This window comes from Jatrophihabitans sp., assembly GCF_036388195.1.
Lineage (GTDB): Bacteria > Actinomycetota > Actinomycetes > Mycobacteriales > Jatrophihabitantaceae > Jatrophihabitans_A.
Map to the genome: position 1 here is coordinate 1 of NZ_DASVSG010000077.1, position 52,877 is coordinate 52,877.

Consider the following 52,877-nt stretch of genomic DNA (forward strand, 5'->3'; position numbering starts at 1 on the left):
TGCTCGACGATCTGGAACGTCCAGCAGCCGGGAATCACGTCCCGCCCGATCAGGACGTCGGCGACCGTCTGGGCGGTCTCGTCCTCGCCCGCGTCGCGCAGCGCCTGCACCGCCTCCTGCAGGATCCGGTCGGCCGTGCCCGAGCGGCGGTGAAAGGTGTAGAGCAGCCCGCGGGCCTCCTCCACCACCTCCAGCGCCTCGGACAGCTTGCCCAGCGCCGCCACCAGCTCGTCGCTCGCGCCGGCCGGCCGCTGCTTGGCCACCGGACGCTCCGGATGCGCCGCCCGGCCGAACCGCTGGAGCAGCTCGTCGTCGCCCGGCATCAGCCGAGGCTCCGGCCGCCGGGGACGTTCTTGCGCAACGCCCTGCGCAGCTGCATGATCCGCAGGCTGCCGGGGATGGCGACCAGCAGCACACCTAGCACGGCGGACAGCAGGATCGTCAACGCCAGCGAGAACTGGCCCTGCCAGCCGAAGAAGTGCAGGGTGATCCGCCGCGAGTTCTGCGCGATGAAGACGATCAGCAGGATCACGAAGATCGCGGTGGCGATCAGGCCGATCCACAGCCCACTGACCTTGGTGGCCCGGACGTGGCCCTTCTCGTTGAAGCCGGGCGCTGGCGCGCCGGATCCCGCGGTCCGGCCGCCGGCGGCAGGCGCGGCTGGGGCGGCTGGGGCGGCCACCGGCTCGGTGGCCGGGGCCACCGCGGCGCCTGGACCGGTCGCGGACCCCAGATCGGCGGGTGGCACTCGCGGGCCGGTGCCGGGCGCGCCTCCGAGATCCGAGCTGGAGCGAGGCAGCGAGGGATCGTAGGGCTCAGTCACGTCAGACTCCTTCGACGCCGCGCCGATACCACGCTGCTGGGCATCTCACGGCCTGGTGGGCACGTTACCCCTCTTCACCGCAACGCTCGCGGACGTGCCACGGGTGCCGCCGGGTCAGCTCGGAAGGGCGGGCACCCGGTCAGCGGCGAACAGCGCGCTGACGCAGCGGTGCGCGTCATGCAACGGCCTGGAGTAGGACGCCGGCGAGGGAACCAGGTGGTTGTAGAAGGTGGCGCCCTCGCACAGCGGCCCGAGCACCCAGAGCCGCCGGTCAGCCCGGCCCTCGACGTCGATCGGATGCTGGTCGGCGTCGATGTCGATGCCCACCACCTGCCGGCTGCCCGGACGGTGCCGGCGGATCCAGCCTTTGCGCCACAGCGAATCCAGCAACGGGCTGGCTGAGCTGTCCACCGCCGGCGGCTCCACCCAGGCGGCGGCCAGCCAGTCCACCGCGCGGCTGTGCTGGTCGGCCAGCCGGGTGGAGGCCAGCCGCCACCGGCCCTCCTGCGGCTGCCAGCGCACCGACGGAGCCGGCCCGAACGGCGCCGAGGCCACCCCGGCATCGAACAACGCCAGCAGCTCCTGGTGCCGTTCGTACTGCGGGCCGACCACTGCCCGGTTCAGCGCCGGAACGATCCGGGCCGCGAAATACTCCAACGACGCCGGGGTCAGGCCGCCGAAGTCGACGACGTAGCGGAACTGGTCCCGCAGGTCACGCAGCACGTCCAGGGCGCCTTTGACGGGGCTGCCGAGAAAGCCGGACTTCCCTTCGGTGAGGTCCTCCTCGATCACTGTCGACAGCCAGCGCTGGTAGGAATCACTGCTCTGCAGGGACATCGTGCCCGAGCCGTCCAGCGCCGCCTCAGGATCGAAGCGGCCCAGCCGGGCGTCCAAGGCGTCCAGCACCGAGACGATCCCGGGCATCCCCGCGGCCAGCGCGAGCTCGTCGGCCAGCGCCGCCTCGGCCGCCGGTCCGGCGCACCGGGCCTGGGTGCGCCGGTACCCGATCCGCACCTCGGTCAGGATCAGCGGCCAGACATCGCGTTCGAAATCCAGCGGGCCCTCCCGCCGCAGCCGCGCCAGGTCGACGGCCTCTCGGGTGAAGACCAGCGGCCGGTACCGATCGCCGAACTCGACGACCTTCGGCCGGGCCCGGCACGGCAGGCCCGAGCGGGAGTAGAAGAGCAACTCCGGCTCCTGCCCACTGGGCAGGTAGCGCATCCGGTCGCCGTCGGAGACGAACCGGCCGCCCCGTCCGACGGTGAGGCAGGACATCACATCCATCGCTGAGAGCCCGAATCCGCCGATCGCGACGGCCTGTCCGGTGGAAACCCCGGCCAACCGCTCCGGCAACGGATAGGGATCGGCGATCATCCGGTCACCGCCGGGCAGGTCGCTGCCGGCCCGGACGTTCGGGGTGTACCCGGTGGTCAGGAAGGCGTGCTGTACGGAGAGTCGGGATCCGTCGGACAGGGCGACCAGCAACCCGCCGTCGTCGTCGGAGCTGAGGTCCACCGCCTGCGCGCGGTGCAGGGTGACCGACACGTGAGCGGGCACCCGGTCCAGCAACCGGTCCAGGAACCAGGCCAGATAGCCACCGAGCACCCGGCGCGGCAGGAAGTCGGTCGGTCGGATGGGCCGGCCGGTCAGGCCCACCGTGAACCCGTCCTCGGCAATCCGCAGCCCGCGCTCGGTGGCCCACTGGTAGAGCGAGGGCCCGGGACCGTGCACCTGGTCGCCGACCGTGCAGGCATCGGGGAACATCGTCACCTGAGCGCAGGTGGTATTGAGCAACAGGTAATCCGGCTGGTGCCGGGCATGCACGCCGGCCCCGTCGCCGACCGGATCGACGACCTCCACCCGGACCGGGCCGGCCGCGGGCGCCAGGGTGATCAGCCGCTCCAGGACGCCGAGTCCGCGAGAGCCCAGGCCGATGACGGCAACCGACAGCTCAGCTGCCATGCCTCCTACCTCCTGACTATCCATTCCGAGCTGTCCCCGTCGGCTCAACTGCTCAGCCGGATCCGTACCCGGCGGTTCTGCCGTCCCTTGTTCTCGACCTTGTAGACCTGCACATGACCGATCTGGCGGGTGGAGGCGACATGCGTCCCGCCGTCGGCCTGAGCGTCCAGGCCGACGATGTCCACGATCCGCAGCTCCTCGGCCTCAGGTGGGAACACCGCCTGGGTGCGGACGATGTCCGGAATGGCCAGCGCCTCGTCCCGCGGCAGGAACCGCACCTCGATGGCCCGGTCCGCGGCGATCTCGGCGTTCACCGCGTCCTCCAGGCTTTGCTTGAAGTCAGCGGGGATGTCGGGCAGGTTGAAGTCCATCCGGGCCTCGCCCGGCTCCATGTTCCCTCCGGTCACCAGCGCGCCGAAATCGCGGAACACCGTTCCGCACAGCACATGCAGCCCGGAATGGGTTCGCATCAGGGTGCTGCGCCGGACGTCGTCGAGCGCGCCGTGCACTGCCGTCCCGGCCGGCGGCACCGGGTCCTGCGGAGCCGGCAGCAGGTAGAGGTCATCGCCCTTGCGGGTGCCGACGATCCGGGTCTGCACGCCGCCCCACAGCAGCACACCGTGGTCCGGCGGCTGGCCGCCGCCACCGGGATAGAAGGCCGACCGGTCCAGCACGATGCCGGCCTCGGGATCGGCCGGATCGGACCACAGGACGGTGCAGTCCCATTCCCGCAGGGTGACGTCCTCCCAGTCCAGCCGGTGGGTGTGGTGCGAATGTCCTGTCATAAGACGGAGATACCTCTTTCGACCAGCGAGGCCGGGACGATCCTGGCCTCGATCAACGCCAAGGCGTGGTCGGCCCTCTCGGCCGCGATCTCCTCATCCTCGCCCTCGCTGATCAGGTAGCCAAACCGGTCCTGGAAGGAATTGCGCACGCTCAACTGCTGCCCGAGCTCGGCCGTCAGGACGACCTCGACCACGCCGGGCTGCCGGCCCGCGTCAGCCAGCCCGCTCACCTCGGCCAGCCGGCCGGCTTGACGCGGCAGCAGGAATCGAATCGCGGCGCCACCGGACCGGGCCGGTCCCGGCGGCAGCGTCAGGCCGGCGGCCCGGGCGACGGTCTGGCGGATCAGATCCACCCCGGTGGCGACCTCGACGATCCGCGGAATCATCCCGCCGGCCAATCGGGGGTTTACCTCGATGACCCGGATTCCCTCGCTGGACCAACGGAGTTCGGTGTGCGCCGGGCCCCAGCCCAGGCCGAGCGCCCGCAACGCCGCCAGCGCCGCCTCGCCGAGCTCACGCCTGCGGTCGGAGGCCAGCCGCGCCGGAAAGTCGTGACCGATCTCGACGAAGTACGGCTCGGCGCCCAGGTGCTTGCCGGTCACGCCGATCACCCGGTCGTCCAGGGTTTCCACCGAGAACTCCGCGCCGTCGAGGTAGCGCTCGATCAGCACCGCCGACTGCGGTGGCAGGCCCAGAGCCGCGGGGTCGGACTCGAGCACCGTCCGGGCGGCAGCCCCGACCTGACCGGCATCGTCACAGCGGCGCACTCCGACGGATCCCGAGCCGGCCGTGGGCTTGACCACCACCGGAAACCGCATCCGGGCCGCGGCGGCCACTGCCTCGTCGCAGCTGCCCGCGACGGCGAAGTCCGGGCAGCCGACGCCGGCGGCCTGCAGGATGCGCCGCTGGCTGGCCTTGTCCCGGCATGCGCGCACCGCTGCCGGGTCCGCGTGTGGCAGGCCCAGCGCCCGGGCGGCCTCGCTCGCGGTGGCGATGTAGTACTCCGAGCTGCTGGTCACCGCCGACACCGGCCCCGGCAGCTCCGCGCAGGCCGCGACCACCGCGTCGAGACTGCCGGTGTCGAGCACCCGGCTCTCGATCCCGTCCGCGGCGATGTAGGGGTAGCGATGCGGATCGCGGGCCAGCACCACCGGCCGCAGCCCCAGGTCCCGTGCCGCCCCGCAGAACAGCCTGCCCGAGCCGGTGGTATTGCTCTCGACGAGCACGAACCAGGCTCCGGTCATCCGGTCTCCCCCGGCTGATCCGGCGGCGAGTCCGGACCCGGCGACAGCAGGGACTCGACCGCCGCGGCCAGCTGGCCGGTCGAGCCGTTGACCAGCTCGCGCCAGTCCTGGACCCATTGCCGATGGCCCTTCCAGGACGCGCACGCCTGGCCGAAGGGCCGGTCGAAGTCCCCGGGCCCGCCGCCGAACCGCTGGTCCTGCACCAGGTCGGCAAGATTCAATTCGGCCAGGCCGATGCCGTCGAGCCATCCCGGCGGCCCGAACTCGGCGAGCTTGGTCGAGCCCGCCTCGATCGCCCGGCGCACCGCGTCCCCGACCAGATGGTGCGCGGTCCGGAACGGCATTCCCTGCTGCACCAGCCGGTTGGCGATCGAGGTCGCTGCCGTGAAGCCGCTCTCGGCCCGTTGGGTCATCCGGTCGGGAACCGGCCTGGCGCCGCTGACCAGCACCTGAGCCAGCAGCACCGCCTGCTCACCGGACCGCAGCCCCTGCCAGATGCTGCCCATCGCCTCGGTGCCGACCTCGATGGAGTTGCTGAACGGAACGCCGGCCATCGTGCTGGCCGCCGCCGTCCAGGCGCCGATCGTCTGACCGGGCTTGGCCTTGAGATGCTCCAGCAGGAAGGCATTGCGCTTCTGCGGCATGGCCGAGCTGCCGCCCACCAACCGGTCCGGAAACTCGATGAAGCCGAACTCGGCGGTGCTCCACAGCTGCAGGTCGGTGGCCAGCCGGCTCACTGTGATCGTCAGGCTGCTGACCGCGGCCAGCATCCGCAGCGCGACGTCGCGACTGGCGACGGCGTCCAGGGCATGCGGGTTGCCGGTGCTGAAACCCAGTAACCGGGCGGTCAGCTCCGGATCGATCGCCAGATCGGTGCCGGCTACCGCCCCGGCGCCGAGCGGGCAGGTGCGCAGGTCGGTCGACGCGGCCGCCAGGGTGTCGAGGTCGCGTTCGAGCGCCAGCGCCAACCCGAGCAGGTAATAGCCGTAGCTGATGGGCATCGCCGCCTGGAAATGCGTGTAGACCGGCATCACGACCGAGCGGTACGCCCTGGCGCGCGACAGCAGGACCGCCGTCAGCCGGGCGGCCTGCTCGCCGAAGTCCAGCAGCCAGTCCCGCAGCCGCAGCGTGGTGATGCACGCCTTCAGGTCGTTGCGCGAGCGCCCGGTATGCAGCACACCGCCGATGTCCGGGCCGAGCCTTTCGATCAGGTATCCCTCGTACATCAGGTAGAGCCCGCGAGGCGCCGGCCGGTCGAGCAGCGGGTCGAATCCCTGACCGGACAGCTCGGCGATGCAGTCGAGCAGGGCGCGGCCGGCGGCCGGTGAGATCAAGTCGTTGGCGGTCAGCATCGCCAGGTGCGCCTGATCGACGCGCGCCATCAGGGCCAGCTCGCCCGCGATCTCGGCCGGGGACGGCTCGCCGTACACGAGCTTCCGGGTGCGCGGGGAGAGCTCGTCGACCAGCCGGCCGGTGCCGCTCATCGTCGTGCCCGGACCCCGGTCGCCGACCGGCTCACCGGGCCGCCTGGGCGACGTCCAGGCGGCCGGCCATCACCTCGGCGTAGCTGCGCCGGCCCCAGTCGAAGGCCGTCCAGGAGCCTTCGGGCCGGCTGGGGTCCTGCACCTGCACCGGCTCGGCCGGCAGCGACGAGTCCAGATGGCCGGCGTTGCGCAGCCAGCCGTCGTCGTACACCGTGTCCTGATAGCGATAACCCTCATCGGGCAGCATCACCACGGTGAGCGCGCTCGGATTCGCCGCGGCCCACCACCGGGCGGCGAGGTAGGCCGCCCCGCCGGACGGTCCCATGAACAGCGCGTGTTGCTGGTGCAGTTGCCGGGTCGCGGCGTAGGCGGCCGACGCCGAGCACCAGTGCACCTGGTCGAAGATCCGATGATCCAGGTTCGCCGGCATCAGGCTCATGCCCAGCCCGCGCAGCTCGCGGTGGCCGTCGGCATGACCGAACAGCACGCTGTGGTGGGTGTCGACACCGATCGCCCGGCACTCGGGCAGCACGGTGCGCAGGTTGCCGACCGTTCCGCACATCGAGCCTCCCGAGCCCACCGGCCCGACCACGCAATCGACCTGCCCGAGACACTCGAGGAGCAACTCGGCCACCATGGCATAGGACCGCGGGTTGTCGGGATTGGAGTACTGCTCCGGGCAGAAGGTCGATTCATGCTCGGCCTTGACCTCAGCCAGCCTTGCCAGCCGGGCGGCCTGATAGCCACCTGGCACGGCGCCCGCGGCGGCCGGCACCCGGTCCACCACCGCGCCGAGGTCCACCAGCCGCCGGTACAGCCGCTCGTCGATCACCGGGTCGCTCACCAGCACCACCCGGCGATTCATGTGCACCCCCTGCATCGCCAGGGCCAGCCCGAAGGTCCCCGACGTGGTTTCGACGATCACCGTGTCCGGACCCAGCACCCCCTGCTCCTCGGCACGCCGCAGGATGAACCGGGCCGGGATCATCTTCATGAGGGTGAAGCAGGCTGCGTAGAGGTTGGGAGCCAGCCTGATCAACCGAGGGATCTGGTAGGTCTCGGTAGCCTCGGAGAACGCGGTCTGGAGGCTCATCCGGTCAGTACCTCCATGTTGTCCAGGGTCGTCAGGGCTGCCCCCTCCAGGACCGCCGGGCCGGTCAGCGCGGCCGATACCCCGATCAGTCCGAGGATCGCGATGCCGGTGGACGAGGCGCTCGCCCGGAGTTCGGCGGCGCACCGGCGCACCCGCTTCTCGGCCTCCGGCAGCTGCGCGTCGAAGATCAACCCGGCGACGGTGCCGCTGTGGGCCACCTGGATGCCACAGCCACCATGGCGCAGGCAGGCCTCCAGCAGGAGATCCAGATGGGGCTTGGGCAGGTAGCGCTCGTTGATGCGCGCGCTCGCGGTAGCCACCCGTCCCAGCAGCGCGGTGTCCGACAGCGCCACCGCGCGGCGCAGCGCCGCTCGCAGCACCCCGAAGCTGGCCACCTCGGCATCGTCGTAGTCGGCCGGTTGCAGCCGGAGGGTGTCGACCCGGGCAGCGGGCTCGGTGTCGCAGCTGATCACGAACATCGGCGGCAGGCGGTAGCCGAAGGTCTCGAGCACCACACCGTCACGATGGCCGAACAGCACCACCCGATCATCGATCATGATCGAATCCGAGGCGCACTCGGCCATCACGGCGAGCTGGGCCACTTCGCCCCTGGTCAGCTCGATGCCGTGGAAATCGGCCACCGCGCGGATCGTGGCGGTGACATCGCTGGTCGAGGAGCCCATTCCGATCCCGCGAGGCACGTCGCTGACGATCTCGACCAGGCCACCCTTGGCCGGGGCCGGATGCGTGGTGAACCGCCGCAGCGCCAGCATCGCAGCCCGCCTGACCTTGGTCAGCTCGGGCGGGCCGAGGATTCCGCCGTGGCTGTAGCTCGGATGGAACACCGCTCGGGTTCCCCGGCTGGGTTGCGGCAGCGTCACCAGCGCACGGCGGAGCTGGCCTCCGGAGTCGTAGAACATGCCCTGGAGCAACTCGCCGTGATGGGCAGGCGCGTACCCGACGCCGACCTCCATGCTCGCCGAGCGGTACGGGCGGTCATCGACCGGGGACAGTTCCTGAACGGATACCAATATCCACCACCTCTCGCAGCAGCTGTCACGCCCTGGTTCAGCTGGCCGGGTCTGCTGGCTTGGTGACTCGGAAGATCAGGCTCTCGTGCTCGTGGACGTAGTCGCGATAACCGGCGTGCGGCGGCTCCCACCAGCTGGCGACCTCGACCGAGTCGGCTCTCATGCCGACCGAGTCGAGCAGCTTCGTCAGGTCGTCCTGGTCATAGAAGCGGCAGTAGAAGTCGAAGTGGTCGATGTACTCCTTCGGCGCGATCTCGCGAATGTTCGGATCCGACACCTGACAGTCGTTCATCGTCCACATGTTGGCGATCAGGCTGCCGCCCGGCGACAGGATCCGGTCGAACTCGCGAAGCGCGTCCTCGGGATTGGTGAGATGGCCCAGCAGGTCCCAGCAGAAGATGCCGTCGAGGGAGCCGTCCAGGAAACCGGTGTCGAAGGCGTCGACCGTCACGAACACCACCTTGTCGCCGACCCCGGCCTTGGTGGTCACCGTACGGGCGATCGCCATGGCGTTGGCCGAGGTGTCACCGGCCAGCAGGATCGGAGCTCCGGCCGCGAGCGGGGGCAGGTTGCGCCCGTCCCCGCAGGGCAGGTCGAGAATGACCTTCGCCGAGTTCTGCTGGAAGACAGCCGCGGCCGTCTCCGCATAGGGAACCGGTGGATCGCCCCAGAGGTTGGGTTGGCCATTCAACCGGGAGGGCTCGTAGGCGCCATTCCAGAGTGGGATCGCCGCAGCGTCCCGGGACAGCGACTCGGTACTCACAAAAACCTCCATGTGCGTGGCGTAACTGGATCGGGCGCGACCTGCGGATATCGCAGGCTGCACGCGGAATTGAGCGGTAGGGCGATACCCACTGGCCTGCGACGGTCAGCCGGTCGAACGCGGTCCGGGCAGCGCAGCTCATGCGGTCGGCCGAAGCCCTGAGCGACAGGCCGGCCCAGCGCTGCAGTCATAAAGTAGGTCTCCGGCTTCACCAAGTCGGCGCCTCCTCCGCAGCCCAGTGCAGATCTAGAAATAGTCACGGGGGGAGGTTCCGGGGGAAGGCTACAAGGGCGAGCCGTGGGTCCGCAATGGCCAATACCATACGGAGCCGGAGCGCTTTTGCATAGCACAAATCGGACGCGTGGGGGCCTGAAGTAGCGGATCTTCTCCGTAGTCCGCCTTTCTCGAAACGCGGACAAATTGATGTCGCGATCTCGTGACAGACCCGAGTTCGACCGTTTACGCTCACCACGCAACTCCTGTTGCTGTGTGCAGTCGGCGGCCAGAGTTCGTGGGTAGATTGCGTCGCTCGGTAAACGAGTAAGCCCGAGCACCCATCCTTTCCTCCGTATGCACCGGCCTCGACCGAACTGGCGCAGACCTGCCCAGACATAGCACCGTCGGCGCTCGTCAGATTGGAAGACACACATGCCCTACCCGGCCAGCACTCCGACACTGACGCCGCCCGCATCGACGACCCGCGGCACCGAATCGAAGGTGAGCCGATGACCGAGTCCTCCAACGATGTGACCGTCATCGTGATCCCCCAGCCGACGGTCAACGGGCCACTGCACATCGGCCACCTTTCCGGTCCCTACCTCGCTGCCGACATCGCCTCGCGGGCTGCGCGAGGACGCGGTGAGCGGGTGTTCACCCTGGCCGGTGTGGACGTGCACCCGAACTACGTCCTTGCCAAGGCCGAAAAGCTGGGCGTGGACGTGCACGAGATGGTCGCCGACTACCGCTCGCAGATCATGACCGCCTTCGAGCTGGGACGAATCGGCCACGATGTCTTCATCGATCCGGAGCAGCCGGCATTCGAGCGGGCCGTCACCGGCATGCTGAACGAGATGGTGGGCAACGGCAGCATCGAGATGCGGGAGACGGTCCTGCACCAGTGCTCCGACTGCGGCCGGACGCTGCATCATGCCTACGTCGTGGGCAAGTGCCCGGTCTGCGGCAGCGGGGCCAACGGGCTTGCGTGCGAGCCGTGCGGCGGCTTCACCTCGGCCGGCACCCTGGTGCATCCCAGCTGCGCATGCTGCGGCGGCGACCCGAAGCCTGTGGTGACCACCCTTCCGGTCCTGCGCCTGGAGAACTACCGCGATCAGCTGGTTGCCGAGTGGACGCGGGCGGAGCTGCCTGACCGGGTTCGTTCGGTGATCGGCCACTATCTCAAGGCCCCGCTGCCCGATTATCCGGTTGCCTACCCCACGAACTGGGGCATAGAGGGAACCGGCCCGCTGTCGGGCATGCGGATCGACTTCGCGTTCGAGCTCGGCCTGAGCTACCTGTACGGCCCGGCGCATGCGGTGGATCCGGCAGCCGATGGGCTGGCCGAGTGGGTGAGCGCGTGGCAGCGGGGATTCAACGGCATCTGGCACTTCAACGGGATCGACAATGCCTTCTACTTCGGCATCCTGTACCCGGCTGTGTTCGCCGCGGCCGGCGTGTCGGAGCCGAAGATGCGTGGCGCCACCGTCAACGAGCTGTTCCTGCTGGAAGGCCTGAAGTTCTCCACGAGCCGCAACCACGCGCTGTGGGTCAACGAGTACATGGCCTCGGAGGATCCGGAAATGGTACGGCTGTTCCTCTCCTGGCACCGGCCCGACCGCTACGAGTCCAACTTCACCCAGGAGGCGTTCCGAGCCTTCGGTGAGTACGTCCGGCCGCTGTTGGAGGGCAAGCCCACCGGCGCCGGCCTGCCCCCCGCTCTGGCCCGCGGTGAGCTGGAACGGGCAGATCGGGCTTTGCAGCTGACCGGCTTCGACCCGGCGCTGTCGCTGCGTTGCCTGCTCGGAGCCTTGAGCAACGGACATGGCCTCGACTCGGTGGCGATGGCCGCGCTGACCGGACGTCCCGGCCTCAGCAGCTGACATCCCGGCTTAGGCCAGCCTGGGATCTTGCGAGACGGCGGAGAACCTCCGCCGTCCTCAGCTGCCCGCGGGTGACTGCGAATAAGATCTAGCGACAATTCATTTCAAAAGCCTGTAGCAACCATCCGTGATGGCTTTGCTGCCCTCAGTGACTGCAATCTTCTGGTCGTGTCACATACTGCCCCTATTAGGATTGCTGATTCCAGCCGAATCGGGACGGAAGGGACGGCAACGGGCGCCGCGGCTGCTCGCCGCGGCGCCCGTAAGGGGACCGCCCTCGCTCTCGGGCTCGCTGTTGAACCCCAGAGCGTGGCCGGTTACCGTTCGCGCCTGATCAGGTCAGGTTCACTATCTTGTGCATGCCCATGCGGGCGTGCGATACGCCGGTCTCGGCCCCGGGAATCAGGCAGAGCAGGGCATTCAGGCCCGTGGGCAGGTCGAGCTGCAGCACCGCGAACCGCCCGGGCGACATGGCCTGCAGGCCGCGCTGGGTGCTCGTCCAGGCAGCCGGAATGCGCGGCAGGCCGTTGTTGATCCGGTTGTAGTAGTCGTCGAGGTAGGCATCCGTGGTGCCCTCCTTGACCGTCACCCAGACCGCCTCGTGGAGTTCCTCGGAGTCGTTGTAGATCAGCGTGGCGCCGTTGGCGTCGAAGGTGTTCGGCGCGTTGAACATGGGCATGCCGTCACCCATGTGCGAGCTCATCCCGATGGTCGAGCTGAACTCCGGCATGCCTTCCCACTTCGCCTTTCCATGCGCCGTCAGCTTGTGCACGGCCGGCGGCGGTGATCCGAGCGGGCCGATCTCGTTCTGGTCGAAGAAGTAGTAGGTACCAGCTTCCAGGGGCACGGTGACCGACAACGGCGCATAGGGGGTGGTCACCACGCCGCCGATCAAGGTGGCGTGGGCAAGGAGGTTGCGGTGCCCCTCGGCCCGCTGTGCCGGGAGGCTGGACCCACCGAGCTGGAAGTCGGTGATCACCTGGTCCAGGGTGAACCCCGGCTTCACCGAAAGGCCCTGGAAGGCGTGGTAGCTGTCCTCGGGACTTCCGACCCGGAAGGTCACGAAGCCCGCATGCACCGCATCCGGCAGGTCGAATCCGGCACTGGTCATCGTGACGTCGATAACCGGCGCCTTCTTACCCCACGACGCCGGAACGACTACTTTGCCGTGCTCGGCGCCAACGACGGTTGACGCGGCAGCAGGGGCGGCGAACGTGAGTGCCCCGGCGGCGACCAACGAAGCGGCTAATCGAAAAGATCGTTTGCCGGCTATGGACATGGACATCTTCCTCTCAGGGAGTTGTACGGCCGCACGGCCGACATGCCATGGAGATATTGACGGTCGAAACAGCTGGGCCCGTACTCCCCGGGCGGCCAGAGTTTGGGCGTCCTACGTTCAGATGTGGACGGCACATCAAATTGAGCAGTCAACAAGTGACCACCAGCAAATTAGGCCCCGTTCCTAACGCCAGCCGACTGATTAGTCGGCACCGGATGCTAAGACGGAGTTAGAAGTATTGTCAATACCTCTACATAACACGCTGAATTATTGTCGCCCGCGACGGCTCCGCCGGCACATTTCGGCCATGAGCAGCCGGTCACCCAGCAGTCACCTAGCGGAACTGCGCCGGCCAATCGGCCGGGACGCTGGCCAGGAAGTCGGCGGCTGCCTTCCTCGAGACGACCAGGCACCAGGCATCCAGCACCAGTTCAGCCATCTCGACGGGATCGAGCTCGCTGGTGCGCGCCACCACCCACTGATACCTCTCATCCGATTTGCGTGGCATCAGGAACTTGGTGGGCTCGGCGGCGATCAAGGCAGAGCGCTGCTCCCGTGGGTAGCCGAAACCCATCCTCGACTCGTCCGGAGACAGCGAGACGTACACGATCCGGCCGATCCGGAACTTGATGTGGTCGCGTACCAGGCCTTCGGTGGTGCGCGGCAGGCTCATCGCCACCCGGCGGACCTGCTCTGCGGTTACCGCCATGATCGACCTTCCTCCGCGTGGCCGTTGCGGGAACGGTAGCAACCCGACACTCTGCCCGGAACGCCCACCGCCATCGCCGATCTGCTGCTCTCCGGCTGGATCTCGTCGAAAGACACGATATTTCCTCCGCTATTGACGGCTCTCACCGCGCCTTGCGACCATGTGCCACCACCTAGGAGATTTTCGCCGCCGATGCCGTACTCCCCGTCCTGAGCAGCCGGCCAGCCGGCGCGCGGCGGGCCGGCGCAGGTGGCTCGAGCCGATCGGATGACCGCCATCAAGGCAGCTGATTCCACCGACCAGGCCGGCGTCTGGATCACCCTGCGCGAGTCCTCGGTACCGGTCCGGGCGATCCTGGCCGGGGTTCTGGTGAACCAGCTGGGTGGCTTCCTCCAGATCTTCCTGGTGCTGTTCCTCACCGAGCGGGGATTCAGCGCGGTCCAGGCCGGGCTCGCGCTGGGCTGTTACGGCGCCGGGTCCTTCGCCGGCGTCCTGGTGGGCGGCGCCTTCTCCGACCGGCTGGGCCCGCGGTCGGCCGCGTTCGCCTCGATGGCAGGCTTCGCGGGGTTGCTCATCGCGGTGCTCTACCTGCGCGACTTCCCCCTGCTGCTCACCGCTATCACCCTTGCCGGCCTGGTCGGGCGCTTCTACCGTCCGGCAGCCGCGGCGCTGCTGTCGGAGCTGACTCCCCAGCACCGGCAGGTGATGATCTTCGCGGTGTACCGGCTGGCCATCAACCTCGGCACCACCGCCGCGCCGCTGCTGGGAACGCTGCTCATCTCGGTCTCCTACGAGTTGCTGTTCTGGGTGGACGCGATCACTGCTCTGACCTACGGGGTGATCGCGCTGCTGACCCTGCCGAAACAGGCGAAACGGCCAGCGCGGCCCGATGCCGCCGGCCGGCGCGCCGGGGGTTACCGGGCGGTGCTGGTCGATCGGCGCTACGTGCTGTTCCTGCTGGCCACCTTCGTCCAGTGCTGCGTCTACATCCAGTACGTCAGCACCCTGCCGCTGGCGATGAAGGCCGCCGGACTGGCGATGCTCTGGTACAGCGTGGCCATCTCGCTGAACGGGTTCATCGTGATCACGTCCGAGCTGCTGGTCACCAAGATCACCCAGCGACTGCCGATCAAGCTGATCGTCGTGGTGGGCTTCGCGCTGCTGGCGCTCGGCCAGCTGATGTATGCGCTGCCATGGGGCGTCGGGGTCTTCCTGGTCGGCACCATGATCTGGACGATTGCTGAAATCGCCGCGGGGCCGACCATGTTCTCCTATCCTGGCCGGGTGGCGCCCGATGCGCTGCGTGGGCGCTACATCGCCTCGCAGCAGACGATGTTCAATCTCGGCGCCGCGGTAGGTCCAGTGGTGGGCGTCGCGGTCTTCCGAGCGGTCGGCGCGCAGCTCTGGCTCTGGTGTGCGTTGGCGACCATGCTCGGCCTGGGACTCGCGCTGCTCGGAATGCAAGAGCCCGACACTGCCCTCGCCCGGCGCGCGGCAGCTGCCACGCCGGTGGAACTGACCAAGGATCCGGCATGAGCGCCACGTCGCTCACCGATGCCTACCTGGCCGGCTTCGCCGCCAGCGGCGTGCGAGCTGGGCAGATCCTCGACGGCGTGCGGGCCAGCACCGTCGACACCTGTTATATGGGCCGCTCGCTGAGCCGGCCGGCCTTTCTCGACCAGGCGACCCTCAGCACGCTGAGCAGCGATCTCGAACAGCTGCACCTGGCCCTGACCGGGCTGCCCGACCGGCTGTTCGGCGGCGACATGGCCGCCTTCGCCCGCGCGGTCGGAGCGACCGACGCCCAAGCCGACATCATCCTGCGCGGGCGCGGCAGCACCCCTTCGCGGATGGGCCGAGCCGACTTCTACCGCGACGGTTTGGGGTTCCGGCTGCTGGAGATCAACTGGGGCGCGGCGCTGGGCGGCCTGGACGGCGCGGTGCTGAACCGGGAGATGATGCAGCAGCCGTTCGTCGGCGACTTCGTGCGAGAGCACCGGCTCGGCTACGTCGATCCGATGGTCGAGCTGGTGCACACGCTGTTCGCCGAGTGCGACTTGGCGCCCGGCAGCACACCGGTGATCGCGTTGACGGACTGGCCGGAGAGTTTCAAGACCCTGGAGCCGCGGTTGCACAAGAGCGCCCAGGCCTACGCCTTGTACGGTATCGACGCCCGCCCCTGCCACGTCGGGCAACTGCGCTATGCCGATGGCCGGGTCTGGCTCGATGATGTCGCAGTCGACGTGGTGTACCGGCTGTTCCTGATGGAAGATCTGCTGGACGAGGCAGGCCCGGCTCTGATCGAACCGGTGCTGCGGGCCGCCGAGCGGGGCGAGGTCGCGATCTTCTCCCCCATGGACGCCGACCTCTACGGCAGCAAGGGCGCGCTGGCGCTGCTGTCCGACGAGGCCAACCGGCCGCTGTACCAGCCTGACGTGCTGGCCATCCTGGACCGGATCCTGCCCTGGACGCGGATGGCGCGCTCCGGTCCGGTGACGGTGTCCGGCGCCACCGTCGACCTCACCGACTACGCGCTGGCCGAGCAGAACGAGCTGATCATCAAGCCGACCCTGCTACACGGCGGTATGGGGATCGTCGCCGGCTGGCTGGCCGAGCCGGCTGAGTGGCGGGCCTGCCTGGCGGCGGCGATGGACCAGCCCTACGTGGTGCAGCGGCGGATCCACCCGGTCCCCGAGAGGTTCCCCACCGACACCGGAACCGAGGACTGGACCCTGACCTGGGGCGCCTTCATGGCCTACCGGGGCTATGGCGGAATGTTCGTACGCGGCAGCCGCGATCTCGACGGCACGGTGAACATGTCCAGCGGCGCCACCGGAACGTGCTGCTTCACCGAGCTGGCGGCTGCTGATCCTTCACCGGTGCGCGGTTAGCGGTTGCCGGCCTGGTCGACGCTGACGACGTACCGGAACACCGCGCTGCGCTGCCAGCCTGCGAGCCTGGAATCATCGCTCGCCCCGATCACGGTCAGGAAGTGGGCGCCGGCCATCGAGGCCGGCACCGAGAGCCGGTAGCGGAAGACACCGTCCTGGTCGGCCCGGCCGCCGGGGAGCGTCGTCGCGGCGGCGGAGCCGCGGAGCAGGATCAGCTCGCCCGGGTCGAATCCGGTCACTACGACCGTGGTGCTGGAGCCGGGTCGCAGCCGCGCCGGGGTGTCCACCGGCCGGCCGTGGTCGTCCACCACGCGTGCCTGGACGATCTGGCTGACCGGGTGCAGCGTCGGGAACAGCCGGCCCGGGGACAACCAGAGGGACGCGGGCACCGACAGGGACAACGCACCCAGCGCGCCTACCGCAATGACAGCTTTGCGAAGCGAGCGGGCTGATTCTCCCGGCATAAGGCAGGTCCTCACTGTGAGCGTCGGATGCCCTATCGGCTGCTCGGCCGTGCGCTGAACACCCACGCCGATGTTTTCTGGGGTCCGGCAGCAGGCGCTCGCTCCGGCCGCCGGCTCACCGGCCGGAGCCGGCCTGCCAGTCGGGGTGGACGTACAGGGTGCGGGTGGTGCTGCGCGCCGGCTGGGTCCCGTCATTGCGGTACAGGACATGCGATCCGCCGCCAGCCGTCCGCGCCTCCACCAGCGCGCTTCTGGCCTGGGCGAGCAGCGTCTCGCTCTGGGCGGCATCGTCACCGGGATCGCCGGCCAGCACCGCCATGCCCAGATTGGCCGACATCGAGAACTGCCGCCCGCCGATCGTCTCGGGGGCGGCCAGCGCCTCCTCCAGCCGTCGGGCCACGGCCTTGACCTGCTCGGGGCCGACCTCCTCGGTGATGATCACGAACTGGTTCTCGCCCACCCTGCTGATCACGTCCGTGCCCCGCAGCGTGGTGCGCAACCGCTGGGCGAGCGCCACCTGCAGGTCATCGGCCAGGCCGCTGGACGGGTCCTGGCCGGCGGTGAACTCGTCCCAGCCGTCGAGTTCGGCGAGCAGGACGGCGCAGCCGGTGCCGATCCGGTGCGCGCGCTGCACCGTCTCGACCAGACCCTGATCGAGCGCGGCCGGGTTGAGCATCCCGGTCAGCGGGTCCAATCGGGCCGCGAGCTCGACATCGTGGTCAGCGCGCTGGCTCAGGTCCTCGACCTGGCCCAGGGCGAACAGCGGCCGGTCGTCGTCGTCGAACAGCGGGGTGGCGGTCACCCGCACCCAGCAGATGCTGCCGTCCGAGCGCACGAACCGCTTCTCGGTCCGGAACGGCGTGCGCCGGCCCGCCAGCGCCCGCCGCATCGCCGAGGCGGTCGGCCCGCGGTCCTCGGGATGGGTGAGCTCCTCGAACGGGCGGGCAAGCAACTGCTCGCGGGTGTAGCCGGTGAGCCGGCACAGCGCATCGTTGACCCGCAGGTATCGGCCGGCATCGGACGGGCCGAGGCTGATCATCGCCATTCCGACCACGCCCTCCTCGAAGGCGATTCGCAGCGCCTGATCGGAGATCCGGAGCTGGTCCAAGCGCTGGCTCAGCAGGTCCTGCTGAGCGCTCAGCCGCGCCGTCAGTTCAGCGGTGTCCAGCAATGCCGCGGCATGGGCCAGCACCAGCCGCAGGCTGGTGTCGCCGAGCCGACCGGCGCCGGCCGCGGACCCGCGCTCGAGCATCAGCCAACCCAGCCGCTGACCGGCAGGGCCGATGATCGGATGTGCCTCCGGCTCCCCCGGTCCGGCCTGCTCCCGCCGTCGCCACCGCCCGCGCACCGGCGCTGCCGGCTCGTCGGGGTCGGCGACCAGCGCCGCGGCGTTGCGCCCGGCCAGCGCGAGGGTGTCCATGCCACCGTCGCCGGCCAGCCCGCGCACCGCGACGGCTGAGGCCCCCAGCAGGGCTAAGGCATCCTCAGCCAGCTCGCTGAGCCCGGCTGGAACCTCGGTCATGGGGTACGCCTTCTCCGATGTCGAGGACATCAGTCAGATCAATGCGCGAGATCAGGACACAATTACAATACGCATCGTCTTAGGAGAAAGCGGACAGTCGGGGAATTTGTCTACACGCGTCAGCGGTGTGGCACGCCCAGCGGGCCGGGCCATCGGCCGTGCTCGGCCTCCCCGCCGGGCAGGGGCTGCAGCACGTTGCCGGCAGAGGGCTCGGTGCCCGGCTGCCTGGTCAGCGAGGCCAGGTGCAGCAGCGGCGTCACCAGCGCGTCATAGACCTTGGGCAACAGCCGGAACCCCGCGACGATCAGCGGATTCGCCGGGCCCACCGACACCCTGGCCCGGCGCCGGTCCACGCAGCTCAGGATCGCTCGGGCGACCTTCTCCGGTGAGTCCACCGGCGCCGGCGGCCGTGCCGAGCGGCCGGTGACATTGGCCGCCTGGGAGTAGATCGGGGTGTTGACGCCACCCGGCGACACCGAGCTGACCAGGATCTCCCGCTCGTCCCGGGTCTCCAGCTGCAGCACCCGAAGCAGCCCGGCCTGGCCCCACTTGGCCACCACGTAGGCGCCCATCTCCGGGGCGGCGATCGCGCCGAGCAGCGAATTCACCACCACCAGATGACCGCGGCGCTGGGACCGGAACACCCCCAGCGTCGCGCGGGCCACGAAGAAGGTGCCCTGGATCGCGGTGTCCACCACCGCGGTGAAGATCTCCGGAGGCAGCTCCTCGATGGCGCCGTAGGCCATCACGGTGGCCGAGTGCACCACCACGTCCACCCGGCCGTGCGCCGCGACGGCGGTGTCGATCAGGTTCTGCGCCGACCGCTCCTCCGCGACGTCGGTGACGACCACCAACGCGCCGCCGGCGCCCTCTGCCAGGCATTGCGCGGCAACCGCCGCGAGCCGGTCGGCGCTGCGCGAGGCGAGCACCAGCCGCGCGCCGCGCGCCGCGAACGCCCGTGCGGTGGACAGGCCGATCCCGCTGGAGGCGCCGGTCACCACCACGACGGGCGGCTGGGCATCGCCGGTCACCGCTCGGGCATCGGCGCTCACGGCTGCAGCACCACCTTGATGCACCCGTCGTCCTTGTTGCGGAACATCTCATAACCGGAAGGCGCCTCGGCCAGCGGCAGCCGATGGGTGACCAGGTCGAGCACCCCGAGCGGATCGGCCGGGTCCATGGCCGCGGCCAGCGCCTGGTCGCTCCACATGCGCACGTTGGCCTGGCCCATCCGCAGCTGGACCTGCCGGTCGAACATCTCCATCATCGGCATCGGGTCGATCTCGCCGCCGTAGACACCGCTGACCGACACGGTGCCGCCACGGCGGACGCCCTTGACCGCGGCATGCAGGGCATCCATCCGGTCCACCGCGAACTTGTCGGTGATCCGCTGGGCGATGGCGTCGGGCAGCAACCCGGTCGCCTTCTGGGCCAGGGCGACCGGCCGGTTGCCGTGCGCCTCCATGCCCACCGCGTCGATGACCGCGTCCGGGCCCCTGCCGTCGACCAGCTCGATCAGGCTGGCAGCGACGTCGCCCACCGCCTGGAAGTCCAGCGGCTCGGCGCCGTAGCGGGCGGCCAGCGCCAGCCGCTCGGGAACCGTGTCGACGCCGATCACCCGTTCGGCCCCGAGGTGCTTGGCGATCCGGACGGCGAACTGGCCGACCGGTCCGAGGCCCAGCACGGCCACCGAGCTGCCGGGTTGCACGTCGGCGTACGCGACCGCCTGCCAGGCGGTGGGCAGGATGTCGGACAGGAACAGGAACTGCTCGTCCGGAGTGCCGTGCGGAACCTTGATCGGGCCGAAGTGCGCCTGCGGGACCCGCAGGTACTCGGCCTGGCCGCCGGGCACCGAGCCGTAGAGCGAGGTGTAGCCGAACAGCGCCGCGCCCTTGCCCTCCGATCTCACCTGGGTCGTCTCGCACTGGGAGTACAGGCCCCGCGAGCACATCCAGCAGAAGCCACAGGAGATGTTGAACGGCACCACGACCCGGTCACCCGGCTGCAGGTTGCTGACGTCGGAGCCCACCTCCTCGACGATGCCCATCGCCTCGTGCCCGAGCACGTCACCCGCCTTGAGGTAGGGGCCCAGCACGCCGTAGAGATGCAGGTCCGAGCCGCAGATCGCGGTAGAGGTCACCCGCACGATCGCATCGGTCGGCTCCAGGATCCGCGGATCCGGCACGTCGACGACTTCGACGTTGAGATTTCCTTGCCAGGTAAGAGCTTTCATGATCTTCGCCCGCTCCTCGGTGGGTCTGCGCGGCAAGCGCCGCGAGGGATTCCTGGCGGCGCGCTGCCCGCGCGGCCAGAGGTCACCGGGGCGCTGAGCGGCCGAACTGGGCTCTGCAGTCGGCGGCCGGCGAGTGGCGCCCGGTGCTCGCTGCTGTTCAGCGGGGATGCAAGCCAGTTAATCACGCTGACACGCGGTACGGTCGAGCTGAGGCTGAGCGAGCATCGACCGGCGGACGAGGGAGGAGCGCAGTGAAGTTGCGGCACATGCAGCCGATGCAGGCAACGAGCCAGGCTCAACGCGCCGGCGGCGCCCGTTCCGACGATGCCCCCGACGCGGTGGTGATCGGCGCCGGTCACAACGGGCTGGTGGCGGCCAACCTGCTCGCCGACCAGGGCTGGGACGTGGTCGTCTGCGAGGCGACTCCGCAGCTGGGCGGCGCGGTCCGATCGGCCGAGGTCACCAGCCCGGGCTACCTCTCGGATCTCTTCAGCGCGTTCTACCCGCTGTCGGCGGCCTCGCCGGTGCTGCGCGCGCTGGAGCTGGACCGGTACGGCCTGCACTGGACGCACTCACCCAGCGTGCTGGCACACGTCTTTCCCGATGACCGGTGCGCGGTGCTCTCCCGTGACCTGGACCAGACCGCAGCCTCGGTCGAGGAGTTCGCAGCCGGTGACGGCGCGGCCTGGCGGGCCATGGCCGAGCAGTGGGAGAGCATCCGACAACCGCTGATCGACGCCCTGTTCACCCCGCTGCCCGCGCTCGGCCCGGCCCTGCGGCTGCTGGGCGGCCTGGGCGGCGCGGGCGCCCTGCGGATGGCGAGGATGGCGCTGCTGCCGGTCCGCCGGCTCGGCGAGGAACGGTTCAACGGAGCGGGCGCGCCGATCCTGCTGGCCGGCAACGCCCTGCACGCCGACCTGCCGCCCGAAGGCGCCGGCAGCGCCATCTACGGCTGGCTGCTGGCGATGCTGGGGCAGAGCTACGGCTTCCCGGTTCCGGTCGGGGGCGCCGGCATGCTGACCCAGTCCCTGGCGAACCGGCTCGCCGCCGGCGGCGGGACGCTGCGGCTGTCCAGCCCGGTCGAGTCGATCGAGATCTCCGACGGCGCCGCGGTGGCCGTCCGGCTGGCCTCCGGCGAGCGGATCCGGGCCCGGCGCGCGGTGCTGGCCGACGTGACCGCTCCGGCGCTGTACCGGGATCTGGTGGGTGAGGCGAACCTGCCGGCCGGCTTCGTCGCCGACCTGGACAACTTCCAGTGGGACAGCCCGACCTTGAAGATCGATTGGGCGGTGCGGTCCAAGGTGCCCTGGACGGCGGCCGGCGCCCGGGGCGCCGGAACCGTCCATCTGGGGGTCGACCTGGACGGGCTGACCCGGTACGCGGCGGACCTGGCCACCCGGCAGATCCCGCGGCAGCCCTTCCTGCTGTTCGGCCAGATGACCACCGCAGACCCCAGCCGCTCCCCGGCGGGCACCGAGTCGGCCTGGGCCTACACGCACCTGCCGCCGGGCGTCGAGTTCAGCGACGAGGCCATCGCCGAGCACGTCGACCGGGTCGAGGCCACTGTCGAGCGGCACGCGCCCGGCTTCGCCGACCTGGTGGCAGGCCGCTACGTCCAGTCCCCGCTCAGGCTGGAGCAGGAGAATCCCTCGCTGGTGCACGGCGCGGTGAACGGCGGCACGGCGCAGCTGCACCAGCAGCTGGTGTTCCGGCCGGTACCGGGCTTCGGCGGTGCGAGCACCCCGATCGACCGGCTGTTCCTCAGCGGCTCGTCGGCCCACCCCGGCGGTGGCGTGCACGGCGCGCCCGGCTCCAACGCCGCCCGGGCCGCGCTGGCCCGCAACGGCCTGCTCGGCGGCGGACGGCGCAAGGCATCGGAGCTGGTGATGGGCCGGCTGTATCGCGGATCCGCCGGCGAGCGGCACGCTGTGGACGGCGGATCCTCCGGCGAGCGGCACGCTGTGGACGGCGGATCCGCCGGCGAGTCGCGAGCCCTGGCCGGCGAGCCAGGATCGCTGAGCTAGGTGCGTTCCGGCCCGGTCAGGCTGACCGTGTCTCCCCGGTCGACGAATCGCACCAGGTCAGCCAGCCCGCGCCGTTCTACCTCGGCACGGAAATCCGACAGCGGTGACTTGAACAACCCGTAGTCGTCGTAGTGCACCGGGATCGCCAACCGTGGCTTGAGCAGTTCCAGCAGGTCCGCGCCCTGGACGGCGTCCATGGTGACCATCAGCCCGCCCGGAAGCCGGGTGCCGCCCAGATGCAGCACCGCGGCGTCGAGCGCCGGGTACCGCACCGGGATCTCGCGCAGGTCATCGACGAACAGGGTGTCGCCGGTCAGGTACATCCGCAGCTCGACCGGCCGGGAGATCGAGCCGAACTCCAGCAGGCTGCCCATCACCGGTGGCAGCACCCGACGCAGCAGCCCGGGGGCGTGCCGGCCCGGCATCGAGGTGATGCGCAGCCGGGTGTTGCCCTTGACCAGCTCGTGGCTGCCCCAGGTGCGCAGCCCGATGGCGCGGCTGAAACCCCGCAGCTGCAGCCGCTTGGAGGCGTGCGTGGTGGTGATGACCGGCAGCTGGTGATCCAGGCCGCGATGGGCCTGCCGGTCCCAGTGGTCACCATGCAGGTGTGACAGCACGATCAGGTCCAGCTCCGGCAGCTGCTCCGGAGTCAGGGCGGGCTCGGTGAGCCGCTTGGCGGTCAGGCCGTAGCCCAGGTACGCCCGCTGGCCCTGGTGCAGGAAGTTCGGATCGGTGAGCACGGTCAGCTCGCCGTAGCGGATCAGGGTGGTGGCGGTGCCGATGAACAGCAGCGAGCCGGTGTCCCCGGCGGCCGCGTCGAAGGGTGCTGGATGGGTCATCTACGCCTCGATCCGTACGCCCATGACGAGCGCGCTGAAGGCAGCTGCGGGTCCAACCGATCCGAACCTATCGGCTGTGCTGCTGGGCGTCCAGCAAGGCGCTGGCCCGGTTACGGTGGCCGCCGCGGCGAGATCGGCCGCGGCGGCCACCGGTCGCTTTGGCGGAGGCAACCCCTCTTCGGTATGGTCGAATTTCGGCTGGACAGCAGCCTTATCCATGCATTCAGCGAGGCACAGATGAACCAGCCCGAGCAGCAGCAGGACACACCCGGCACCCAGGCAGAGATGACCCCTCGCCCCGACTGCGGCGAGGAGAGCTACCGGGGTTCCGGTCGCCTCACCGGCAAGGCGGCCGTGATCACCGGCGGCGACAGCGGGATCGGCCGGGCGGCAGCCATCGCCTACGCCCGCGAAGGCGCCGACGTGCTCATCGCGTACCTCAGCGAGGACGACGACGCCAAGGACACCGCGCGCTATGTCGAGGAAGCCGGCCGCAAAGCCGTTCTGATGAAGGGCGACCTCTCCGACCCCCAGCACTGCCGCGACATCATCGCCAAGGCGGTGAGCGAGTTCGGCAGGATCGATGTGCTGGTCAGCAATGCCGCGTTCCAGATGACGCACGACACGCTCGAGGAGGTCCCGGACGACGAGTGGGACTACACCTTCGCCACCAACATCACCGCGATGTTCCACCTGTGCAAGGCCGCCGTGCCGCACATGAAGCCGGGCGCCAGCATCATCGGCAGCTCATCGGTCAACTCCGACATGCCGTCCCCCTCCCTGGCGCCGTACGCGGCGACCAAGGCAGCGATCGCCAACTTCTGCGCGAGCCTGGCCCAGATGTACGGCGAGCGCGGCATCCGGGTCAACAGCGTGGCCCCTGGGCCCGTCTGGACGCCGTTGATCCCGGCCACCATGCCTCCGGAGAAGGTCAGCGAGTTCGGCAGCCAGGTGCCCCTCGGCCGGGCTGGGCAGCCCGTCGAGCTGGCTCCGGTCTACGTCCTGCTGGCCTCGGACGAGGGCAGCTACATCTCCGGCGCCCGGATCGCGGTCACCGGCGGCAATCCGATCCTGTGACGCAGGCCTGGGCCACCTGGGTGTGTGGCCCAGGTTGGATTCAGCGGGCGGTGTAGCCGAACGGGTTGCGGGCGGCGGGGCAGAGCGCTTAGCGTCGGCAGTGCCGGGTGCTCAGCGCCTGTGCCTGGCTGAACCGTCAGCTGCCCGCCCGCTAGCCACGCATCCGTGGAGCCGAGGCACACACCATCGCCCGTAGCGCACGTCCGCGCTTGCGCGGTGCCCCACCGGGCCACCGCCGTACCGCTTTTCGACGAGGGGACCACGCCAGGTGAACATCGACAAGAACCAGATCGTCCAGCTGTTGCGAGAGCAGGGCCACCCGCAGGCCGACCAGGCCGAGCAGGAGCTGCCCGACCAGGTCGACACCGAGCAGCACGGCAACCTGCTGTCGAAGTTCGGCATCAACCCGCAGGACCTGCTGGGCAAGCTCGGCGGTGGCGGCGGTCTGGGAAACTTGCTCGGATAGCACTCGACCAAGAGGAGATCACGAGATGACCGATCCAGACCTGTCGGACATGCCTTCCACCGACGGCGTCCCGGCCACCGAGGCGCCGGTGGTGGCCGGTGCCGGTGAGACCTTCGACGACCTGGACAGCACGACCCCGCTGTCGGCCGACGGCGGGCCCACCCAGCCAGGCGGTCAGGACACGGACAGCTCCACCGACGAGGACGGGGGCGGCGGCTGATGTCCGCAGCTCAGGTGCCCGAGAACTTCTGGCTGCTGGCAGATCCGTCCCAAGAGGTGCTGATCGATGGCCGGCCGGCGTTCAGCCAGCTGGCGCCCGTGCCGCTGAGCCAGATCAGTGGCGATCCCATGTCGTCCGCAGAGCTGCGCCTGGCAGACGCCGACCTCCACTCGGAGCGTTAGCAGGCACGTCGCCCGGTTGAGCGAGAAAGCCGGGGTTTCCCAGTGTGACCGAAGGGCTGAGCCGTATGGCTCAGCCCTTTCGGCCGCCCTGGCTGGCTATGCCGTCCATGATGTGACGCTGCGCCAGGGCGAACAGCGCGATCAGCGGGACGGTGGCGATCAGGCTGGCGGCCATGATGATCTCCCAGTGCTGCTCGCCGCCGTTGCCGAAGGTGTCGATCACCGCCTTGAGGCCGCGGGGCAACGTGAACAGGTTGGGGTCCTGCAGGTAGATCAGCGGCCTGAGCAGGTCGGTCCAACTCGCCTGGATCTCGAAGACCAGCACCACGATCAGCGCCGGACGCGACAGCGGAAGGGCGATCCGCCAGAACAGGCCGAAGAAGCTGCACCCGTCGACCCGGGCCGCCTCGAAGTACTCCCGGGGCACGCCCAGGAAGAACTGGCGCAGCAGGAAGATGTAGAACGCCGACCCGAACAGGTTCTGCCCCCACAGCGGAACCTGGGTACCGGTGAGGCCGACGCGATGCCAGATCAGGTAGACCGGGATCATCGTCGCCGCGCCGGGCAACATCATGGTCGCGAGCACCAGCCCGAACAGCACGTTGCGCAGCGGGAACCGGAAGTAGGCGAAGCCGAACGCCACCAGGGCGCTGCTCAAGGTGACCGTGACGGCGGCGGTCAGGGCAACCACCACGCTGTTGCTGATCCACTGCAGGACCGGGGCGTAATTCCAGACGTCGGTGTAGTTGGCCCACCGCCACGTGTGCGGCAGCAGCGAGTTGTCGAAGACCTCGGTCCGGGGTTTCAACGACGCGCTGATCAGCCACACGAACGGGTACAGGAACAGCACGCTGGCGAACAGCAGCAGGGCCAGGTACGGCAGCCGGCGGAGGGTCAGCCGGCCGCGGGGCAGGGTGCGTGCTGACGGAGTGGCACGCTCTGCCGCCTCGGGCTCGAGGCCCGCGTTCTGCAGGGGTCGGATGGCGGGCATCTCAGCGCTCCCCCTCGTAGTACACGAAGCGTTTGCTCAACCGGACCTGCACGGCCGTGATCAGGATGATGATCCCGAACAGCAGCCAGGCCAACGCCGAGGCATACCCCATGTGCAGCACGCCGAAAGCCTGCTGGAACAAATAGATCACGTAGAACAGCGCGGCGTCGTTGGCATACGTGCTGTTCTGCTGGCCACCGAAGAACATGGTGTACGCCTGGTCGAACATCTGCAGCGAATGGATCGTCAGCACGATCATGGTGAAGAACAGCGCGCCGCTGATCATCGGCAGGGTGATCCGGCGGAACCTGGCGATGCTGCCGGCGCCGTCCAGTTGCGCTGCCTCGTAGAGGTCCTTGGGCACCTGTTGCAGCGCGGCAAGGTAGATCACGACGGTGCCGCCCAACCCCCACAGCATCGTCAGGGCCAGTCCGGGCTTGATCCAGGAGCTGTCGGTGGTCCAGCTCGGGCCGTGCACCCCGATCAGCGCCAGGCTGCGGTTGATCAGCCCCTTCTGGCCGTTGAGCAGCAGCAGGAACAGGGCGGCCGCGGCGACCGTCGGGGTCATCACCGGCAGGTAGAAGACGGTGCGGAAGAACCCGGCCGCCCGGCCCACCCGGTTGAGCACCATGGCCAGCGCGAGCGCCACCGCCATCGCCGCCGGCACGTACATCACCGCATAGATAAGGGTGTTCCGCAGCGCCAGGGCCACCTTCGGATCCTGCAACAGCTGTCGGTAGTTCTCGCCGCCGACGTAGTTCGGGGCGTTGATCTGGTCATAGTCGGTGAAGGACAGGTACAGGCTGATCACCATCGGCGCCGCGGTGAACACCACGAAGCCGATGATCCACGGGGACAGGAACCCGTACGCCGCTCGGATCTCCCCGCGATTGCGCCGGGGCTTGCCCGGCGGCCGGTCCGCCGCGGGCAGCGCCGGGCTCTCGGCCGGCCGGGCCGGAAACGTCCTGGTCATCCGGTCACCGCCGTCACTTGACCGCTGAATATGCCTTGGCCGCCTCGGACTGGGCCTGCTTCAGAGCCTGCTCCGGACCCTGCTGGCCGGCGAGCACCCGGTTCACGGCGTCGGTCCAGGCCGTCTTGATCTCGCTGCCGGCCTTGGAGGGGTTGATCGCGAAGGCGCTCTCGGTGGAGGCGTAGTAGTTGTTGATCGCCTGGTCGAAGCCTGGTCGGCCGCTCGGCTTGACGTACTTGTCATGGACCTGGTGGTCGGCCTCGGTGTTGGCCGTCCACAGCCCGGTGAAGATCGACTTGTTCTTCTCCACGGTCTTGGCACGCGCCGCGCCGGCCTGCAGCCAGGTGTCGGTGGCCGTCATGGCCTTCATCCACTGGACGGCGGCCTTGGTGTTCTTGGCCCCCTTGGGGATGGCCCACGCGCTGCCGTCGCAGAAGCTGGTGGGATTGCCCTGCCGATCGGTGAACTGCACCGACTGCAGATCGAGGTTCGGTGAGGACTGGACCAGCACGTTGACGTACCAGCCCTCCCACGGGAAGGCCACTGCCTGGTTCTTCACGAATTCGTTGCCGGATCCGAAGATGTCCCAGGTGTCGCGGAACGCCTTGAACTTCGACCAGCCGCCCTGCTCCTGGATGAGGCTGTAGGCGAAGGTCAACGCCTCGATGATCTTGGGATCGTCGAGGTTCGGCGAGCCGTCCTCGTTGACCAGGTCGGCGCCGTTGCCCTTGGCCCACAACGGCAGGAACTCCGGCAGCTTGGGATCGAACCCGATCCGGCTGATCTTCGAACCCGACGCCCGGAAGAGCTTCGCGGCATTGGCGTGCAGCTTGTTCCAGTCCGTGGTGGACAGATCCTGCGGGCTCATGCCGGCCTCGCGCAACGCCTTGCCGTTGATCAGGATGTTCCGGGTGTTGTAGAACTCCGGTATCCCGTAGACCTTGTCGTCCACGGTGACCTGCTTCAGGGCCGGCTTGCGATACTGCCCGGTGTCGATGTCGACGTCGGAGATCAGGTCGTCCAGCGGCTGCAACGCTCCCTTGGCGGCGTAGGTGCCGATCAGGCCTCGCTCCAGGTACACCAGGTCAGTCGGGTTTCCGCTGGCTACCGACGACAGGAACTGCTGCGGATCGAAGTCGCCCTCGTTGATGCGGACGGTGACCTGAGGGTAGGCCTTCTTGAACGCATCGATCCTGGCCTGGCCCACGTCATCGGGTTTGCCGAACCCTTGCGTGGTCACCGAGCTGGCGCCGCCACTGCTGCTGCTGCCGCTCTTGCTGCCGCCGCTCTTGACACCGCCACATCCGGCGAGCGTGAGAGCGGCCACGCCGCTGGCCCCGAAGAGAAACGATCGACGATCTATGGTCATTACTCACACACTCCCTGAACACTGCAGCTGGACGCGGACAGCTTTACTCCTGGTTGAGCTGGCTCGAAAGTAGCGCACAAACTTCGAGTGGCAAACCATTGCTACCCGGGCACTCCCATGCAGACAGTGTCTGCGGCGAACCTCGAGTCCGCCTCGGTGGGAGGCATCGGTTCCGAAGATACGGACACCTGGCCATTCCGATCCCGCACCGCACCTGAGCCCTTTGCGGCAATGCATAGGCAATACGCCTACCACGATCGCCCACGCGGAAGGTCCGCCGAGCGCCATGGAACAGCCGTTCCGGATTTCTTTCGAGTGGAGGCAATCCGGCCTGGCGAGGGCAGCGAATCACTGGCACGTCCCACCCATCGCCGGGCAACTCCGCCTGGCTGGCGTCCGGAGGAATATCGTATGAAGAAGTCCCTGCTCCTATTGGCACCGGCGGTCGCCTTGGGCGCCGCAGCCCTCGCGATGCCGGGTGCGGCCTCAGCCGCCGGCAGCAACCACTACCAGGCGGATCTGAACGCGCTGAACAACTCCTCGGCGTCCGGCTCCCTGATGATCTCGCTGAACGGCTCGAAGGCGACCATCACCGAGAACGTCTCGGGCCTGGCCGACAAGTTCGGCGGCAATCCCTACCCGCACGTGCAGCACATCCACATCGGCGCCAGGGGCGAGTGCCCGACCACCGCCGCTGACAAGGACGGCGACGGTGTCATCAGCACCACCGAGGGCGCTCCGAGCTACGGCGCCATCGGCACGACCCTGTCCACCTCGGGCGACAGCAGCCCGGCAGCCGGAACCACCCTGACCGTCGCCCCGTCGGGCGCCTCGTTCAACTACTCCCGCACGATCACGCTGGACTCCAAGACGCTGGCCGCGCTCGCTGACGGCACCGCGGTGGTCGTGGTACACGGGCTGGACCCGGCCACCCTGAGCCAGAAGGCACAGGCCGCGAAGAGCGACCTGGTCCCGTCGCTGCCGCTGGCCGCTACCTCGCCGGCGCTGTGCGGAACGCTCGTCGCCTCGCAGATGGGCTCAATGCCTGGCGGCGGTTCTGACACCGGTGGTGGCAGCACCTCCGGCATCGAGGACCAGGCAGTGCTCGGTTTCGGGGGGGCTCTACTCGCGGCCGGTCTCGGCGCCGGTGCGCTGGCGATGCGTCGCCGGACCGCGTCCGAGAGCTGACCGAGCACTCCGACAGCGATATCTGATGCCTGGTATCGCAGCCCACGCCCGTCGCGGCAGGTTGACCGCTGCCGCGGCGGGCGTGCTCGTGCTGGCCGGAGTTCTGCTGCTGGTGGTGGGCCTGCGCGCCCAGCGTCAGCCGCCGCAACCACCCGCCGCAGCAGCCATTCCCTACGCCAGCTCGCAACCCAGCTCCTCACAGCCCGGCCCCTCGCAGCCCAGCTCCTCACAGCCCGGCCCCTCGCAGCTCAGCTCCTCGCAGCCCGGCGCGTCACAGCGCAGTTCCTCGCAGCGAAGCTCGTCGCAGCCGGTCGTACAGCCACCTCCCCGGACGGGTGCCAGCGGATCGCCGTCCACGGCCAAGCCGGCCACCGGCCTGGTGCTGGGCAGGTCGGCGCCGATCCGGCTGGAGGTACCCCAGCTCGACATCAGCTCCGATCTGCTGCAGCTGGGTCTCAACGCCGATCAGAGCCTGCAAGTGCCGCCGTTGGGCAAGAACTCGCCCGCCGGTTGGTACAAGTACTCCCCTACCCCGGGTCAGCTGGGGCCCTCGGTCCTGCTCGGCCATGTGGATTCCGCCGAGTACGGGCCGGGCGTCTTCTTCAAACTCGGCGCGCTCCGGCCGGGCAGCACGGTGAGGGTCACCCGGGCCGATCGAACTGCGGCGGTGTTCCGGGTGGACCGGGTGGTGTCCTACTCCAAGGACAACTTCCCCACCCTCGAGGTATACGGCAACACCGATAGCGCGCAGCTGCGGCTCATCACCTGCGGCGGCGAGTTCGATCCCGACTCGGGCCATTACGAGAGCAACATCGTCGCCTTCGCCACCCTTGTATCCAGCCACCCGGCCTAGCCGCGCTGGCACCCGGAAGAATCGAGCACCCCCTTATGAAGACACGGCAACTGCTTGTCGGCCTGAGCGGCCTGGCGCTGCTGCTGACCGGCTGCGCGTCCGGTGCGGACTCCGGCACGGCAGCCGCAGGCGGCACGACCGTGGCGCCGGGGCACAGCATGGCCGGCATGTCGATGCCGCCGGGGCACAGCATGGCCGGCATGTCCGTGGCGCCGGCCCGCAGCGAACCGTCCGAGGCCGCGAAGATGATCTGCTCCGACGACATCCGCGGCCAGGTCCGGACGGTGCTGGGACTGACCGCGCCGGCGCCGGTGCGATCAAGCTGGCAGAACCTGCTCTACACGTGTACCTACACCCTTCCGATGGGCACGATGGTGCTGTCGGTCCAGGAGTCAGCCAGCAAACCGGCCGCCGCGGACTACTTCCGCAGCCTGCGCAGCCGCCTGGGCAGCACCGAGCCGTTGCTGGGACTGGGTGAACAGGCCTACGCGACAAAGACCGGAATCGCCGTCGTGCTCAAGGACAACATGACCCTGCGGGTCGATACCACCGATCTGCCGGCCGTGTTCGGCAGCCAGCAGCAACGGCGCACCGACCTCGCCTACGAGATCGCCTCGGCCGTCCTGGGCTGCTGGACCGGAGACGCCCACGAGTAGGCCTGATAACCGTCTGCACAACGCAGAGGGTCAGGCCTTGCAGGAAGCCAGCTCGGCCGGCGGGGTCGCCGACGTGTCACCGAAGAAATACCCGGCACACGCAAGCAGGAACGCGGGGTTCTCCTCCGGGATGTAGTGACCGCTGTCGGGTGCGATGACCTCACGGACATCGCTGGCCACCGCTCGGAACGACGCGGCCATGGCCGGGCCGAAGACGTACTGGGCGCCCATCGCCAGTACCGGCAGGCTGACCTTGGCCGACGCGTTCGCCTGGTTGTACTGGGCGTTCTGGGGGAATGCCCGGTAGTACTCGTAGCCGGCGCTGCGGCGAGCCTGAGTGTGATAAGCGCGGAAGTACACCTGCTGGTCGATCGTCTCCGGGTGCCGGGTGCCGTTGAACAGCATGCCCAAGTAGGTCGAGACATCACCGTTGTCGATGATGTTCTCCGGGATCGGCTTCGGCGCGGAGTTCAGGCCGAAGTGGAAGCTCAGGCCGTAGAAGCTCTCCAGCCCGAAGCCATTGAGCGGCGCCTCGAGCACTGCCATCCGGCTCACGTCGTTCGGGAATTGCTTGGCGTAGGGGTAGGCCACCAGCGCGCCGATATCGTGCGCCAGGATTTGGACCCGCTGATAGCCCAACGCCAGCACGGCCTCGTGCAGCCGGCGGGCGGTGTGCGCCGCGTCGAACCCGTCCTTCGGGATGGTCGATGAGCCCAGACCGGGCAGGTCGAGGGCGATCACGGTGTGGGTCTTTGCCAGCTCCGGCATGACCTTGTGCCAGGCCCAGGAGGTCTGGGACCAGCCATGCACCAGCACCAGCGCCGGCCCGGCGCCACCCTTGATGTAATGCACGCTGGCGCCCTCGACCGGAACCATCCCCTCGCGGAAGGTGCGCTTGTAGCCAGCCAGGTCGAACGGCGTTTGACCCTTGATGACCTTGCCCTGCGAGGCTTTGGCGAACGCGGCCTGGCTCGGGACCGGGGCACGTGAGGCGCCGTGCGCGGCCGCCCCTGCAGCCGTGCCGACCAACAACGCCGAGGCAGCTACCAGAGCGCCGACGGCGGCATGACCCCGGCGGCCGGTGGGCGGCTTGCCCGCCGGCCCGGCGGCCGAGGACGACGAATCTGGCATGAACGGCATGTCAATCTCCTTGTAGAGGACAGGGGGCGAGGAAGCGACAGCTCCTGCGGGACCAACCAGCCGCCGCGCCTCTCCGAGCCCGTACGGCACTCCAACCGGAAAATCAGAACACTCCGGACGGGGCCGGTCAACCGCCCGTATTGCCCACCTCGCATAGCCACCGGTGAAGGCGGCCCGGCAGGCCAGTGAGAGCGGGGCGCGCGGAACCGCGCGTGCCATGATCCTTGGATGCCAGCCGAATCGCAGACGCCGCTCATGCTGACCAGGGAGCCGCGCTGTCCCAAGCACATGGTGTTCGGGCCGTGCGGCGGGGTGCGCCCGGACCTGTCCTGTGAGATGGCCGCGCACCGGTGCCCGTTCACCGAGAGGCCGACGGCGCCCCGCTGGGCAGAGCCCCCGCCCGAACGGCCGGCCCCCAGCGCCCTGCTCGAAGCCCTCCGAACACATCCGGTGGTGGTCACCGATCTGACCCTGCCGGCCTACGACGCGGAGGCGGTGGCCCGGATCACCGCGGTGCTGGCAGGCTCGTGCGACGCGTTGCTGGTCGGCGAGCACCAGAACCGCCCCGACTTCCCGCCGACGCTGATGGCAGCTCTGATCCGGCAGGCCGGTGGCACCGGATGGCTGACCCTGACCTGCCGGGACCGGAATCGGCTGGTTCTGGAACAGGATCTGATCGGACTGCGGATCGCCGGAGCCGACGGCGTGCTGTGCGTGACCGGCGACGGCCGGGCCGAAGGCGTCCGGCCCGGCGTCACCCAGGTGTTCGACCTGGACGGCACTCGGCTGGCCGGACTGGCCGCCTCGCTGGGCGTTCCGGTGGCGGTGCCCGAGGCGCCCGCCGCCCCGCCGCGTTCGATCCGGCCGGCCCGGCTGCTGCAGAAGCAGCGCGCCGGCGCCCAGCTGGCCTTCCTCAACCACGCCGGCAGCGTGGCCGAGCTGGCCGGCTTCGTCCGCGCCTGCCGGGACGCCGGGGTCACCATCCCCCTGATCGCCGGGGTCGCGGTGTACACCGATCCCCGCTCGGCCCAGGTCCTGCAGAACTTCCCCGGCCTGCAGCTCGATCCTGAACCGGTGGCCCGGGTGCTCGCCGCCGACGATCCGGTCGTCGCCGGTATCGACGCCGCGGTCACCGAGGCTCACGAGCTGCTCGCGCTCGAGGGCATCGCCGGGGTGAACCTCTCCGGGCTCGCCTCCGGCCGGGGCGAATACCATGCCGCCGAGGTGAAGGCCGAGATCGGACGTCGGATACGGTCGCAGTCATGACCGACGCCGAGGCAATGGCCGACGAGTTCGACACCATGGCGGCCTGGACCGCGGACGCGGTCGTCGAACTCGGCCAGGGCCACGCCATCCCGGCGGCCTGCCGGGGCAGCGGCAGCCCGGCGGCCCTGGAGTGGCTGGCCACCAGGTTGCGGCTGCGTCCCGGGATGCGGCTGCTCGACTGCGGCGCCGGCGTCGGCGGCCCGGCCGAGCTGGCGGCGCAGCGCTTCGGGGTCGCGCCGGTGCTGGCCGAGCCGATGATCTACGCCTGCCGGGCCTCGGCCCGGTTGTTCGGCCGCCCGGTGGTCGCCGCCGGTGGCGAGGAGTTGCCTTTCGCCAGCGGGGTGTTCGACGCTGTCTGGAGCCTGGGAGTGCTGTGCACCGTGACGGACCAGGCGGCGCTGCTGGCGGAGTTGCGGCGGGTGGCCGGGCCGTCGGCGCTGGTGGGCCTGCTGGTCTTCCTGCGCACCAGGCCGCAACTGCCCGAGCAGCCGGAAGGCAATCACTTCCTCGATGCCGACGAGCTGGACCGCATGCTGACGGCGAGTGGCCTCGCGGTCGTCGAACGCGCTGAGCTCGCCGATTTCCCCGCTCCGGAACCGGATTGGCAAGCAGCTGCCGATCGGGTCGAGGAGGTCATCGAGCGCCGGCACGGCAGCGACCAGCGCTGGCAGACCGCCCACCAGCAGGAGCAGCTCATCGGGCGGCTGATCTCGGACGGCCTGGTGACCGGCCGGCTGCTCGTCCTCGATCGGGTCGGCTGAGCGAGGTCCGGCCAAGAAGGGCTGAGGCCGCCAACCCACGCCCGGCGAGCTAGGAGATGCTGTCCAGCGCCGATCGGAACGAGGCGACGGTGGCGCCAAGCTTGAGCGCCGACCCGCCGGCCAGCACGTCGCGCATCAATGTCGAGGCCACCACCACACCGTCGGCGCGCTGGCTCACCTCGACCGCCTGGGCGGGTGAGGAGATGCCGAAACCGACCAGCACCGGAAGGGTGGTGTGGCTGCGGATGGCATCCACGGTGCGCTGCACGGTGTCGGAGACCGTCTCACGAAGCCCGGTCACTCCCATGTTGCTGACCGCGTAGACGAAGCCGCTGCTGAGCTCGGCGATCCGGCCGACCCGGTGGGCCAGGGTGGACGGGGCGACCAGCAGGATGAGCTCGATCCCGGCGGCCTGGGTCGCCGACAGCAACGGCTCGATCTCGTCCACCGGGGTGTCGGGCACGATCAATCCGGAGATCCCCGCGGCCGCGATGCGCTGGCAGAACGCTTCGTTGCCGTGCCGGCCGACGATGTTGCTGTACGTCATCACGATCAGCGGGACGCGGGAGTCCAGGGCGGCCACCTCGTCGAGCAGGCCGGCGGTTCGCACGCCACGGTCCAGCGCCTGTTTGGAGGCTGCCTGGATGACGGGGCCGTCCAGCATCGGATCGGAGAACGGCAACCCGATCTCGATCGCGTCGGCGCCGTTGTCGGCGCAGGCCCGGACGTAGGCCGTCCAGTCCGAGGTGATCCCCGCCGTCACGAACGGCGCCAGCGACTTCCCACCGGCCTCACGGCGCCGGCGCAGCGCGGCCTCCACAGCGCCGGCAGGGCGATCCGGCGCGCTCATGCCAGCAGGCTCATCAGCTGGCCGGCGTCCTTGTCGCCACGGCCGGAGAGGGTCATCAGGACCGTCGAGCCTGGCGCCAGGTCGCCCGACCCGGCGGCCTGGATGATCCAGGCCAGCGCGTGCGCGGACTCCAGCGCGGCCAGGATGCCCTCCATCCTGGCCAGCGTGATCACCGCCTCGACCACCTGCTCGTCGGTGGCGGTGGCGTACTCGGCCCGGCCGGACCTGCCGAGGCTCGCGTGTTCGGGTCCCACGCCGGGGTAGTCAAGGCCCGCCGAGATCGAATGTGCTTCTCTCACCTGGCCGTCCTCGTCCTGCAGGACCTGGGAGTAGAAGCCGTGCAGGATCCCGGGCGAGCCGTCGGTCATCGCCGCGCCGCCGGCCGCCTCCACGCCCACCAGCCGCGCGGAGGTGTCGACGAAGCCGGCGAAGGTGCCGGCGGCATTCGACCCGCCACCCACACAGGCCACCACCACGTCCGGCACCCCGCGTCGGAGCAGGCCCGCGCACTGGCGCCGGGCCTCGGTTCCGATGACGCTCTGGAACTCCCGCACCATCCACGGGTACGGGTGCGGGCCCATCACCGAGCCGAGGCAGTAATAGGCCTCGTCCACCTGGGAGACCCACTGCCGCAGCGCCTCGCTGCAGGCGTCCTTCAGGGTGCGGCTGCCGCTGGTCACCGGGACGACCTTCGCGCCCAGCAGCTCCATCCGGAACACGTTCAACTGCTGGCGCTCGGTGTCGACCTCTCCCATGTAGACGGTGACATCGAGGCCCAGCAACGCGCCGGCGGTCGCGGTCGCGACGCCGTGCTGGCCGGCTCCGGTCTCGGCGAGCAGCCGCCGCTTGCCCATCCGCTGCGCGAGCAACGCCTGGCCTATCACGTTGTTGATCTTGTGCGAGCCGGTGTGGGTCAGATCCTCCCGCTTGAGCAGCAGGTTGATGCCCAGCTCCTGTGACAGCCTGGTGGCCGGGGTCACCGGGGTGGGTCGCCCGGCGTAGACCTCCAGGGTCTGGGCCAGCTTGCGTTCGAAGCTCGGGTCCTTGCGGGCGTCCCGGTAGGCCGCCTCGAGTTCCTCGCAAGCGGGGATCAGCGCCTCGGGCACGTACCGGCCGCCGAAGTCCCCGAACCGCCCCAGCGCTCCCGGGTCGCTCATGGCCGACCGATCGGCAGCGAGCAGCGTCGAGGAGCTGGCCGGATCGACCGTGGCGCCGGGGCGCCTCTCGGGCGAGGTGTCCATGCTGATCACCGGATTCTTCGCGAGGCGCGTCGGGAGGACGCACTGGCTGGTCAAGGCCACCATACCAGCTGGCAGATGACTACTCTTCTAGAAGTGTTCGGCGCCTGGTCAACCCCGCCGCAGGATGCGGCTCACCATCGGCCGGTACTAGGGTGGCCTCCGCGCGGATCGGCCGCGGACGGACGGAGGGCGCCGGTGCCCAGCTCTGGACCTGCGAAGTACCGGCAGATCGGGCAGGACCTGGCTGCTCGGATCGCGCGCGGGGAGTTCAAGCCCGGCCAGCCGCTGCCGTCGCAGGCGTTGCTGAGCAAGGAGTACGGCGTCACCCTGATGACCTTCCGGCAGGCCCTGAGCCTGCTGGAGGGCGACGGCCTGATCGCGCAGCTGCCCGGCCGGGGGACCTTCGTCACGCCGGTCCCGACGCTGGACCTACGCTCGCTCAACAGCCTGGCCGAGGACCTGCTGACCCAGGGCGTCGAGCTGGTGACCGTGGTGCTGAGCAGCCGGCAACGGCCGCTGCCGGCCGGGGTGGCCGGCGCGCTGGACCGGACCCGTGGCGAGCCGGCCCTGCGGCTGGAGCGGCTGCGCCGGATCGGGCGCCGGCCGGCTGTGCACCAGGTGTCCTGGGTGCCGCGGCCCTGGTCGGAGCAGCTGCTGGACGTCGACTTCGAGGTGGCCTCGCTGTACCGCTCGCTGGAGCAGCGGTGCCAGCTGGCGATCGTCCGGGCCACCGAGAGCCTGCGGGCCAAGGCGCTGCCGGCCGCGATCGCGACCGCGGTCAACAAGCCGGCCGGCCGGCCGGTGCTGGTCGCCGAGCGGATCACCTACGACGCCCAGAACCTCCCGGTCGTGCATGACCTGGCCACCATCGTCGACGACACCATCGGCGTCCTCGCCCGCCGGGCGCAGCGGGGCGCCGAGCTGTCCTGGGCCGCCGAATTCCGCGCCGGCTGAGCGGCCGGTGGCCACCGTCCGGGTGGTTCGGGTGATGTTAGGGTGAGGCCTTAGATCTCCGCCGAAGCGACCGAGGTGGCCGGGCATGACCAACGATGCGGCGTCCGACCGGCTCGAAGCAGGTATCCGGCTGGATTTCCGGGAAGAGATGTCCTACGGGGACTACCTGCACCTGGGCGAGTTGCTGGGCGCCCAGCACCCCCGGTCGCAGCCGGCGGCCCACGACGAGCTGCTGTTCATCATCCAGCACCAGACCAGCGAGCTATGGCTGAAACTGCTGCTGCACGAGCTGGTCGGAGCCCGGGACGGGCTGCGCGCCGATGACATCGGCCTGGCCCTGAAGCGGCTGGCCCGGGTCAAGAACATCCTGCACACCCTGACCGATCAGTGGGCGATCCTGGCGACGCTGACCCCGAGTGAGTACCTGAGCTTCCGCGACTCCCTCGCCAACTCCTCCGGCTTCCAGTCCTTCCAGTACCGCGCCGTCGAGTTCATCCTCGGCAACAAGCACGCCGGCATGCTGCAGATGTTCGTGCAGGACCCGATGGCCCACCAGCAGCTCGCCGGGTACCTCAACTCCCCCACGCTGTACGACGAGTTCCTGGCCTACCTGTCCCGGCACGGTCAGCCGATCCCGGCCTCGGTCACCGAGCGCGACGTCGCCCAGGCGCACCAGTTCACCCCCGAGCTCGTCGACACCTTCAAGGTGATCTACGCCGCCCCTGCTGAGCACTGGAGCCTCTACGAGACCTGCGAGGCGCTGGTGGACGTCGAGGACGCCTTCCAGTTCTGGCGGTTCCGGCACCTCAAGACGGTGGAGCGGATGATCGGCAACAAGACCGGCACCGGCGGGTCCAGCGGCGCGACCTTCCTGCGCAAGGCGCTGGACCGGACGTTCTTTCCCGAGCTCTACTCGGTGCGCACGGCGCTGGACTGAACGCTGCCTGCTCCGTCGGCGGCCTGCTGAACCGCGGCGGGTAGCCGTAACCTCTGCGCTCCGGCCTCGTTTTCCTGTCAAAGGTCCCCTTTCCCCCACCATGACAGGAGGCACGAGTGAGCATGCCGACCGGATGCAAGCGAGCCTTGGCTGTGGTCGCCAGCGGGGTGACGATCCTCGCCCTGGCTGCCGTACCGTCCGCCGAAGCCGCCACCAGCACCTCGCAGTGGGCGCCGGCCGCCACCGCGACGATCCACCCTGGTACCCAGATGTTCACCAACGGCGCCCAGTGCACGGCCAACTTCGTCTTCAGCGACGGTGTGGCCACCTACGTCGGATATGCCGCGCACTGCGCGGGCACCGGCGCCGCCACCGATACGAACGGCTGCTCGACCCAGTCGCTGCCGCTCGGCACCCCCGTCACCTTCAACAAGGGCGCCAGCCTGGTCAGCGAAGGCACCCAGGTCGGCACCGGAACGCTGGTGTACTCCTCCTGGCTGGCCATGCAGCAGGCCGGTGAGACCAACGCCGACATCTGCCAGTACAACGACTTCGCCCTGGTGAAGGTGGACCCGGCCTACGTCGGCAACGTCAATCCGTCCGTCCCGTTCTGGGGCGGCCCGGTCGCGCTTGCCAGCGACGGCACGACCGTCGGCGAATCGATCTACAGCTACGGCAACTCGCTGTTGCGCGGTGGCATCGAGCTGCTGTCGCCCAAGCGCGGCGCCAGCCTCGGTGACGACGGCGGTGGCTGGACCCACACGGTGTACACCGTGACGCCGGGTATCCCCGGTGACTCCGGCTCAGGCTTCCTGGACTCGGCGGGCAAGGCGCTCGGCGTGCTGTCCACGGTGGCCATCGCGCCGCTGGCCGGCTCCAACGGGGTCGGCGACCTGCCCAAGGAGCTGGCGTACGCCAACACCCACGGCATGTCGGGGGTGGCGCTGGTCCCCGGGACCGAGCCCTTCTCCCCGATCATCTAGGGCGCCAGCACAGCTCCACCTGGTACGGCCCGCGGCCTCACGGTCGCGGGCCGTTCCTGTTCCCGTTCTGGGAGCCTCTGGCGTGCATCCGGTTCACCACGCCGGTGAGCAGCTCGCCCGGGCGCGGGGTGCGGGCCAGCAGGCTGGTGAGCGCGCTGTGCCGCAGCACATGTCCCGGGTAGGTGCCATGCACCTGCCCCAGTCCCTCCATCGGCGCGTCGACGTTGTCGCCACCGTTGTCCGGCCGGCCGGTGGTCATGGTCGCCTTGCCGAACCGGCGGATGGACAGCACCGCATCGGTCAGCGCCGGTGAGACCCGCTGGCCCAGGTAGAAGCCGATGGCGCTGCCGCCGACCGGGACTTCCCGGGTGGGGTGCTCGGCTGCCTGGACGATCGCCTCGGCGACGAGCTCGGGAGCGTAGACCGGTGGCGGTGGCTTGGGCATCGACCCGAGCTTGCTCCTGCTGTGCTCGAAGAACGGCGTGTCTATAGCGGCGGGCAGGATGGTGGTGACGGCGATCGGGCTTCCCTCCTGGGCCAGCTCGATCCGCAGGCTGTCGTACAGCGCACGCACCGCCCATTTGCTGGCCGTGTAGGGAGCGTGCAGCGGCACCGCGCGGATGCCCTCCACCGAGGCGATGCCGATGATCACGCCGCCACCGGCGCGGCGCAGGGCAGGCAACGCGGCGTGCACGCCGTACACGTAGCCGAGGAAGTTCACCCGCATCACCCGCTCGAACTCGGCGTCGGAGATGTCCTCGATGCGGCCCCAGACCGCGACGGCAGCCGCGTTGACCCAGGTGTCGATGCGGCCGAACGCCGACTCGGCCCGCTCGCCGAGCGCCCGTACCTGATCGGGCTCGGCGACGTCGGTGGGCACGGCGAGCGCGACGCCGCCTTGGGCGGTGATCTCCTCGACCAGGGAGTCGAGCGCGGAGACGGTCCGGGCCGCGACGACCACGGACGCGCCGCGGCGGGCGAACTCCAGCGCGGCGGCCCGCCCGATCCCGCTCGATGCTCCGACGATCACCACGCACTGCTCAGAAACGGGTTTTGCCATGATGGGTCCTCGATGCCGCCGGCCGGTGAGCATGTTCTCCCAGCTGACCGGTACCTGAGAGGCAGGCGGGCTCTTCTCACCATAGAACAGGCGGGCGTTCCCGCTGCCCGGGCGGGTGCCGCCAGCGCAGCAGCTGCCCCTGTTCGGCGCGCCATTCAGCGACCAGTGTTAATTCAATGTAAAGCATTGTCGGCAGGTGCCGATAGAGGGGGTGTGAGTGGCCTAGTCCGAACGCAGCGCAGCACGCTGCTCGTCTCCTCGATCTCGATCCTGGTGACGCTCTTCGTGCTGCCGCTGGGCGGCCATCATCTCGGGCCGACCACCAGCTACGTGCCGGCGGTGCTCGCCACGGTGGCCTGCTTCGACATCATGTCGGTCTGGTTGCTGGCCGGGGAGTACCTGGACACCGGCGACCGCAGGATGCTGGGGATGACCCTGGCCTACCTGTGGTCGTTGCTGTTGATGGGCGGCTACGCGCTGGCCTTCCCCGGGGTGATCTCCAGCCATCCGCCCCTGGCCGTTACCTCCTCGGTGGCGCCGTACCTCTACATCGGCTGGCATGCCGGCTTTCCGGCGCTGCTGGGCGCGGCCTGGGCGCCGTGGTCCTACCTCGGCGGAATCGAGCATCGCCCGCGAGCGGCCCGGCTGGCCGCCGCGATGGCCGGGATGTGCGCCGCGGCGCTGCTCGCGGTCACCGGCTGCGTGCTGTTCGCCACCCGGCTGCCGGTGCTGATCCAGGGCCTGGACACCTCCGGCATGGCCAAGGTGACGGCCCCGGTGGCGCTCCCGCTGGTGGTGGCAAGCCTGCTGGTGTGCGCCCGGGCGGTGCGCGGGCGGACCGGGCCGGAGCGCTGGAGCAGCGTGGCGATCCTGGTGTGCCTCTGCGACCTGTGCCTGACCTACGCCTCGCGCTACCGCTACAGCCTGGGCTGGTACACCGGCAGGACGCTGACCGTGGCGGCGTCGGCGATCGTGCTGATCGCCATGCTCGCCTCCTTCCGCCGGCTGAAGGCCACCGCCGAGTTCAACGCCGCCTACGACGGCCTCACCGGGCTGGCCAACCGGCGCAGCGCCTACGACGCGGCGACCGCGATGATCGCCCGGGCCAGGCGCACCGGCACGCCGCTGAGCGTGGTGATGTTCGACCTGGACAGGTTCAAGCAGATCAACGACGGCTACGGCCACGCCGCGGGGGACGAGGTGCTGCGGTGCGTGGCGAGCACCATGCGCGCCACCGTCCGCGACAGCGACCTCAGCGCCCGCCTCGGCGGGGAGGAGTTCGCCATGGTGCTGCCCGATGCCGGCCTGCAGGACGCCCGGGTGGTAGCCGAGCGGCTGCGGGCACAGCTGCGAGCCCGCACCATCCCGGCGATCGGCTCCAGCGTCACGGCCAGCTTCGGCATCGCGGAGCTGCAGCCGGCGGATGCCACCGCGGAGAACCTGCTGCACCGGGCCGATCAGGCGATGTACCGGGCGAAGGCGCTGGGCCGCGACCAGGTCGCCGACCAGCCGGCCGACCGGTGGGCCGGCGAGCTTGTGACCGGACTGCAACCCGCGCGCTGACCAGGAACGGCCCCGCGCCTGGAAATGTAGGCTTGACGACCGGGCCGGCAAGGCCCGCCGTGAGCTGGGTCAGGGGGCCTGTCATGACGATCGCCGCGACCCCGTCGACCGGCAGCCCGCAGCTCCTGCTCGGGCCCGCGCTGCGTCATGTCGGCCAGGACGACGCCACCATCTGGGTCGAGACCGACCGGCCGTGCGTCGTGGAGATCCTCGGCCACCAGGAGCCCACCTGGTGCGTGGCCGGTCACCATTACGCCCTGGTCCTGGTGAGCGGGCTGCCGGCCGGCCAGAGCACCGGCTATGACGTCCGGCTGGACGGCCACACCGTCTGGCCGCTTGCCGACGACCCGCGGCCGCATCCCCGGATCCGCACCCTCGACGCCGGCGAGCCGCTCCGGATCGCCTTCGGCTCCTGCCGGTACGCCACCTCCGCCACGGTCAGCGACGACGACCACTTCGAACCCGACGCCCTGATGGTGCTGGCCCGCCAGCTGGCCGGTCAGGACGAAGCCGCCTGGCCGCACGCGCTCCTGATGCTCGGGGACCAGGTCTATGCCGACGAGACCAGCGAGGCGACCCAGCAGCGCATCCGCCAGCGGCGCGACATCACCACCGGCTCGCGGGAACAGGTGGCCGACTTCGAGGAGTACACCTGGCTCTATGCCGAGTCCTGGCACGACCCGGACGTGCGCTGGTTGATGTCGGTGCTGCCCAGCTCGATGATCTTCGACGACCACGATGTCTGCGACGACTGGAACACCTCCCGGTCCTGGCGCGAGGACATGCAGAAGACCGACTGGTGGGCCGAGCGGATCATCGGCGGGCTGTCCTCGTACTGGGTCTACCAGCACCTGGGCAACCTGTCCCCCGCGGACCTGGCCGCCAATGAGCTCTACCAGCAGGTTCGCGGTCACGGCTCCGACGTCGAGCCGCTGCTGCGCCGGTTCGCCCAGCACGCAGACGCCGAAGCCGACGGCGCGAAGGGCACCCGCTGGTCCTACCGGCGCGACTTCGGGCCGGTCCGGCTGCTGATGATCGACTCACGGTGCGGCCGGATCCTCGACGGCGACCGCAGCATGGTCGCGAACGAGGAGCTGACCTGGATCAGCGAGCAGGCCGACGGCGACTATGACCACCTGCTGATCGGCACCTCGCTGCCCTGGCTGCTGGCGCGGGCGCTGCACGACATCGAGTCGTGGAACGAGGCGCTGGCAGACGGCGTCCGGGGCGCCCGGCTCGCCCGCTGGTCGGAGTCGCTGCGCCGGGCGGCGGACCTGGAGCACTGGGCGGCGTTCCACAGCTCCTTCGAGAAGCTGGCCGACCTGATCCGCGAGGTGGCCCAGGGCAAGCGCGGCGGGCGAGCGCCGGCCACGGTCTGCGTGCTGTCGGGCGACGTCCACCACGCCTACGTGGCCCGGGCGATCTACGACGAGCCGATGGACGCGCAGGTCTACCAGCTGACCTGCTCCCCGCTGCACAACTACGTCCCGACCGCGATGAAGGTCGCCTTCCGGCTGGCGTGGAGCCGGCTGGCCGAGCGGACCACCCGGTCGCTGCTCAGCGTGCTGACCCGGGTCCCCCGCACCGAGCTGAACTGGACCCGGGAAGCGGGGCCGTACTTCGGCAACGAGCTGATGACGTTCACCGCGGCCGGCCGGATCGCCCTGGTGGAGCTGGCGACGACCCGCCCCCACGAGACCGACTCCAGGCTGCACGTGGTCCAGCGGATCGCGCTGTCCACCGGTTAAGCTCCCGGCCCGCCGGGGACGGGCCGGTCCCAGCCAGAGTCAGCTGGGCACCCGGGCCAGCTCGGCCAGCGGCGTGCCGGCGTCGGCCAGCTGCTCGGCCGAGATGACGGCCTGGGAGCGGATGAGTCCCTTGATGTCGTCGACGACATCCCAGACGTTGACGTTCATCCCCGCCAGCACGTGGCCGCCCCGCACCCAGAAGGCGATGAACTCCCGGCTGGCCACGTCGCCACGGAACACCACCTGGTCGTAGCCGCCCGGATCGACCAGGCCGACGTACTCCATCCCCAGGTCGTACTGGTCGGTGAAGAAGTACGGCAGCTGGTCGTGGTTGGCCGGCTGGTCGAGCATCGAGGCGGCCACCGTCACCGGCTGGTTCAGCGCATTGGCCCAGTGCTCGACCCGGACATGCTTGTTGTACAAGGCGTTCATCGCGTTCGCGACGTCACCGGCGGCGAAGATCCGGGCATCGCTGGTGCCCAGGGAGGAATCGACGACGATCCCGTCGTCGACGCTCAGGCCGGCAGCCTCGGCGAGATCGCTGTTGGGCTTGACGCCGACCGCCACCAGCACCGCGTCGGCCTCGATCACCGTGCCGTCGCCGAGCCGGACGCCGGTCGCGCGGCCGTTGTCGGTGCAGATCTCCGACAGGCTGGCGTTGAACCGGAAATCCACCCCGTGCTGGATGTGCAGATCGGCGAACACCCGGGCCACCTCGGGCCCCAGGACCCGCAGCAGCGGCAGCTCGGCGCTCTCCACCACCGTGACCTCGACACCGGCCTGGCGGGCGGCGGCCGAGACCTCCAGGCCGATCCAGCCGGCGCCGATCACCACCAGCCGCGAGATCCGCGCCAGCAGCTCGCGCAGCGCATCCGAATCGTCCAGCGTGCGCAGCAGGTACACCCCGTCCGCGTCGGCACCCGGCACCGACAGCATCCGGGGGCTGGCGCCGGTGGTCAGCAGCAGCTTGTCGTAACCGAGCTGGGCGCCGTCGGCCAGCTCCACCCGCCGCGCGTCGCGGTCGATACGGCTCACGGTCTGGTTCAGACGCAGCTCGATGCCGTGCTCGGCGTACCAGCCCTCCGGGTGGACCCAGACCTTCCCGCGCTCGGCGGAGCCGGCCAGGTAGCCCTTGGACAGCGGCGGCCGTTCGTAGGGCAGGTGCTGCTCGGAGCCGATCAGCACGATGTGGCCCTCGAAGCCCTTGTCGCGCAGCGCCTCGGCCGCTTTCGCGCCGGCCAGGCTGGCGCCGACGATGAGATAGGTTTCCGACGAGCTCATCCGAGCCTGCCTTTCTGTGGGTGCTGCGACCTCGAGGTCTGGAGATCAGGCGGCTCGGCGGTCCGGGTCTCAGGGCGACCTCAGCGGTCGCGGGTCAGGGCGAAGAACTCCTGCCGGGCCGCCGGGTCGGTGCGCAGGTGGCCGTGCAAGGCCGACGTCAGGGTGCGGGAGCCGTGGGCGCGCACCCCGCGCAGCGACATACACTGATGCTCGGCCTCGAGAACCACCCCGACGCCGATGGGGTGCAGGTGCGCCTGCAGGCAGTCGGCGACCTGCTGGGTGAGCCGCTCCTGCACCTGCAGGCCCCGGGAGAACCGCTCCAGGACCCGTGCCAGCTTGGAGAGCCCGACGATCCGCTGGTCCGGCAGGTAGCCGATGTGGGCGACGCCGTGGAACGGCAGCAGGTGGTGCTCGCACAGCGACTGGAACGGTATGCCGCAGGCCAGCACCAGCTGGTTGTAGTTCTCCTCGTTGGCAAAGGTGGTCAGGTCGAAGTCCCGCGGGGTCAGCAGCTCGGCGTAGGCAGCGGCCACCCGCCGCGGGGTCTGGTGCAGGTGCTCGGCATCGGGATCCTGGCCGAGGGCGATCAGCAGCGCCCGGACCGCGCGCTCGGCGGCAGGCAGGTCGATCGGGGGCGTGGAGTTGACGATCCGCAACGTCTGGTGTGGCACGGCGGCCTCCCGGTCGTCCCCGATGCCGGCTGGTGCGCGGCCGGGCTGTGCCGGTGCTGCGACATTGACCATGACCGCTCCCTCTATCGGACTGCAGAGTGGACGTTAGACTAGTGACATTCTTTCGTCAATGGGAGTATCTTTTAGAAATTATGGAGGGAGCGCCTGTGACGCCGTCGCGGCATCAGGCCGCCATCCAGGCGCAACTGCGAAGCATCGCCTCACTCGCCGAACCGGTGCGCCAGACCCTCTACCGGTTCGTCGTCGAACGATCCCAGCCGGTCAGCCGGGAGCAGGCCGCGAGCGGGGTCGGCGTTGCTCATCACGTCGCGAAGTTCCACCTGGACAAGCTGGAGGAGGACGGCCTGCTCGAGGTGGAGTACCGCCGGCCCGCCGGGCGCACCGGCCCGGGCGCCGGCCGGCCGGCCAAGTTCTACCGCCGGGCCGCCCGCGAGATCGCGGTCAGCCTGCCCGAACGCCGCTACGAGCTGCCCGGACGGCTGATGGCCGAGGCGATCACCGCCAGCACCGCCTCCGGCGAACCGGTGGCGGCCACGCTGCGGGCGGCCGCGCACGCGACCGGCGAGCGGATGGGCGAGCAGGCCGCCCAGCTCGCCGGCTGCCGGGCCGGCGCCGACGAGCTCGTCACGGCGGTCTGTGGCGTGCTGGAGGCCGAGGGGTACGAGCCCAGGGCCACCTTCGACCGGATCACCCTGAGCAACTGCCCGTTCCACGGCCTGGCCAAGGACTACACCGGCCTGGTGTGCGGGATGAACCTGCACCTGATGCGCGGGCTGGTCGACAGCCTCGATGACGAGCGGCTGCAGGCCCGGCTCGACCCGGCGACCGGGCGGTGCTGCGTCACCCTGACCCGGCCCCGGGACTGAGCCCCGCCGCGAGCGCGCCGACAGGTAGCGATGTCGCTCGTTGCGGACGTGCCGAAGCGCTACGCGTCAACAGCGGGCGGGCCCAGAACGGCGCCGCGGCGCCGCCCGATGGGCGATGCCGCGGCGCTCGGATCTGCTGTGGTGCCTAGAAGGTGATGCCCCGGTTGGCGAACGCGGTGCGGACCGCGTTGGCCGCCTTCACACCGTCGCGAGCCAGCGCCTTGGTGTAGGTGGCCTTGGCCGCGGCGCTGAACGAGGTGCCCGGCGCGAAGTCGAACTGGGCGTCCACCATCGTGGTGTCCGCCCGGCGGGATCCGAGGCCGAGGGAGATGTAGGAGTTGCGGATGTCCCACAGCGCCCGGCTCCAGATCTTGCCGTCGTAGTGGACCTCACCCCTCCGGTCGGCCACGGTCAGGTTGGTGTCCACCCGGCGCAGGCAGTGCGGGACCGTGCTGGTGTACGAGGTCGCGTCCCAGTCCATCGAGCAGGCCAGGTCGGCGTTGACCGGCCAGCCGTACTGCTGCGCGGCGTCGAGGCCGACGGTGATGCTGAGGTAGTCACCCCATGCCTCGCCGATGGAGCCGGCGTCCAGGCTGCTCCCGTAGCCGGGCACCTGGGCGGCGTGCACCGCGTGGCCGTACTCGTGCAGGATCACCTCGGCGTCCTCGGCGTCGTCCACCCCGCCCTTGCCGAACCGCAGCCGGAACGGCTTGTCGGTCTGGTAGGAGTTGTCGCCGCCGTACTGGTCGATCTTGACCTGCATCTGTCCTGCGTTCACCGGGCGCAGGGTGGAGCCGAAGCCGAGTGACTGCAGGTACTCCTGGGCCTGGTTGATCCAGAAGTACGCCATCACCTGCTCGAACTGGTCGGCGTGCCGGTCATAGACGAAGGTGTTGGTCGCGGAGTAGGCCGGCGTGCCGGTGGCAGACTGCACGTTCACGTACTTGCCGCTGAGATAGCCCGAGCCGTCCAGGTTGCGCAGCTGGACGGTCGCGTACTCACTCGCCGGCACCGCGGTGGCCGAGTCGTTGTCATCGACCAGGTTCTGGTTGCCGCTGGACTGCACCGGGTTGACCTTGAACACGCTGGCGGTCCCGGTGGCGCCGGTGGCATCTGGCCGGGCATTGCCGGCGTAGGCCGGGCTCAGCTGCACCGTGAGGGCGGCCAAGGCACAGCCGGCCAGCGCTATGCGGGTGGTGCGGGTGGTGGGCATATGTACCTCCGTCAAGGCAGCCGCGATCACCGGCTGCGCAGGATTGTCTTTGGGTCGGCCCCAGGCCGGGGTATGCGGATTCTGTCCGGTCCGGGCGGGTGCGGTCAACAGCAGCGGCGCTGCCCTCCTGGGCCGGCTCGCGCTGTCAGAACCGCCAGCGGGTGGCGCCGCCGGGTTCGATCGTCGCGAGCGCGGTCGCCGTCCGCGCGCTCAGCCGGTACACGTGCCACGGCGGCGGCCCGGCGGACGGAGCGCTGTACTCGGCGGTGATCGCCTGGCCGGTCTCGTCCACCTCGACCGGCCAGCCCTCGCTCGCCCACCGCTGCGCCATCGTGGCCACCGTCGCCGGATCGGTGATCCGGTGAGCGTCGCCTTCTATCACGAGATCGAAGTCCTCGGTGGCCAGGCTCAGCACGCAGCGGGGATCGCGGGCGAGGTTCCTGGCCTTGCGGGTCCGCTCGCCGGTCTCGAACCAGAACGCGCCGTCGGTCCAGAGCGTGCCGATGCCCGTGACGTGCGGGCTGCCGTCGGAGTTGATGGTGCTCAACCAGCAGGTGTGCCGGTTCGGGCCGCCCGAGCCCGGCGCCTGCGGGATGCCGGCGTGGAGCCGAGTCTCGATGGCGGCCCACTCCATCAGCGGCAGGCCGTAGAGGTCGGCGAGATTGGTGGCGTCCATGTGCGGTCAGCCCCAACCGTGGTAGGTGCCGTTGCGAATCTGCTGAGCGTACGTACGCACGGTCGCCGCGGTCACGTGCGAGAAGTGCCGGACCACCGCGCGGGCCTGGTCGGCCGGCGGCATGGTGAACACGCTGCGCGGATCGTTGCCCCGGGAGAAGTACGGCTGCGCCCAGGAATGGCCGTACCAGAACTGGAACAGCCCGCCGTTGACCTTGCCCTGGTTGGTGCGCCCGGACACCACGCGCGGGTTCCAGCCGCTCTCCTGCCGCACCCACAGGTGGAAGTCCGCGCCGTTGACCGCCTCTGCCAGGCCGACCCGGCCGGCCGACCGGAAGCCGGCTGCCAGCTGTTGCTTGAGGGTGGCCAACTCGGCGGAGCTGGCTTCGGCGCTGTCCTCGGCTTCGCTGGCTTTCTCGCTGCCGCTGGCGTTCTCGCTGCCGCTGGCGTCCTCCACGCCGCTGAGGGCCTCCGCCCCGGGGTTGTCGTCAACAGCCATCTCATCCGGACTCGACATCGTTTGTCTCCTTTCGGCAGGGCCCGTGACCCCGCGCCATCCGGACCCGAGTACGGCGATGATGGCAGCCCGGAAGCCGTCGCGGATCGCAATCACGACAACCGGTGACACGGCCGTGACGGGCGCGTGACAGGCGCCCGGTCAGGATGCGCCGATCGCCAGTGGAAAACCCGGAACGGAGCCTCGCGATGGCAGCAGCCCCAGTGGACGTGATCGGCTCGACCCCGCTCAGCTTCACCGATTCCGACGGCGCGCAGAAAGTCATCCCGCTCTCGGCGTTGCAGTTCAACGGATCGGACCTGCAGGTCCGGTCCACCTGGAGCGCTCGCTTCGACGCCGGCGAGACCACGACGCTGTTGGCGCTGGCCAAGGCCCGCGCCGGCGCCGGGGAGCTCAACCCGCCGCCGGTGCCGCCGCCGGTTCCCGCGCTGTCCTTCACCGCGGCCCGCACCGGCGTCGAGACCAACAACATCAGGGTCAGCGTGGACGCAGAGGAGGGCGCCGCGCCGCTGGCGGCCAAGCTCACGGTCACGGCCACCGAGACCGACAGCTACCCCACCCTCGCCACCGGCGACGCCGCCGCCATGGCGATCGGGGTGGACGCGCCGACCGGCACGGCGGGTGATCCGGTCGCCGGCACCGGCCTGGTGGTGGTGAAGAAGGGCTCGACCGGCGCCACCGCGAAACCTGCCGTCGCCGATACCGGCGTGCTCAAGAAGGCAACCGGGGTCGACCTCAAGGACGCCGACGGCAAGGTCGTCCTCACCCTGCTGCCGCGGGCCGACTACAAGGGAACCGGCGGGCTGTCCTACATCGTGGCGGTCAACGGCGCGACGTTCACGGTGAGCGCCACCTACGACTCGACGAAGGAGACCGGGACGCAGACCCCGGTCACCCTGCAGAACCTGGGCGATCTGCCTGCCCAGGTCGGCTACCTCGTCACGGCCTCAGCACCGCCCAGCGGCGCCGCGCTGCCCTCGGACGCATCCGTCCAACTCTCCGGCGGCGCTCCCGGCCTCGCCGCCACCGGCCTGCTCTACACCTGAGCGCTTCCCTGAGTAGAAGGATCTCGCATGCCCGTCACGCCGACCTATCCCGGGATCTACATCGAAGAGATCCTGAGCAACTCCCACACCATCAGCGCAGCGCCCACGTCGGTCACCGTCTTCGTGGGCTACACCCATCCGTTCAAGACCAAGCCGCAGCACTACGGCGAGGCCGTCCAGATCTTCAGCTTCGCCGACTACGAGCGGGAGTTCGGCGGGTTGTTCGACGTCGACTGGCTCGCCGATGAGGTCGGGCGCGCGGTGTTCCAGTTCTTCGTCAACGGCGGCGGTCTCGGCTGGGTGGTCGCGCTCAGGCCGCAGTTCCACGACCTGGCCGGCGGCCCCACCACCGACATCAACCCCCCGACCCTGACCCTGGGCAGCGCGGCCACCGGCATCGTCTTCACCGGCCGCGAGCCGGTCGACGACCACCACCTGCTGACCGTCTCGATCACCAACCCGCGGGCCACCACCGGCGCCGCGCCGATCGATCTGGCCGACCTGACCATCGGCTACGCCGGCCGCGCCGAGACCTACCGGCGGATCACCCTCAACCCGGCGCCGCCGGCGGCCGATGCCAACAACACGCTGGAGAAGCGGATCGGGACGGCCGACAAGCCGGTCAGCTCGCTGGTCAGCGTGGCTCCGACCACCGCCTACCCGACCGCGTGGACCGGAGCGCTCGGCGCCACCCCGCTGGCCGGCGGCCTGCCGGCCAACCCCTTCACCACCTTCAGCCCCGGCGACTTCTCCGACGCCTTCGAGGCGGACAAGGCGCTGGACAAGATCCCGATCTTCAACCTGCTGCTGGTGCCGGGCGTCTGGGATCCCGGCGTGGTGAGCGGTGCTCTCGCGGTTGCCGAGCACAAGCGGGCCTTCATGATCGTCGACCCGCCCGCGGACGCGGTCGCCGACCCGACCGGGTTCCCGCTGCCGATGATCGGCGACATCATGTCCGACCAGCTGCCCGGCAGGATGATCCCGAAGAGCCAGAACGGCGCGCTCTACTTCCCCTACCTGCGCTCCAGCGACCCGGGCACCGGCGCGCCGCTGCTGGTGCCGCCGTCCGGCTTCGTCGCCGGCGTGATCGCCCGCGAGGACACCAACCGCGGCGTGTGGAAGGCGCCGGCCGGGTACGAGGCGCTGGTGTCGAACACCCTCGGCGTGGCGCCGTCCGGGCGGATGACCAACGAGCGCCAGGGCACGCTGAACCCGATCGGGGTCAACTGCCTGCGTACCCTGCCCGGAGTCGGCACCGTGGTCTTCGGCGCCCGTACGCTGGTGGCGGCCAACCCGGCGTTCCAGCAGTACCGCTACGTGCCGGTGCGGCGAATGGCGCTGTTCCTGGAGCAGTCGCTGGTGCAGAGCCTGGGCTGGGTGATCTTCGAACCCAACGACACACCGCTGTGGGTGTCGATCAAGACGACGATCGACAACTTCATGCTCGGCCTGTTCAACCAGGGCGCGTTCCAGGGCAGCTCGCCGAGCCAGGCGTTCCAGGTCAGCTGTGACGCCACCACCACCACTCCCGACGACCAGGCCAACGGAATCGTCAACATCGTCGTGGCCTTCGCCCCGCTCAAGCCTGCCGAGTTCGTGATCATCAAGATCGCCCAACTCGCCGGCCAGAGCCAGAGCTAGGAGCCCCGACAACCATGCCCAAGCCGTTCAGCGTCAACGTCTCCCGGTTCGACCCGTACAAGAGCTACCGCTTCCTGGTGTACTTCGACACCTCCACCTCCCCGGTCGCCGGCGTCAGCAAGGTCAGCTCGATCAAGCGCTCCAACGATGTGATCGAGTACAAGGAGGGCGGGAACGCCATCATCCGCAAGGGCATCGGCCGCCAGAAGTACGAGCCGATCACCCTGGAGCGGGGCGTCACCCACGACGACTCCTTCGAGCAGTGGGCCAACGCGGCCCAGGTCCTGGACAAGGGCTCGCCGAGCTCGGCGCTGTCCAAGCTGCGCAAGGAGATCCGGATCGAGCTGCTCAACGAGCAGGGCCAGCCGGTGCACCGGTACCTCATCCACCGCGCCTGGGTTTCGGAGTTCCAGGCGCTGCCCGACCTCGACGCCGGCACCAACGCGGTCGCCATCGAGCACATCAAGCTGGAGAACGAGGGCTGGGAGCACGACCTCTCGCTGGCCGAGCCCAAGGAGTTCTGACGCACGCCATGATCCGGCTGCCGATCAGTGGCGGGCGGGCGCGCTGGCGGCCGGCCACCGGAACCGACGACATCGCGCTGGCCGACAGCCAGCCCGGCCTGGCCGGCGCGCTGGCCCACGTCGCCCGGACCGCGGTGCTGTCCGAGGACGCCGGAGCTCCGTTGGACGCCGGCTCGCTCCCGGTGGGCGACCTCGACCTGCTGGTGGTCGCCCGCCGCCGGGAGCTGCGCGGCGACGCCCTGGTGGCCGAGGGCCAGTGCGCGCAGTGCGCCTCGGCCGTGGACGTGCAGTTCAGCCTGGCCGCCTACGCCGACCATCACCGGCCGCGCGAGCCCCGCCGGGTGACCCGCGCGGAGCCGGGGTGGTACCTGCTCCACTCGCACGAGGTCAGCTTCCGGGTGCCGGTGGTGGACGACGTGCTGGCGGCCGCCGGCGCCGAGAACCCGCGGGCGGCGCTGCTGGCCCGGTGCGTCCGGCAGCCGCTGAGCGCCAAGGCCGCGCGGGCGGTCGAGCAGGCGATGGCCGCGCTGGCGCCGACGCTGCGCGCCGACGTCGCGGGGACCTGCCCGGACTGCTCGGCGGCGGTGCTGCTGGACGTGGATGCGCGCGAGCTGTGCATGGCCGAGCTCCGGTTCCTGGCCGCCTCCGTCTACGACGACGTCAACCTGATCGCCTCGGTGTACCGGTGGTCCCAGGACGCGA

General features: G+C 69.8%; 51 protein-coding genes. 23 read left to right on the forward strand and 28 right to left on the reverse strand.

What is annotated here, in order from left to right:
* The 9 genes from VF612_RS08100 to VF612_RS08140 all read right to left on the reverse strand — a co-directional run.
* On the reverse strand, window positions 1-323 hold a 323-nt coding region (locus VF612_RS08100; RefSeq protein WP_408659348.1), incomplete at its 3' end, for a hypothetical protein.
* Window positions 323-823 carry a LapA family protein gene (locus VF612_RS08105; RefSeq protein ID WP_408659349.1) on the reverse strand — a complete coding sequence of 167 codons (501 nt, stop codon included), beginning with the start codon at window positions 821-823 and terminating at the stop codon, window positions 323-325. The genes VF612_RS08105 and VF612_RS08100, both read right to left, overlap by 1 nt.
* Window positions 824-937: 114 nt before the next feature.
* The gene (locus VF612_RS08110; RefSeq protein WP_408659350.1) at window positions 938-2,785 is read right to left on the reverse strand and encodes an FAD/NAD(P)-binding protein; all 1,848 of its coding nucleotides are present in this window, start codon (window positions 2,783-2,785) and stop codon (window positions 938-940) included.
* A gap of 44 nt (window positions 2,786-2,829) precedes the next feature.
* Complete coding sequence (locus tag VF612_RS08115; RefSeq protein ID WP_408659351.1) at window positions 2,830-3,570, reverse strand: alanyl-tRNA editing protein; 741 nt, start codon at window positions 3,568-3,570, stop codon at window positions 2,830-2,832.
* Window positions 3,567-4,814 (reverse strand): ATP-grasp domain-containing protein, encoded by a 1,248-nt coding sequence (locus VF612_RS08120; protein ID WP_408659352.1) that lies wholly within the window; start codon window positions 4,812-4,814, stop codon window positions 3,567-3,569. The genes VF612_RS08115 and VF612_RS08120 overlap by 4 nt, the downstream gene beginning before the upstream one ends.
* Window positions 4,811-6,298 (reverse strand): argininosuccinate lyase, encoded by a 1,488-nt coding sequence (gene argH, locus VF612_RS08125; protein ID WP_408659353.1) that lies wholly within the window; start codon window positions 6,296-6,298, stop codon window positions 4,811-4,813. The genes VF612_RS08120 and argH overlap by 4 nt, the downstream gene beginning before the upstream one ends.
* A 31-nt stretch (window positions 6,299-6,329) precedes the next feature.
* Window positions 6,330-7,391, reverse strand: coding sequence for a pyridoxal-phosphate dependent enzyme (locus tag VF612_RS08130; RefSeq protein ID WP_408659354.1), 1,062 nt, complete (start codon window positions 7,389-7,391; stop codon window positions 6,330-6,332).
* Entirely contained in the window at window positions 7,388-8,422 is a 1,035-nt protein-coding gene (locus tag VF612_RS08135) for a hypothetical protein (protein ID WP_408659355.1), read from the reverse strand. The genes VF612_RS08130 and VF612_RS08135 overlap by 4 nt, the downstream gene beginning before the upstream one ends.
* Before the next feature lie 37 nt (window positions 8,423-8,459).
* Window positions 8,460-9,185 carry a class I SAM-dependent methyltransferase gene (locus tag VF612_RS08140; protein ID WP_408659356.1) on the reverse strand — a complete coding sequence of 242 codons (726 nt, stop codon included), beginning with the start codon at window positions 9,183-9,185 and terminating at the stop codon, window positions 8,460-8,462.
* A 725-nt stretch (window positions 9,186-9,910) separates the two neighbouring features.
* On the opposite strand from VF612_RS08140, the gene VF612_RS08145 reads away from it, so the two are divergent.
* Window positions 9,911-11,281 (forward strand): class I tRNA ligase family protein, encoded by a 1,371-nt coding sequence (locus VF612_RS08145; protein ID WP_408659357.1) that lies wholly within the window; start codon window positions 9,911-9,913, stop codon window positions 11,279-11,281.
* A gap of 334 nt (window positions 11,282-11,615) precedes the next feature.
* Here the strand turns inward: VF612_RS08145 and VF612_RS08150 are convergent, their stop codons facing one another.
* Both VF612_RS08150 and VF612_RS08155 read right to left on the reverse strand, forming a co-directional pair.
* Window positions 11,616-12,560, reverse strand: a complete 945-nt coding sequence (locus VF612_RS08150; RefSeq protein WP_408659358.1) for a hypothetical protein — start codon at window positions 12,558-12,560, stop codon at window positions 11,616-11,618.
* A 334-nt stretch (window positions 12,561-12,894) separates the two neighbouring features.
* On the reverse strand, window positions 12,895-13,269 hold the full coding sequence (locus VF612_RS08155) for an MmcQ/YjbR family DNA-binding protein (protein ID WP_408659359.1): 375 nt from the start codon (window positions 13,267-13,269) through the stop codon (window positions 12,895-12,897).
* Between the two features lie 267 nt (window positions 13,270-13,536).
* Between VF612_RS08155 and VF612_RS08160 the strand changes: the two genes are divergently transcribed.
* The gene (locus tag VF612_RS08160; RefSeq protein ID WP_408659360.1) at window positions 13,537-14,805 is read left to right on the forward strand and encodes an MFS transporter; all 1,269 of its coding nucleotides are present in this window, start codon (window positions 13,537-13,539) and stop codon (window positions 14,803-14,805) included.
* On the forward strand, window positions 14,802-16,160 hold the full coding sequence (locus VF612_RS08165) for a hypothetical protein (RefSeq protein ID WP_408659361.1): 1,359 nt from the start codon (window positions 14,802-14,804) through the stop codon (window positions 16,158-16,160). The genes VF612_RS08160 and VF612_RS08165 overlap by 4 nt, the downstream gene beginning before the upstream one ends.
* On the opposite strand, the gene VF612_RS08170 is transcribed toward VF612_RS08165, so the two are convergent.
* From VF612_RS08170 to VF612_RS08185, 4 genes are all read right to left on the reverse strand, one after another.
* A complete protein-coding gene (locus VF612_RS08170) occupies window positions 16,157-16,549 on the reverse strand; it encodes a hypothetical protein (protein WP_408659362.1) in 393 nt (130 codons plus the stop codon). The two genes, VF612_RS08165 and VF612_RS08170, sit on opposite strands and share 4 nt — an antisense overlap.
* A gap of 190 nt (window positions 16,550-16,739) precedes the next feature.
* Entirely contained in the window at window positions 16,740-18,146 is a 1,407-nt protein-coding gene (locus VF612_RS08175) for a PAS domain S-box protein (RefSeq protein WP_408659363.1), read from the reverse strand.
* A 119-nt stretch (window positions 18,147-18,265) separates the two neighbouring features.
* Window positions 18,266-19,198: an SDR family NAD(P)-dependent oxidoreductase gene (locus VF612_RS08180; RefSeq protein WP_408659364.1), complete on the reverse strand. Its 933-nt coding sequence runs from the start codon at window positions 19,196-19,198 to the stop codon at window positions 18,266-18,268.
* Window positions 19,195-20,379, reverse strand: a complete 1,185-nt coding sequence (locus tag VF612_RS08185) for a zinc-dependent alcohol dehydrogenase (protein WP_408659365.1) — start codon at window positions 20,377-20,379, stop codon at window positions 19,195-19,197. The genes VF612_RS08180 and VF612_RS08185 overlap by 4 nt, the downstream gene beginning before the upstream one ends.
* A 275-nt stretch (window positions 20,380-20,654) precedes the next feature.
* Here VF612_RS08185 and VF612_RS08190 point away from each other — a divergent pair, with 275 nt between their 5' ends.
* Complete coding sequence (locus tag VF612_RS08190) at window positions 20,655-22,403, forward strand: phytoene desaturase family protein (protein WP_408659395.1); 1,749 nt, start codon at window positions 20,655-20,657, stop codon at window positions 22,401-22,403.
* Here VF612_RS08190 and VF612_RS08195 read toward each other — a convergent pair.
* Window positions 22,400-23,242, reverse strand: coding sequence for an MBL fold metallo-hydrolase (locus tag VF612_RS08195; protein ID WP_408659366.1), 843 nt, complete (start codon window positions 23,240-23,242; stop codon window positions 22,400-22,402). The two genes, VF612_RS08190 and VF612_RS08195, sit on opposite strands and share 4 nt — an antisense overlap.
* 237 nt (window positions 23,243-23,479) lie before the next feature.
* On the opposite strand from VF612_RS08195, the gene VF612_RS08200 reads away from it, so the two are divergent.
* From VF612_RS08200 to VF612_RS08215, 4 genes are all read left to right on the forward strand, one after another.
* On the forward strand, window positions 23,480-24,319 hold the full coding sequence (locus VF612_RS08200) for an SDR family oxidoreductase (protein WP_408659367.1): 840 nt from the start codon (window positions 23,480-23,482) through the stop codon (window positions 24,317-24,319).
* A gap of 268 nt (window positions 24,320-24,587) precedes the next feature.
* On the forward strand, window positions 24,588-24,785 hold the full coding sequence (locus VF612_RS08205) for a hypothetical protein (protein ID WP_408659368.1): 198 nt from the start codon (window positions 24,588-24,590) through the stop codon (window positions 24,783-24,785).
* Window positions 24,786-24,810: 25 nt separating this feature from the next.
* The gene (locus VF612_RS08210) at window positions 24,811-25,005 is read left to right on the forward strand and encodes a hypothetical protein (protein WP_408659369.1); all 195 of its coding nucleotides are present in this window, start codon (window positions 24,811-24,813) and stop codon (window positions 25,003-25,005) included.
* On the forward strand, window positions 25,005-25,187 hold the full coding sequence (locus VF612_RS08215) for a hypothetical protein (protein WP_408659370.1): 183 nt from the start codon (window positions 25,005-25,007) through the stop codon (window positions 25,185-25,187). The genes VF612_RS08210 and VF612_RS08215 overlap by 1 nt, the downstream gene beginning before the upstream one ends.
* A 70-nt stretch (window positions 25,188-25,257) precedes the next feature.
* Here the strand turns inward: VF612_RS08215 and VF612_RS08220 are convergent, their stop codons facing one another.
* The 3 genes from VF612_RS08220 to VF612_RS08230 form a co-directional block, all read right to left on the reverse strand.
* On the reverse strand, window positions 25,258-26,085 hold the full coding sequence (locus VF612_RS08220; RefSeq protein WP_408659396.1) for a carbohydrate ABC transporter permease: 828 nt from the start codon (window positions 26,083-26,085) through the stop codon (window positions 25,258-25,260).
* Window positions 26,086-26,179: 94 nt separating this feature from the next.
* Window positions 26,180-27,151, reverse strand: coding sequence for a carbohydrate ABC transporter permease (locus VF612_RS08225; RefSeq protein ID WP_408659371.1), 972 nt, complete (start codon window positions 27,149-27,151; stop codon window positions 26,180-26,182).
* A 13-nt stretch (window positions 27,152-27,164) separates the two neighbouring features.
* Complete coding sequence (locus VF612_RS08230) at window positions 27,165-28,520, reverse strand: extracellular solute-binding protein (protein WP_408659372.1); 1,356 nt, start codon at window positions 28,518-28,520, stop codon at window positions 27,165-27,167.
* A gap of 411 nt (window positions 28,521-28,931) precedes the next feature.
* On the opposite strand from VF612_RS08230, the gene VF612_RS08235 reads away from it, so the two are divergent.
* From VF612_RS08235 to VF612_RS08245, 3 genes are read left to right on the forward strand one after another with little or no spacing between them, the layout of a single operon-like run.
* Window positions 28,932-29,708 (forward strand): hypothetical protein, encoded by a 777-nt coding sequence (locus tag VF612_RS08235; RefSeq protein WP_408659373.1) that lies wholly within the window; start codon window positions 28,932-28,934, stop codon window positions 29,706-29,708.
* Window positions 29,709-29,733: 25 nt separating this feature from the next.
* Entirely contained in the window at window positions 29,734-30,561 is an 828-nt protein-coding gene (locus tag VF612_RS08240; protein ID WP_408659374.1) for a class F sortase, read from the forward strand.
* Window positions 30,562-30,596: 35 nt separating this feature from the next.
* Window positions 30,597-31,217 (forward strand): hypothetical protein, encoded by a 621-nt coding sequence (locus VF612_RS08245; RefSeq protein ID WP_408659375.1) that lies wholly within the window; start codon window positions 30,597-30,599, stop codon window positions 31,215-31,217.
* Window positions 31,218-31,247: 30 nt separating this feature from the next.
* On the opposite strand, the gene VF612_RS08250 is transcribed toward VF612_RS08245, so the two are convergent.
* Window positions 31,248-32,357, reverse strand: coding sequence for an alpha/beta fold hydrolase (locus tag VF612_RS08250; protein WP_408659376.1), 1,110 nt, complete (start codon window positions 32,355-32,357; stop codon window positions 31,248-31,250).
* Between the two features lie 228 nt (window positions 32,358-32,585).
* Here VF612_RS08250 and VF612_RS08255 point away from each other — a divergent pair, with 228 nt between their 5' ends.
* Window positions 32,586-33,623 (forward strand): methylenetetrahydrofolate reductase, encoded by a 1,038-nt coding sequence (locus tag VF612_RS08255; RefSeq protein WP_408659377.1) that lies wholly within the window; start codon window positions 32,586-32,588, stop codon window positions 33,621-33,623.
* The gene (locus VF612_RS08260; protein ID WP_408659378.1) at window positions 33,620-34,384 is read left to right on the forward strand and encodes a class I SAM-dependent methyltransferase; all 765 of its coding nucleotides are present in this window, start codon (window positions 33,620-33,622) and stop codon (window positions 34,382-34,384) included. The genes VF612_RS08255 and VF612_RS08260 overlap by 4 nt, the downstream gene beginning before the upstream one ends.
* 49 nt (window positions 34,385-34,433) lie before the next feature.
* Here the strand turns inward: VF612_RS08260 and trpA are convergent, their stop codons facing one another.
* Together trpA and trpB are read right to left on the reverse strand one after the other, a co-directional pair.
* On the reverse strand, window positions 34,434-35,234 hold the full coding sequence (gene trpA / locus VF612_RS08265; protein ID WP_408659379.1) for a tryptophan synthase subunit alpha: 801 nt from the start codon (window positions 35,232-35,234) through the stop codon (window positions 34,434-34,436).
* On the reverse strand, window positions 35,231-36,391 hold the full coding sequence (gene trpB / locus VF612_RS08270; RefSeq protein WP_408659397.1) for a tryptophan synthase subunit beta: 1,161 nt from the start codon (window positions 36,389-36,391) through the stop codon (window positions 35,231-35,233). The genes trpA and trpB overlap by 4 nt, the downstream gene beginning before the upstream one ends.
* Before the next feature lie 279 nt (window positions 36,392-36,670).
* Between trpB and VF612_RS08275 the strand changes: the two genes are divergently transcribed.
* The 3 genes from VF612_RS08275 (at window position 36,671) to VF612_RS08285 (ending at window position 39,349) form a co-directional block, all read left to right on the forward strand.
* Entirely contained in the window at window positions 36,671-37,429 is a 759-nt protein-coding gene (locus tag VF612_RS08275; RefSeq protein ID WP_408659380.1) for a GntR family transcriptional regulator, read from the forward strand.
* An 85-nt stretch (window positions 37,430-37,514) separates the two neighbouring features.
* Window positions 37,515-38,366: a tryptophan 2,3-dioxygenase gene (locus VF612_RS08280; protein WP_408659381.1), complete on the forward strand. Its 852-nt coding sequence runs from the start codon at window positions 37,515-37,517 to the stop codon at window positions 38,364-38,366.
* A gap of 122 nt (window positions 38,367-38,488) precedes the next feature.
* Window positions 38,489-39,349, forward strand: coding sequence for a hypothetical protein (locus VF612_RS08285; protein ID WP_408659398.1), 861 nt, complete (start codon window positions 38,489-38,491; stop codon window positions 39,347-39,349).
* A gap of 37 nt (window positions 39,350-39,386) precedes the next feature.
* Here VF612_RS08285 and VF612_RS08290 read toward each other — a convergent pair whose 3' ends face one another.
* On the reverse strand, window positions 39,387-40,409 hold the full coding sequence (locus VF612_RS08290; RefSeq protein WP_408659382.1) for an SDR family oxidoreductase: 1,023 nt from the start codon (window positions 40,407-40,409) through the stop codon (window positions 39,387-39,389).
* Window positions 40,410-40,622: 213 nt separating this feature from the next.
* Here VF612_RS08290 and VF612_RS08295 point away from each other — a divergent pair, with 213 nt between their 5' ends.
* Both VF612_RS08295 and VF612_RS08300 read left to right on the forward strand, forming a co-directional pair.
* A complete protein-coding gene (locus VF612_RS08295; protein ID WP_408659383.1) occupies window positions 40,623-41,972 on the forward strand; it encodes a GGDEF domain-containing protein in 1,350 nt (449 codons plus the stop codon).
* A gap of 83 nt (window positions 41,973-42,055) precedes the next feature.
* The gene (locus VF612_RS08300) at window positions 42,056-43,720 is read left to right on the forward strand and encodes an alkaline phosphatase D family protein (RefSeq protein ID WP_408659384.1); all 1,665 of its coding nucleotides are present in this window, start codon (window positions 42,056-42,058) and stop codon (window positions 43,718-43,720) included.
* A gap of 39 nt (window positions 43,721-43,759) precedes the next feature.
* On the opposite strand, the gene VF612_RS08305 is transcribed toward VF612_RS08300, so the two are convergent.
* Together VF612_RS08305 and folE are read right to left on the reverse strand one after the other, a co-directional pair.
* A complete protein-coding gene (locus tag VF612_RS08305; RefSeq protein ID WP_408659385.1) occupies window positions 43,760-45,001 on the reverse strand; it encodes an NAD(P)/FAD-dependent oxidoreductase in 1,242 nt (413 codons plus the stop codon).
* Between the two features lie 80 nt (window positions 45,002-45,081).
* Window positions 45,082-45,744 carry a GTP cyclohydrolase I FolE gene (gene folE, locus VF612_RS08310; RefSeq protein ID WP_408659386.1) on the reverse strand — a complete coding sequence of 221 codons (663 nt, stop codon included), beginning with the start codon at window positions 45,742-45,744 and terminating at the stop codon, window positions 45,082-45,084.
* 95 nt (window positions 45,745-45,839) lie between these two features.
* On the opposite strand from folE, the gene VF612_RS08315 reads away from it, so the two are divergent.
* Window positions 45,840-46,559: a helix-turn-helix transcriptional regulator gene (locus VF612_RS08315; RefSeq protein ID WP_408659387.1), complete on the forward strand. Its 720-nt coding sequence runs from the start codon at window positions 45,840-45,842 to the stop codon at window positions 46,557-46,559.
* Window positions 46,560-46,704: 145 nt separating this feature from the next.
* On the opposite strand, the gene VF612_RS08320 is transcribed toward VF612_RS08315, so the two are convergent.
* From VF612_RS08320 to VF612_RS08330, 3 genes are all read right to left on the reverse strand, one after another.
* Window positions 46,705-47,772 (reverse strand): M36 family metallopeptidase, encoded by a 1,068-nt coding sequence (locus tag VF612_RS08320; protein ID WP_408659388.1) that lies wholly within the window; start codon window positions 47,770-47,772, stop codon window positions 46,705-46,707.
* Window positions 47,773-47,917: 145 nt separating this feature from the next.
* The gene (locus tag VF612_RS08325) at window positions 47,918-48,448 is read right to left on the reverse strand and encodes a pyridoxamine 5'-phosphate oxidase family protein (protein ID WP_408659389.1); all 531 of its coding nucleotides are present in this window, start codon (window positions 48,446-48,448) and stop codon (window positions 47,918-47,920) included.
* A gap of 6 nt (window positions 48,449-48,454) precedes the next feature.
* Window positions 48,455-48,964 carry a hypothetical protein gene (locus VF612_RS08330; protein WP_408659390.1) on the reverse strand — a complete coding sequence of 170 codons (510 nt, stop codon included), beginning with the start codon at window positions 48,962-48,964 and terminating at the stop codon, window positions 48,455-48,457.
* A 188-nt stretch (window positions 48,965-49,152) separates the two neighbouring features.
* Here VF612_RS08330 and VF612_RS08335 point away from each other — a divergent pair, with 188 nt between their 5' ends.
* From VF612_RS08335 to VF612_RS08350, 4 genes are all read left to right on the forward strand, one after another.
* Entirely contained in the window at window positions 49,153-50,010 is an 858-nt protein-coding gene (locus VF612_RS08335) for a hypothetical protein (RefSeq protein ID WP_408659391.1), read from the forward strand.
* A 27-nt stretch (window positions 50,011-50,037) separates the two neighbouring features.
* Window positions 50,038-51,651 carry a phage tail sheath family protein gene (locus VF612_RS08340; protein WP_408659392.1) on the forward strand — a complete coding sequence of 538 codons (1,614 nt, stop codon included), beginning with the start codon at window positions 50,038-50,040 and terminating at the stop codon, window positions 51,649-51,651.
* Between the two features lie 14 nt (window positions 51,652-51,665).
* Window positions 51,666-52,175, forward strand: a complete 510-nt coding sequence (locus VF612_RS08345; protein WP_408659393.1) for a phage tail protein — start codon at window positions 51,666-51,668, stop codon at window positions 52,173-52,175.
* A gap of 8 nt (window positions 52,176-52,183) precedes the next feature.
* The coding region (locus VF612_RS08350) for a hypothetical protein (protein ID WP_408659394.1) at window positions 52,184-52,877 on the forward strand (694 nt) is incomplete at its 3' end.

Bases quoted from the DNA above. Each gene is read 5' to 3' on its own strand.
- VF612_RS08345 (WP_408659393.1), top strand. From the start codon at position 51,666: ATGCCCAAGCCGTTCAGCGTCAACGTCTCCCGGTTCGACCCGTACAAG.
- VF612_RS08245 (WP_408659375.1), top strand. From the start codon at position 30,597: ATGAAGACACGGCAACTGCTTGTCGGCCTGAGCGGCCTGGCGCTGCTG.
- VF612_RS08230 (WP_408659372.1), bottom strand. From the start codon at position 28,520: ATGACCATAGATCGTCGATCGTTTCTCTTCGGGGCCAGCGGCGTGGCC.
- VF612_RS08210 (WP_408659369.1), top strand. From the start codon at position 24,811: ATGACCGATCCAGACCTGTCGGACATGCCTTCCACCGACGGCGTCCCG.
- VF612_RS08185 (WP_408659365.1), bottom strand. From the start codon at position 20,379: ATGAAAGCTCTTACCTGGCAAGGAAATCTCAACGTCGAAGTCGTCGAC.
- VF612_RS08160 (WP_408659360.1), top strand. From the start codon at position 13,537: ATGACCGCCATCAAGGCAGCTGATTCCACCGACCAGGCCGGCGTCTGG.
- VF612_RS08115 (WP_408659351.1), bottom strand. From the start codon at position 3,570: ATGACAGGACATTCGCACCACACCCACCGGCTGGACTGGGAGGACGTC.
- VF612_RS08330 (WP_408659390.1), bottom strand. From the start codon at position 48,964: ATGTCGAGTCCGGATGAGATGGCTGTTGACGACAACCCCGGGGCGGAG.
- VF612_RS08195 (WP_408659366.1), bottom strand. From the start codon at position 23,242: ATGACCCATCCAGCACCCTTCGACGCGGCCGCCGGGGACACCGGCTCG.
- VF612_RS08155 (WP_408659359.1), bottom strand. From the start codon at position 13,269: ATGGCGGTAACCGCAGAGCAGGTCCGCCGGGTGGCGATGAGCCTGCCG.
- VF612_RS08130 (WP_408659354.1), bottom strand. From the start codon at position 7,391: ATGAGCCTCCAGACCGCGTTCTCCGAGGCTACCGAGACCTACCAGATC.
- VF612_RS08335 (WP_408659391.1), top strand. From the start codon at position 49,153: ATGGCAGCAGCCCCAGTGGACGTGATCGGCTCGACCCCGCTCAGCTTC.
- VF612_RS08285 (WP_408659398.1), top strand. From the start codon at position 38,489: ATGCCGACCGGATGCAAGCGAGCCTTGGCTGTGGTCGCCAGCGGGGTG.
- VF612_RS08215 (WP_408659370.1), top strand. From the start codon at position 25,005: ATGTCCGCAGCTCAGGTGCCCGAGAACTTCTGGCTGCTGGCAGATCCG.
- VF612_RS08260 (WP_408659378.1), top strand. From the start codon at position 33,620: ATGACCGACGCCGAGGCAATGGCCGACGAGTTCGACACCATGGCGGCC.
- VF612_RS08190 (WP_408659395.1), top strand. From the start codon at position 20,655: ATGCAGGCAACGAGCCAGGCTCAACGCGCCGGCGGCGCCCGTTCCGAC.
- VF612_RS08235 (WP_408659373.1), top strand. From the start codon at position 28,932: ATGAAGAAGTCCCTGCTCCTATTGGCACCGGCGGTCGCCTTGGGCGCC.
- VF612_RS08305 (WP_408659385.1), bottom strand. From the start codon at position 45,001: ATGAGCTCGTCGGAAACCTATCTCATCGTCGGCGCCAGCCTGGCCGGC.
- trpA (WP_408659379.1), bottom strand. From the start codon at position 35,234: ATGAGCGCGCCGGATCGCCCTGCCGGCGCTGTGGAGGCCGCGCTGCGC.
- VF612_RS08340 (WP_408659392.1), top strand. From the start codon at position 50,038: ATGCCCGTCACGCCGACCTATCCCGGGATCTACATCGAAGAGATCCTG.
- VF612_RS08150 (WP_408659358.1), bottom strand. From the start codon at position 12,560: ATGTCCATAGCCGGCAAACGATCTTTTCGATTAGCCGCTTCGTTGGTC.
- VF612_RS08165 (WP_408659361.1), top strand. From the start codon at position 14,802: ATGAGCGCCACGTCGCTCACCGATGCCTACCTGGCCGGCTTCGCCGCC.
- VF612_RS08145 (WP_408659357.1), top strand. From the start codon at position 9,911: ATGACCGAGTCCTCCAACGATGTGACCGTCATCGTGATCCCCCAGCCG.
- VF612_RS08325 (WP_408659389.1), bottom strand. From the start codon at position 48,448: ATGGACGCCACCAATCTCGCCGACCTCTACGGCCTGCCGCTGATGGAG.
- VF612_RS08225 (WP_408659371.1), bottom strand. From the start codon at position 27,151: ATGACCAGGACGTTTCCGGCCCGGCCGGCCGAGAGCCCGGCGCTGCCC.
- VF612_RS08110 (WP_408659350.1), bottom strand. From the start codon at position 2,785: ATGGCAGCTGAGCTGTCGGTTGCCGTCATCGGCCTGGGCTCTCGCGGA.
- VF612_RS08250 (WP_408659376.1), bottom strand. From the start codon at position 32,357: ATGCCGTTCATGCCAGATTCGTCGTCCTCGGCCGCCGGGCCGGCGGGC.
- VF612_RS08240 (WP_408659374.1), top strand. From the start codon at position 29,734: ATGCCTGGTATCGCAGCCCACGCCCGTCGCGGCAGGTTGACCGCTGCC.
- VF612_RS08120 (WP_408659352.1), bottom strand. From the start codon at position 4,814: ATGACCGGAGCCTGGTTCGTGCTCGTCGAGAGCAATACCACCGGCTCG.
- VF612_RS08300 (WP_408659384.1), top strand. From the start codon at position 42,056: ATGACGATCGCCGCGACCCCGTCGACCGGCAGCCCGCAGCTCCTGCTC.
- trpB (WP_408659397.1), bottom strand. From the start codon at position 36,391: ATGAGCGACCCGGGAGCGCTGGGGCGGTTCGGGGACTTCGGCGGCCGG.
- VF612_RS08290 (WP_408659382.1), bottom strand. From the start codon at position 40,409: ATGGCAAAACCCGTTTCTGAGCAGTGCGTGGTGATCGTCGGAGCATCG.
- VF612_RS08175 (WP_408659363.1), bottom strand. From the start codon at position 18,146: ATGACCGAGGTTCCAGCCGGGCTCAGCGAGCTGGCTGAGGATGCCTTA.
- VF612_RS08255 (WP_408659377.1), top strand. From the start codon at position 32,586: ATGCCAGCCGAATCGCAGACGCCGCTCATGCTGACCAGGGAGCCGCGC.
- folE (WP_408659386.1), bottom strand. From the start codon at position 45,744: ATGGTCAATGTCGCAGCACCGGCACAGCCCGGCCGCGCACCAGCCGGC.
- VF612_RS08320 (WP_408659388.1), bottom strand. From the start codon at position 47,772: ATGCCCACCACCCGCACCACCCGCATAGCGCTGGCCGGCTGTGCCTTG.
- VF612_RS08200 (WP_408659367.1), top strand. From the start codon at position 23,480: ATGAACCAGCCCGAGCAGCAGCAGGACACACCCGGCACCCAGGCAGAG.
- VF612_RS08280 (WP_408659381.1), top strand. From the start codon at position 37,515: ATGACCAACGATGCGGCGTCCGACCGGCTCGAAGCAGGTATCCGGCTG.
- argH (WP_408659353.1), bottom strand. From the start codon at position 6,298: ATGAGCGGCACCGGCCGGCTGGTCGACGAGCTCTCCCCGCGCACCCGG.